37 protein-coding genes are annotated in these 41959 nt (G+C 71.0%); 14 read left to right on the top strand and 23 right to left on the bottom strand.

The genetic code is table 11. The features are described from left to right. Window positions 1-209 precede the first annotated feature (209 nt). Complete coding sequence (locus tag WH85_RS53395) at window positions 210-464, top strand: Txe/YoeB family addiction module toxin (protein ID WP_045746786.1); 255 nt, start codon at window positions 210-212, stop codon at window positions 462-464. Between the two features lie 15 nt (window positions 465-479). On the opposite strand, the gene WH85_RS36990 is transcribed toward WH85_RS53395, so the two are convergent. From WH85_RS36990 to WH85_RS36980, 3 genes are all read right to left on the bottom strand, one after another. Next, window positions 480-1826 (bottom strand): ferredoxin reductase family protein, encoded by a 1347-nt coding sequence (locus tag WH85_RS36990; protein ID WP_045746785.1) that lies wholly within the window; start codon window positions 1824-1826, stop codon window positions 480-482. A gap of 105 nt (window positions 1827-1931) precedes the next feature. Continuing rightward, window positions 1932-2933, bottom strand: a complete 1002-nt coding sequence (locus WH85_RS36985; RefSeq protein WP_045746784.1) for a TAXI family TRAP transporter solute-binding subunit — start codon at window positions 2931-2933, stop codon at window positions 1932-1934. Continuing rightward, window positions 2930-4912 (bottom strand): TRAP transporter permease, encoded by a 1983-nt coding sequence (locus tag WH85_RS36980; RefSeq protein WP_045746783.1) that lies wholly within the window; start codon window positions 4910-4912, stop codon window positions 2930-2932. Before WH85_RS36980 ends, WH85_RS36985 begins: the two co-directional genes overlap by 4 nt. A gap of 110 nt (window positions 4913-5022) precedes the next feature. On the opposite strand from WH85_RS36980, the gene WH85_RS36975 reads away from it, so the two are divergent. Next, window positions 5023-5487, top strand: a complete 465-nt coding sequence (locus tag WH85_RS36975) for a hypothetical protein (protein ID WP_045746782.1) — start codon at window positions 5023-5025, stop codon at window positions 5485-5487. Beyond that, window positions 5484-5831, top strand: coding sequence for a hypothetical protein (locus tag WH85_RS36970; protein ID WP_045746781.1), 348 nt, complete (start codon window positions 5484-5486; stop codon window positions 5829-5831). The genes WH85_RS36975 and WH85_RS36970 overlap by 4 nt, the downstream gene beginning before the upstream one ends. 15 nt (window positions 5832-5846) lie before the next feature. Here the strand turns inward: WH85_RS36970 and WH85_RS36965 are convergent, their stop codons facing one another. The 6 genes from WH85_RS36965 to WH85_RS36940 form a co-directional block, all read right to left on the bottom strand. Continuing rightward, window positions 5847-6425, bottom strand: a complete 579-nt coding sequence (locus WH85_RS36965; RefSeq protein WP_045746780.1) for a hypothetical protein — start codon at window positions 6423-6425, stop codon at window positions 5847-5849. Further along, a complete protein-coding gene (locus WH85_RS36960; RefSeq protein WP_045746779.1) occupies window positions 6422-7750 on the bottom strand; it encodes a hypothetical protein in 1329 nt (442 codons plus the stop codon). Before WH85_RS36960 ends, WH85_RS36965 begins: the two co-directional genes overlap by 4 nt. Then, complete coding sequence (locus tag WH85_RS36955) at window positions 7747-8547, bottom strand: ABC transporter ATP-binding protein (protein WP_045746778.1); 801 nt, start codon at window positions 8545-8547, stop codon at window positions 7747-7749. The genes WH85_RS36960 and WH85_RS36955 overlap by 4 nt, the downstream gene beginning before the upstream one ends. Window positions 8548-8586: 39 nt before the next feature. After that, window positions 8587-9384 (bottom strand): membrane protein, encoded by a 798-nt coding sequence (locus tag WH85_RS36950; RefSeq protein ID WP_045746777.1) that lies wholly within the window; start codon window positions 9382-9384, stop codon window positions 8587-8589. After that, complete coding sequence (locus WH85_RS36945; protein WP_045746776.1) at window positions 9381-9932, bottom strand: RNA polymerase sigma factor; 552 nt, start codon at window positions 9930-9932, stop codon at window positions 9381-9383. The genes WH85_RS36950 and WH85_RS36945 overlap by 4 nt, the downstream gene beginning before the upstream one ends. A gap of 124 nt (window positions 9933-10056) precedes the next feature. Beyond that, window positions 10057-12348: a beta-galactosidase gene (locus WH85_RS36940; RefSeq protein WP_245674250.1), complete on the bottom strand. Its 2292-nt coding sequence runs from the start codon at window positions 12346-12348 to the stop codon at window positions 10057-10059. Between the two features lie 209 nt (window positions 12349-12557). Here WH85_RS36940 and WH85_RS36935 point away from each other — a divergent pair, with 209 nt between their 5' ends. From WH85_RS36935 to WH85_RS36910, 6 genes are all read left to right on the top strand, one after another. Further along, on the top strand, window positions 12558-13865 hold the full coding sequence (locus tag WH85_RS36935; protein ID WP_045746774.1) for an ABC transporter substrate-binding protein: 1308 nt from the start codon (window positions 12558-12560) through the stop codon (window positions 13863-13865). Between the two features lie 67 nt (window positions 13866-13932). Then, entirely contained in the window at window positions 13933-14916 is a 984-nt protein-coding gene (locus WH85_RS36930) for a carbohydrate ABC transporter permease (RefSeq protein WP_045746773.1), read from the top strand. A 3-nt stretch (window positions 14917-14919) separates the two neighbouring features. Further along, window positions 14920-15783 carry a carbohydrate ABC transporter permease gene (locus tag WH85_RS36925; protein ID WP_045746772.1) on the top strand — a complete coding sequence of 288 codons (864 nt, stop codon included), beginning with the start codon at window positions 14920-14922 and terminating at the stop codon, window positions 15781-15783. Between the two features lie 27 nt (window positions 15784-15810). Beyond that, complete coding sequence (locus tag WH85_RS36920) at window positions 15811-16848, top strand: LacI family DNA-binding transcriptional regulator (RefSeq protein WP_245674249.1); 1038 nt, start codon at window positions 15811-15813, stop codon at window positions 16846-16848. Between the two features lie 98 nt (window positions 16849-16946). After that, a complete protein-coding gene (locus tag WH85_RS36915) occupies window positions 16947-18041 on the top strand; it encodes a glycoside hydrolase family 53 protein (RefSeq protein ID WP_045746770.1) in 1095 nt (364 codons plus the stop codon). 49 nt (window positions 18042-18090) lie between these two features. Continuing rightward, window positions 18091-19191 (top strand): glycoside hydrolase family 53 protein, encoded by a 1101-nt coding sequence (locus WH85_RS36910; RefSeq protein ID WP_045746769.1) that lies wholly within the window; start codon window positions 18091-18093, stop codon window positions 19189-19191. Between the two features lie 170 nt (window positions 19192-19361). Here WH85_RS36910 and WH85_RS36905 read toward each other — a convergent pair whose 3' ends face one another. The 6 genes from WH85_RS36905 to WH85_RS36880 all read right to left on the bottom strand — a co-directional run bounded on the left by WH85_RS36905 (window position 19362) and on the right by WH85_RS36880 (window position 26276). Beyond that, a complete protein-coding gene (locus WH85_RS36905; protein ID WP_211275564.1) occupies window positions 19362-19835 on the bottom strand; it encodes a BP74-related protein in 474 nt (157 codons plus the stop codon). A 129-nt stretch (window positions 19836-19964) separates the two neighbouring features. Then, window positions 19965-20732 (bottom strand): hypothetical protein, encoded by a 768-nt coding sequence (locus WH85_RS36900; protein WP_045746768.1) that lies wholly within the window; start codon window positions 20730-20732, stop codon window positions 19965-19967. 87 nt (window positions 20733-20819) lie between these two features. Beyond that, on the bottom strand, window positions 20820-22937 hold the full coding sequence (locus tag WH85_RS36895) for an MMPL family transporter (RefSeq protein WP_342669819.1): 2118 nt from the start codon (window positions 22935-22937) through the stop codon (window positions 20820-20822). Window positions 22938-23008: 71 nt separating this feature from the next. Next, the gene (locus WH85_RS36890) at window positions 23009-23572 is read right to left on the bottom strand and encodes a TetR/AcrR family transcriptional regulator (RefSeq protein ID WP_045746766.1); all 564 of its coding nucleotides are present in this window, start codon (window positions 23570-23572) and stop codon (window positions 23009-23011) included. A gap of 104 nt (window positions 23573-23676) precedes the next feature. Further along, window positions 23677-24420, bottom strand: a complete 744-nt coding sequence (locus tag WH85_RS36885) for a helix-turn-helix domain-containing protein (RefSeq protein WP_052721064.1) — start codon at window positions 24418-24420, stop codon at window positions 23677-23679. Next, window positions 24417-26276: an AAA domain-containing protein gene (locus WH85_RS36880; RefSeq protein ID WP_169792534.1), complete on the bottom strand. Its 1860-nt coding sequence runs from the start codon at window positions 26274-26276 to the stop codon at window positions 24417-24419. Before WH85_RS36880 ends, WH85_RS36885 begins: the two co-directional genes overlap by 4 nt. A 298-nt stretch (window positions 26277-26574) precedes the next feature. On the opposite strand from WH85_RS36880, the gene WH85_RS36875 reads away from it, so the two are divergent. Together WH85_RS36875 and WH85_RS51040 are read left to right on the top strand one after the other, a co-directional pair. Further along, window positions 26575-27756 carry a glycosyltransferase family 87 protein gene (locus WH85_RS36875; protein WP_045746764.1) on the top strand — a complete coding sequence of 394 codons (1182 nt, stop codon included), beginning with the start codon at window positions 26575-26577 and terminating at the stop codon, window positions 27754-27756. After that, on the top strand, window positions 27753-28913 hold the full coding sequence (locus WH85_RS51040) for a hypothetical protein (protein ID WP_045746763.1): 1161 nt from the start codon (window positions 27753-27755) through the stop codon (window positions 28911-28913). Before WH85_RS36875 ends, WH85_RS51040 begins: the two co-directional genes overlap by 4 nt. On the opposite strand, the gene WH85_RS49350 is transcribed toward WH85_RS51040, so the two are convergent. Further along, window positions 28795-29529, bottom strand: coding sequence for a LamG-like jellyroll fold domain-containing protein (locus WH85_RS49350; protein WP_083449537.1), 735 nt, complete (start codon window positions 29527-29529; stop codon window positions 28795-28797). The genes WH85_RS51040 and WH85_RS49350 overlap by 119 nt on opposite strands. Window positions 29530-29798: 269 nt before the next feature. Between WH85_RS49350 and WH85_RS36860 the strand changes: the two genes are divergently transcribed. Continuing rightward, window positions 29799-30437, top strand: a complete 639-nt coding sequence (locus tag WH85_RS36860; RefSeq protein ID WP_245674248.1) for a hypothetical protein — start codon at window positions 29799-29801, stop codon at window positions 30435-30437. Window positions 30438-30478: 41 nt separating this feature from the next. Here WH85_RS36860 and WH85_RS36855 read toward each other — a convergent pair whose 3' ends face one another. The 6 genes from WH85_RS36855 to WH85_RS36830 form a co-directional block, all read right to left on the bottom strand. Continuing rightward, on the bottom strand, window positions 30479-32095 hold the full coding sequence (locus tag WH85_RS36855) for an amidohydrolase (RefSeq protein ID WP_045746760.1): 1617 nt from the start codon (window positions 32093-32095) through the stop codon (window positions 30479-30481). 15 nt (window positions 32096-32110) lie between these two features. After that, entirely contained in the window at window positions 32111-33595 is a 1485-nt protein-coding gene (araA, locus tag WH85_RS36850) for an L-arabinose isomerase (protein ID WP_045746759.1), read from the bottom strand. Between the two features lie 70 nt (window positions 33596-33665). Then, window positions 33666-34691 carry a galactofuranose ABC transporter, permease protein YjfF gene (yjfF, locus tag WH85_RS36845; RefSeq protein WP_045746758.1) on the bottom strand — a complete coding sequence of 342 codons (1026 nt, stop codon included), beginning with the start codon at window positions 34689-34691 and terminating at the stop codon, window positions 33666-33668. After that, a complete protein-coding gene (locus WH85_RS36840) occupies window positions 34688-35710 on the bottom strand; it encodes an ABC transporter permease (protein ID WP_045746757.1) in 1023 nt (340 codons plus the stop codon). The genes yjfF and WH85_RS36840 overlap by 4 nt, the downstream gene beginning before the upstream one ends. After that, window positions 35707-37233 (bottom strand): sugar ABC transporter ATP-binding protein, encoded by a 1527-nt coding sequence (locus WH85_RS36835; protein ID WP_045746756.1) that lies wholly within the window; start codon window positions 37231-37233, stop codon window positions 35707-35709. Before WH85_RS36835 ends, WH85_RS36840 begins: the two co-directional genes overlap by 4 nt. 64 nt (window positions 37234-37297) lie before the next feature. Beyond that, entirely contained in the window at window positions 37298-38284 is a 987-nt protein-coding gene (locus tag WH85_RS36830) for an ABC transporter substrate-binding protein (RefSeq protein ID WP_045746755.1), read from the bottom strand. A 320-nt stretch (window positions 38285-38604) separates the two neighbouring features. Here WH85_RS36830 and WH85_RS36825 point away from each other — a divergent pair, with 320 nt between their 5' ends. Together WH85_RS36825 and WH85_RS36820 are read left to right on the top strand one after the other, a co-directional pair. After that, window positions 38605-39621: a LacI family DNA-binding transcriptional regulator gene (locus tag WH85_RS36825; protein ID WP_045746787.1), complete on the top strand. Its 1017-nt coding sequence runs from the start codon at window positions 38605-38607 to the stop codon at window positions 39619-39621. Between the two features lie 466 nt (window positions 39622-40087). Next, a complete protein-coding gene (locus tag WH85_RS36820) occupies window positions 40088-40579 on the top strand; it encodes a hypothetical protein (RefSeq protein ID WP_157411449.1) in 492 nt (163 codons plus the stop codon). 275 nt (window positions 40580-40854) lie between these two features. On the opposite strand, the gene WH85_RS54245 is transcribed toward WH85_RS36820, so the two are convergent. Next, window positions 40855-41196 (bottom strand): GNAT family N-acetyltransferase, encoded by a 342-nt coding sequence (locus WH85_RS54245; protein ID WP_425394687.1) that lies wholly within the window; start codon window positions 41194-41196, stop codon window positions 40855-40857. Window positions 41197-41959 lie beyond the last annotated feature (763 nt).

Genomic DNA, 41959 nt, shown 5'->3' with positions numbered 1-41959 from the left:
CTGGACGCCCCAAATCACCACACCCCTGACGGTGTGGTGAATACGGGCGCACTGGACGCCCCAAATCACCACACCCCTGCCGGTGTGGTGAATACGGGCGCGCTGGACGCCCCAAATCACCACACCCCTGACGGTGTGGTGAATACGGGCGCGCTGGACGCCCGAAGTCACCACAGAGGCAGACCCTGACTGCGAAAGGGGTCTAGCCGGTGAACGACCGGAAGGCCGAAGTCGTGAAGTACAGTTTTCTGCACTTCCCGTGGAAACTGATCAAGCGCATCAACGATCTGATTGCGGATGTCATGCGCGACGGTTACGAAGGCATCGGCAAGCCCGAATCGCTTCGTGGTGAATTGTCCGGCCGATGGTCACGGCGGATCGACCAGGAACACCGGCCCCTCTATCGAATCAAGAACGGTGACGTCGAGATCGCCGCGTGTAAGTACCACTACGGCAACCGATGATGCGACCCCCGGGGGTCAGGCGGCGAGGCGGAAGAGTTCGGCGTGGATCTGGCGGGGCGGGACCTTGAGTTTGCGCAGACAGTCCAGGACCGCCGTGGTCAACGGCGCCGGACCGCAGACGAAGACATCCCGCGACGTCACGTCCGGGACGAGTTTCTGCAGGTTGGCGGGGAGGAATGGCTGGTTCGCGCCGCCCGTGCGGCCGGTCAGCAGGTGCAGCCGGGCGCCGTTCGCGCGGGTCAGGTTGCGCAGCTCGCCCAGCAGGACGGCGTCCGCGGCCCGGCGCACCCGATAGATCACCACCGCGTCGGGCCCGAGTGCCGGGTCCTCCAGCAGGGAGCGGATCGGGGTGATCCCGATGCCGCCGGCGATCAGCAGCGTGCCCGTGCCGCGGCGGTGGTCCAGGGTGAACGCGCCGTACGGTCCCTCGGCGAACACCTTCGCGCCGACCGGCAGGTCACGCAGGCCCGCGCTGGTCGTGCCGATGCCCTTCGCGGTCAGGCGCAGCGACCGGCCGTTCGGGGCGGCCGACAGCGAGAACGGGTTGACCTGCCACCACCGGTTGTGGCCGGGGAACCGCCACAGGAAGAACTGGCCCGCCCGCACGTCGAGCCGGTGCAGGTCACGGCCGGTGACGTGGACCGACACCACGTCGTCGGCCTCCGGCACCACCGCGGCGACCCGCAGCCGGTGGCGGGCGTTGCGGACCAGCGGGACGATCAGGCGGCCGGTGACCAGGGCGCCGACGGCGAACGCCCACAGCCCCCACCAGTAGACCTGTGCCCCGACGGTGACGGTGAAGGCGGTGCCCTCGTACATCTGGTGGATCACGCCGAGGGTGACCACGGCGTACATCAGCAGGTGGACGGCGTGCCAGGTCTCGTAGGAGAGGCGACGCCGGGCGATCCGGACCGACAGTGCCACGATCAGCACGATCAGGCCGGCCGCGATCAGTCCGAGCAGCACCGGCAGCTGACCGAAGAGGGTCAGGGCGGTGCGGAGGAACGGGACGCCGTCGTAGCGGGCGAACCCGAGGATCACGAACGTGGGGTGCAGGACGGCGCACCAGAAGATCACGAAGCCGGTCCAGCGGTGCCAGCCGGTGAGCCGGTCCATGCCGATGCCCCGGTCGAGCAACGGGAGGCGGGCGATCAGCAGGAGCTGGACGGCGAGGGCGAACGCCAGGTACAGGCCGAGGAGCCGGCCCAGTGACCCGAACGTGTTGTTCGCCGGGCCGGCCAGGACGAACAGCAGGTGGACGGCGGCGACGTTGACGACGAGGAAGGTGGCCGCCACGAGACGGGCGGACGGTCGGAGGCGGCGGCGGGCGGTGCGGATCTGCGGGTGGGTCACGGCGATCATCCCGGTCTCCCCTGCACGGAACAGCTGTCTACCCGGTGTACCCGAACGGTCACTGTCTGGTTCACACGAAACGCCGGGCGGCCCGCCGCCCCTGCCATCACCTCGCTACTGCGGCGCCCCCAGATCGTCGAGGGCCTTCACCGCGCCCCGGTGCAGCGGCACCGGATCGGTCAGGCGGGAGTTCTCCACCGAGATCTCCGCGGCCGCCGCGTTGGCCTGGGCGAGCTGCGGCTGCCGGTCGAACAGCGTCTTCGTCAGCACACACGCGACGTTCGGGTCGAGGTCCTGCCGGACCAGCAGCACGTTCGGCACGATGATCGTGGTGATGTCGGACGGGGTTCCGTAGGCGGCGGCCGGGATCACGCCCTCCACGTACACCGGGTTGATCTTCTGCATCGCGGGGAGCAGCGGCGTGATGCTCAGGAACTCGACCGCGTCCCGGGACGTGGTCAGCAGGTCGGTGATGCCGGGGGTGGGCAGGCCGCCGGACCAGAAGAGCGCGTCGATCGTGCCCTCCTTCATCCCGTCCACCGTCTTGGTCAGGTCCAGCTTCTGCGCCTGCACGTCGGCCGCCGGGTCGAGGCCGGCCGCGGTCAGCACCCGGTTGGCGATCACCTCGGTGCCGGACTTGGGCGAGCCGGTCGACACCCGCTTGCCCCGCATCCCGGCCACGTCCTTGATCCCGGCGGCTTTGCGGACGATCACCTGCGTGTAGTTGGTGTGGATCCGGGCCAGCGCCGCGACCGGCTGCTTCGCGGTGAACGCGCCGGTCCCGCCGACCGCGTCGGCGGCCGTGTCGGCGAGCGAGAACGCCACGTCGTAGGTGCCGGCGACCAACTGCTGGATGTTCTGCACGGAGGCACCGGTCTCGGCGGCGGTCGCCTGCACCTTCCCGCCCGCCGCGTTGATCTGCTCCGCGTACGCGTTGCCCACCGCGAAATAGACGCCGGTGCTGTTGCCGGTCGCGATGCCGACCCGGGTGGCCGCGGTGACCTGGCAGGTCACCTCGCCTCCGGCGTCGGTCGCGGCGCTGTCCTGTCGCCCTCCACAGCCGCCGGCGGCGACCGCGAGCGCGCCGACCAGGGTGGTGCCCACAAGCCTTCTCATGCCGGTCTCCGGTCCCTCTCCGTGGGTTTCTTGATGATCGTGATGAGTACGGCCGACAGCAGCGCGACCGCCCCCGCGGCGATCACGACCGGCTCCAGGTAGAGCAGCAGCAGTCCCGCCACGGCGGCGAGCACCCGGCTGGCCGGCCCGGCCGGGCCCACCCCCGGCACCCAGGCTCCGGTCGCCACCGCCAGCGCGGCCACCGCCACCGCGGCGGCCAGCGACGTCCACAGCACACCGAGGGCCGGGCCGCGGGCCAGCAGGTGTTCACCGTTGGCGGTCAGCACGAAGGCGATCGGGGCGAGGAAGGCGGGCAGCGCGTATTTCAGGGCCTGCCACATGGTGGGTACCGCCCGGCCACCGGTGATCGCGGCGGCGCCGACGGCGGCGAGCGCGGTCGGCGGGGTGACCTCGGAGAGCACCGAGTAGTAGAAGACGAACATCGCCGCGGCCGGGGCGGGCACCCCGAGCGCCAGCAACGCCGGCCCGATGATCACCCAGCCGATGATGAAGCTGGCGGTCACCGGCACGGCCAGCCCGAGCAGGGCGAGCGCGACGGCGGCCAGCACGACGGTCAGCGCCAGCACCACGCCCGGCTCGTCGGAGATCGCCCGCGCGCCGTTGACCAGCAGCGACGCCAGCTGAGCGCCGAGGCCGGTCTTGGTGGTCGTCGCGGTGATCACGCCGGCGGCGGCGCAGACGGCCACCACCGGGAGCACGCCGCGGACACCGGCCGCCAGGGCGGTGAACGCCCGCCGCGGGGTGAGCCGGGTGCCGGAGTCCAGGAACGACAGTGCCGCGGCGAGGATCGTGGCGTACACGACGGCCCGGGTGGCGCTCTGCCCCAGCGCGAGCAGCACCACGATCAGGATCAGCGAGGAGAAGTGGTAGCCGTACCGCAGGAGCAGCCGCCCCGCGCTCACCTGCGGCGCCTCCACCGCCCGCACACCGTGCCGCCGCACGTCGATCTCGACGGCGAGCAGGATGCCCAGGTAGTACAGCAGGGTCGGGATCGTCGCCCAGCCGAGGACGGTCAGATAGGACACGTTGAGGTATTCGGCGACGATGAACGCGGCGGCGCCGAGCGTGGGCGGCGACAGGATGGCGCCGACACCCGCGGCGGCGAGCATCCCGCCGGCCTGCTCCGGCGGATACCCGGCCCGCCGCAGCATCGGCCAGGTCACCGCGCCGACGCTGACCGCGGTCGCGGTGCCCGACCCGGAGACCGTACCGAGCAGGAAACCGGCGGCCACCGCGGTCCGCCCGGCCGCGCTGCGCGACCGCCGGAACGCGGCCACCGACAGGTCGACGAAGAACCGGCTGGCCCCGGAGAGGTCGAGCACCGCACCGTAGATGGTGAACAGCACGATGTAGCTGGCGGCGACGTCGAGCGGCGTCCCGTAGAACCCGCTTCCCGAGTTGTAGAGCGCGTCGACGATCTGGGCGAAATCGAGTCCGGCGTGCGCGACCGGCCAGCTCTGGGGCAGCAGGCCGCCGTAGTAGGCGTACCCCAGAAAAGCGAGACAGACGATCGGAAGAGCAAGGCCGGTGGTACGCCGCGCCGCCTCGATCACCATGACCAGCAGCACCGCCCCGAACGCGACGTCGGCGGGCGCGAGCAGAGCCTGCCGGTCGAGGAACGCGTCGTAGCCGGTGACCACCGGGTAGAGGCAGACGACGAGAGCCGCCACCGCCAGGATCCGGTCCGGCCAGCCGGGCTTCTCGTCACGGCCGGCCCGCGCCCGGTACGCGAGGAAGACCAGCGGCAGCGTCCCGGCCAGAAAGATGATCAGGTAGAACTGGCTGCCCCGGGCGAGCGGCCGGAACACCTGCCAGAGCACGAGCAGCGCGATCCCGAACGCGACGCCGGCGACGAGCCGGCCGGCCCACCCGGACAGCTCCCGGGCAGGCCGTTCCTCCTCGTCGTAGTGCACCGCGGGTGGCGTCCCCTGCACCATCAGAGATCGATCTTCACCCATGCAACGGACAGTACTATGTCGCCCGCCTTCCGTGACGCTCCCATGTCCGACGGATGACGGACACGCTCCAGGACCCTCTCTATCTGAACTAGTTCAGATAGAGTTGGCGCATGTCCGTGCAGAGCTTTTCCTACAGCTCGTTCCTCCGAGGGCCTTCGCAGGTCCTGCCGTCGCTCACCGACGCCGACGTCATCCTCGAGCGACGCGACGAGGAGAACCTCATCCTCACCCGGGCGGAGCGATTCGAGGCCACGGCCACCGGCCTCCGCTTCGCGGCGCGATCGCTGTCCATCCTCGCCCGCCGCCACCGCGACCTGGCCGAGGAAGCACTCGCCGAGGAACTGCCCTGGCTGACCTGGCTCCCGGCCGAGGATCGCGTCACGTGCGTCCGCGAGCTGCTCGCGGACCTGATGGCCGGAGCCGACACGGGACTCCTCGTCCCCTTCGCCCGCAACCTCGCCTCGTGGCGGTCCACCGCCGAGGCGTGGTCCGACCCGCAGCTCGCCCGCGACCTGCAGGGCCCGTTCGACGGCGACGGTCCCGTCATCGACCGGCCCGGCGGAGACCTCGCATGAGCGGACGCGGCGCGGAGATCCCCCGCCCCCGGCCGTGGACCGTGCGGGCAGCGGACCGCCAGGCACACCAGGGCTGGCAGCGACTGCTGGCCGCGGTGCCGGACAACCTCGACCGGGCCTGGACCGCCTTGACCGGCGACCCCCGCCACGTCGACCAGCGCCAGCACCCCCTGAAAGGACAGCTCGGCGTTGTCAAGGTCGGCGGGGCAACCCTCGAGCAGTGGCAATACGAGGTGACCGGCGCCGGCCGCATCTGGTATGCCATCGACGACGACACCCGCACGCTATGGATCACACGAGCCGGCGCGGGACACCCGAAACAGACCGACACCCGCGGCCGATGACGCCCGCCGGGTGATTCAGGTGGTGCGGGTGGCGGGGCCGGCGATGGCGTAGGCGACCAGGCCGGTCAGGGCGAGCGCGAGAGCGGTGAGGGCGGCCGGACGGCTGCCGGCCTGCTGGGACTGCCAGGTGAGGATCTCGCCCACGGTGTCGTTCTCCTGGCGGAACAGGATCGCGGCCAGGGTCCAGCCCAGCGGCGCGAACCAGGACTTGGCCACGCCGATCGTGGCGGCGCCGAGGGCGGTCAGGCCGAGCAGCCCGGCGGCGTCGCGCAGCACCACCGCGGTCGGTGCGAAGGCGGCGCCGGTCAGCCGGGTCGCCGCCAGGATGCCGGTGATCAGGGCGAGGGCGGCGAGCAGGTGGGCTGCCCGGCGGGGCGGCCAGCGCAGGGCGGCGGTGCGGTCCAGGTCGCCGTCCGGGCCGGCCAGGGTCACCGTCAGCAGGGCGACCATCAGCAGGACGGTCAGCACGACCAGGAACAGGTCGGCGGTCGTCTCCCGGGACAGGGTCAGCCAGAGGGTCCACATGACCGCGGCCAGGCCGGCCGCCGCCGCGCAGGCCGCCGGCACCTGCCGCGACCGGAGGTAGAGGATCATGACAGCAGGCCGTCGGTGTCCTGGCAGGCCAGCGAGGCGGTGCGGACCGCGCCCACCTTGGCGAGGGCGTCGGCCTCGGGCAGGGCGCGCAGGCCCTTCCAGAGTTTCACGGCCTCCTCGTTGGCCTCCGGGCTCTCGTAGGTCGTGTGGGGGACGTACTTCTCGGCCGACAGCGGCTCCTGCCCGAGCAGGTAGAACGCGGCCGCCCGGGCCACCGCCGTGCCCTGGCTCCCGCCGCAGGCCACCGTGCTGACGCCGGCGCCGTCCAGCATCATCGGCAGCAGCGACCCCGGGTACGCCAGACCGCCCCGCTTGTCGATCTCGATCTGGACCGTCAGCGTGTCGGCACGGGGCCGCGGGGTCTCCAGTTCGGTGTAGATGTGGGTGTCCTCGGCGACGGTGGCCGGCGCCTGCGGCAGGCGGGACAGCAGTTCCACGGCTTTGCGGGCGTGCGGGACCAGGTCGTCGAGCACTCCGGCGTGTACCCGGCTGACGCACACCTTCGGCGCGTCGTCGGTGCAGACCAGCGCCTGGGCGGCCGGGTCGATCGGCCCGTCGAGGATGTCCTCGTCGGTGGGGACGACGGCGAGGGCCAGCCCGGTGCCGAGGATCAGCGGGATCAGGGCGACCAGGGCGAGCCGTCCCCGGATCAGGAACAGGATCCCGCCGGTGACCGCGAGGGCGAGCATGGCGACCGCCTGGGCGGCGCTGACCCGCAGGTCGACGACCTGGAAGTCGTACATCTGGAAGATCCCGGAGAGCGGGGTGAGGGCGGCCCCGATCCAGGCCAGCTCGCCGGTGAAGCGGAAGAGTCCGAACAGCACGTACGCGGCGGCGGCCACCGCCAGGGCGGGCGCGGTCGCCAGGTACGGCAGCAGCCGGCCCACGCCGAGGCCGAGGGCGACCGCGGCGACCAGGGCGAGGACGCCGACCAGGGTGGCCACCACGGCCTCGGCCGGCAGGTACGACGACGACCCGGCGATCCACGGCGCGGCGACCGCGATGGTGAGCACGTACGCCGTCACGGCGGCGACGCTCATCGCGATCAGGACCGGGAGCATCCGGCGGGCGTACGGGCGGGGCACCGTGGTGAACAGTTCGCCGACGCCGGCCCGGTGTTCGCGGCGGCCCTGCCAGGCTCCGGCGGCCAGGGCGAGCGGCCAGATCAGCATCAGGTTGTCGCGGATGGCGAGGGACAGCCCGTTCCAGCCCTCGGACCAGCCCTGGGTGGCGGAGTAAAGCATGACGGCGGCGATGGTCAGCAGGATCGCGAGGGTTCCGAGGGCCGCCGAGCGGCGCAGTTCGATGCCCAGGATGCGGCTCATCGGGCCACCGCCGTGCGGTGCTTGCGCAGGATCGCGGAGTAGCCCCGTTCGGCCGGGCTGTCGCCTGGGTCGCGGTCGTCGCCTTCGGCGATCAGCGAGTCCGGGGTGCCCCGGTGCAGCAGGCGACCTTCGTTGACCAGCACCACCTCGGTGCAGGCGGCCACCACGTCCTCGACCAGGTGGGTGGAGACGAGTACGCAGCTGTCGGTGCCGAGGTCGCGCAGCAGCTCGCGGAATTCGAGGCGCTGTTCCGGGTCGAGGCCGACGGTCGGTTCGTCGAGCAGCAGCAGCCGGGGGTCGTTGACGACGGCCTGGGCGATGCCGGCGCGGCGCAGCATGCCGCCGGAGAGGGTCTTGAGGCGGGCGTCGGCCTTGGCGGTCAGCCCGACCCGGTCGATGGCGCGCTGGACCGCGGCGGCGAGGCCGGCTTTCGGCATCTCCTTGAGCCAGGCCATGTATTCGACGAACTCGCGCACGGTGAAGCGCGGGTAGAAGCCGAACTGCTGGGGCAGGTAGCCCAGGTTGCGGCGGACCTCGCGCAGGTCGCCGTGGCCGCCGGCGTCCTGGCCGAGCAGGGTGAGGCGCCCGCCGGACGGCTTGATCACGGTCGCCAGGGACCGCATCAGGGTGGTCTTGCCGGCGCCGTTGGGTCCGAGCAGCCCGTGCACGCCGGTGCCGAGGGTCAGGTCGAGGCCGTCGACGGCGAGGTGCCGTCCGGCGCGGACCCGCAGGTCCTCGGCGTGCACGGCCCACGGGTTCGTGGTCGCAGTGGTCTCGCTCGTGCTCACCGCACGCATGATCAACTCCTGGGTTCCAGGGAAGAGGGGAAGGAAGGGTCAGAGGCTGGGGAGACGCCGGAAGGCGTCGGAGCGGGCCGCCACCAGGGCGGCCAGGGTGACGGTGACGAGGGCCCAGACGCCGGCGCTGTCCGGGCGCAGCAGCACCGGCGTCTCGGCGAGGGCCAGGCTGGGCGCGATCACCGCGGCGGTCCAGGCCGCCATCAGGCCGACGGCGGCGCGTTGCATGCCGACGGCGCTGCCCAGCACGAGGGTGGCCGCGGTGAACGCGAGGCAGGGCAGCAGCATCAGCGCCAGCGACGTGCCGGTGCCCGCGCCGGCCAGCACGAGCGCCGGGATGATCACGACCAGCACGGCCGCGGACCGCCGCAGCAGCATGGTCAGACCGGAGGCCGGAGTGGCGGCGACCAGTTCCCAGGCCGGGTCGCTGCGCCGGTTCCAGGCCGCGGCCACACCGGGCAGCGGGGCCAGCGGCGCGACCAGCAGCACCACCGACGGCCAGCTCGACTGGACGTGGGTGAGCAGCGCCGCGCAGCCGACGGCCCCGAGCGACATCAGCATCCAGGGGGCCAGGGTCCCGATGAAGGCCCGCCGCCAGGCCGCCGAGAGCCGGAACGGCCGGGTGGGTGCCGGTCCGGCGGCGATCTCCCGGTCCAGCTCGACGGCGACAGCGGAGATGAGGGTACGACTGGCGTCGGTGCTGCTTCCGGCGAGGCGGGCGCGGCAGTCCGCGCAGTCCTCCAGGTGCACTTCGAGACTCCAGACGGTGGCCTCGTCGAGCGTGGCGTCCCCACCGGCGTAGCGGTCGATCACGGTGAGGCTGGGGTGGGTGGTCATGACAGCGCCTCCCGCAGGGCGATCCGGGCACGGCGTACCCGCGTTTTGACGGTGTTCTCGGGGATCCCCAGCAGGACGGAGGCCTCGCGGACCGAGAATCCGTCGAGGACCGTGGCCCGCAGCACCTGGCGGACCTCGGGGGTGAGTGTCATCAGGGCCTGTTCCAGGTCCTGGCCGATCCGGGCGGCCATCACCTCGTCCTCGGCGGCCGGTGCGGCGGTCTCGAGCAGGGCGGCCTGCGGCACCCGGGCCTGCCGGGCACGGCGACGGAAGGCGTCGACCAGGCGGTGCGCGGCGATCGTCCAGAGCCAGCCGACCGCACTGCCCTGGACCTCCTTGCCGGCGAACCCGGCCGCGGCACGCCAGACGGCGAGGTAGGTCTCCTGCAGGACGTCGGCGACCACGTCGGGGTCGGCGCACCGGCGGCGCAGGCGGATCTCGAGCCACGGCGCGGTCCGCCGGTACAGCTCGTCGAACGCCCGCCGGTCGCCGCGGGCGATGCGGCGCACGAGTTCCCCCTCGTCGGCCGCGTCCAGGCTTCGTCTCACGTCCGGTAAGACGCCGCCCCCGGGAGAGGCAGGTTCACCATCAGGTGTGATCGGCGCCACACTCGTAGACGATAAAGCGCCGGGCGGCTCTCGAGGAGAGCCACCCGGCGCCTGTTCGCGATGGTCAGAGCGTGGCGGTCGCTCTGGCCACCACCTCGATACGGTCGATGGCCAGCAGCTGCGTGTCGGTGGCGGCGAGCCGGTCGGCCGCCTCGCCGGGGAGCGAGACGGTCGACCCGGAGGCCAGCGGCAGCAGGTGCAGGGTGAGATCCGCCCCGGCGCGGTACCCGATGTCGGTCAGGTTGACCGTCCAGCGGCTGCCGTCCCAGTAGCGGTCGGTGACGATCCGGCCGTCGACGCGCAGCTCACCGATGTCGCCGGCCCAGTAGATGTGCAGCAGCGTGTCGGCGGCCGGGTCGGTGGCCCAGTCCGGCAGTCCGAGGCGGTACACGGCGGCCAGCTCCTCGAACACGTCCGGGGTGGGCGCGGACTGGCGGCCGTCGTACTTGCCGTAGGCGACCGGGACCGTGCCGGCGGCGGACCGGATCTGCTCCGCGGAGGCGAGCACCACGGCCGGCGGCGGGGTCGGGCCGGCCGGCTCGCCGAACGCTCGGTGGGACGGGTCGTAGACGCGTACCCCCGAGGTCTTGACGGCCTTGACCGTCACCGTGCCGGAAGCGTCCCACTGCAGTTCGTCCTCGCTGAGGAGCAGGCGGCGACCGCCGTCCTCGGCCACCCAGACCGATCCGGCGGTCTCGGCCGGCAGGACGAGCACGTCGAGGCCGCCCAGTCCGAGGGGTTCCAGGCCCGGCGTCACCGCGTGCACCTCGACCGTGCCGTCCGCGGCGCGGACCGCCAGTTCCGGCGCGATGCCCGCTTCGGCGAGCAGCACCAGGGTCGGGGTCCCGCCGGGCAGCAGGGTGAGCGCGGACGCGGTGGCCCAGGCGATGGTGACGTCACCGGCGGTCAGGCCGACCGGCCAGCGCGCCAGGGTGCCCGGCGGCACGTCGACCGGCCGGGACGGGAAGGTGATCTCACTGTCGTCGAGGGTGACGGTGAAGCGCGCCCCCCGGTAGGCGGCCAGCGGGAAGTGCGGCTGGTGCCAGGCGACGAAGACGAAACCGCTGGTCCCGTCGCTGCGCAGGGCCCAGCGCAGGGTGCGGTCGTCCTCGATGCCGCTGGGGCGCACGTCCGGCAGGCTGGACGGCATGGTGGCCAGACGGTCGCCGAACGCCGCCAGGAACGCGTGCTGGCGGCGCAGCTCGGCGTGGCTGGGCGCGAGCGTGCCGGCCTCGCCGATCGGCGAGTGGAAGTCGTAGCCGCGTGGCGTGATGTCGTTGGGGTAGCCGGTGGCGTGCGATTCGTGCATGCCGTCGGCGCTCTCCGGGTTGGTGCCGCCGGTGTACATGTAGTAGCCCTGCCAGGCCGACCCGTTGCCGATCTTGCAGTGCGCGATGGTGGCGACGTCGAGGGCGCTGGGGTGCGGCCGCCGGTGGTACGCCGTCGCCATGCCACCGGCCAGTTCGCAGGTGGCCGCCGGGAACTCCTCGGACGGGGTGCGCGGACCGCCGGACGCCGCCTCGATCGCCTGAGCCCGCCGCACGTCGGCGCCGATGCCTGCATCATCCCAGATGTGGGAGAAGAAGTAGTGGTCGCGGAATGTCGGATCCCACGGGGCGTCGGCGTCCACCCAGAAACCGTCGCCGTAGCCGCCGTAGAGGGGCAGCACCTCGTCCTCGGGCAGGTCCGCGCCACCCCAGGCGGTCGCGGTCCAGATCGGGGCGGACATCCCGGCCTCCCGGGCCAGGCGCTTGAGCGTGACCAGGTGCTGCGGCTGGTCGTAGAGCTCGTTCTCCAGCTGGATGCCGAGGACCGGGCCGTCCGCCGAGGCGCGGCCCGCGAGCTGCGCGCCGATCTGCGCGAACCACTCGGCGACCAGCTCCAGGTAGCCGGGGTCGTCGGTGCGGTGCCGGACCGGGGCCTGCTGCACCCAGTCGGGGAACCCGCCGTTGCGGCTCTCGCCGTGGCACCAGGGGCCGATCCGCAGCACCACGTCCAGGCCGGTCTCGACGGCCAGGTCGACGAAGGCGGCCACGTCGAGGTTGCCCTCGAAGCTCACCCGGTCGCGGGTGGGCGCGTGGTGCAGCCAGAACAGGTAGCTGGCCACCACGGTCACGCCGCCGGCCTTCATCTGGCGCAGACGCTCCGCCCACCGGGCGCGCGGCACCCGGCTGTAGTGCATCTCGCCGGAGACCGGGATGACCGGGACGCCGTCACGGCTGAGGTAGCGGCTGTTCAGCGCGATGCCCGGGCGGACGTCCTCGTCGTTGGCCATCCGCGGTCGGCGGGGCGGTGTCGACCAGGCGTGGTGGCGCGCGGAGAGCGGCTCGGGCCACGAGGCGGAATCAGTGGGCACGAGAACCCCTCCTTGCAACTTGACTGTAACCGGTCACAGGCCGGTGAGCCCGAACGATACACAGGCGTAACGGGTTAAGCGCAAGGGCTTGACACAAGCCCGTAACAGCAGCACTGTAACCGGTCACAGGCACCGTCCGAAGCAAGCGCTCCCCGGATGGCACCCGTCCACGGCTTCCCGTTCCCGGCCAAGCCGATCAAGGAGGATCGATGAATAAGAAATTCGTACCGTTCGCGGCTGCACTGACCGCGGCGGCTCTGCTTTCCGTCACCGCCTGCAGCAGCTCGGACGACTCCGACAGCGGGTCCAGCGACGAACCGGTGTCGCTGACCTACTGGTCCTGGACTCCGAACATGGACAAGGTCGTCGACGCCTGGAACGCGAAGAACCCGAACATCCAGATCGTGGTCAACAAGCAGGACGGCGGTGACCCCGCGGTCACCAAGCTGCTGACCGCGATCCAGGCCGGGTCCGGCGCGCCGGACATCATGCAGGCCGAGTACCAGAAGGTGCCGACCCTGGTCTCCGCCGACGCGATCGCCGACATCTCCGCCGAGGTCGGCGACCTCAAGGCGAAGTTCCCGGACGGCGTCTGGAACGGTGTCACCCTGGGCTCCGACGCGGTCTACGGCGTCCCGCAGGACTCCGCCCCGCTGATGTTCTTCTACCGCTCCGACGTCTTCGAGAAGAACGGCCTCGAGGCGCCGAAGACCTGGGACGACTACGCCGCGGCCGCCGAGAAGATCCACAAGGCGGACCCGAAGCAGTACATCGGCACCTTCTCGGCCACCGACGCGGGCCTGTTCACCGGCCTCGCGCAGCAGGCCGGCGCCTCCTGGTGGGGCGTGAACGGCGACGCGTGGAGCGTCAACATCAACGAGCCCGCCACCCAGAAGGTCGCCGCGTACTGGGGTGGCCTGGTGGAGAAGGGCGTCGTCGACAACAAGCCGATGTACACGCCGGACTGGAACGCCGCGCTCAACGACGGCACGCAGGTCGGCTGGGTCAGCGCCGTCTGGGCGCCGGGCGTGCTCGAGGGCAGCGCCGCGGACACCAAGGGCAAGTGGAAGGTCGCGGCCATGCCGCAGTGGGACGCCGCGGCTCCGGCCACCGGCAACTGGGGTGGCTCGGCCACCAGCGTGACCACCCAGAGCAAGCACCCGAAGCAGGCCGCCGAGTTCGTCTCCTGGCTCAACACCGACCCCGAGGCGCTCAAGCTGCTGGCGAACACCGCCAACGTCTACCCGGCCTCGACCGACGCCACCGCGCTGCTCACCGAGCCGCCGGCGTTCCTGTCGGAGCAGGCCGACTACTACGCCATCGCCGCCGAGGCCGCGAAGGCCGCCAAGCCGTTCACCTACGGCCCGAACGTGAACGTCGCCTACAGCTCGTTCAACGACGCCTTCGCCAAGGCCGCCGAGGCGAAGAAGGCCTCCGCCTTCACCGAGGCGCTGACCACCATGCAGCAGACCACCGTCGACGACCTGAAGAAGGCCGGCTTCAACGTCGCCGGTTAGTGCCACTCCGGGCGGGGCGTGGCCCCCGCGTCCCGCCCGGAGCCCCGTACGAAAGGAAGGTCCGGCGATGTCGCTGACCACCCCCGCTCCGACTACCACCGCCGCCGCACCGGCGAAGCCCGCGCCGGCGCCGCGGGCCCGGTCGGCGAACAAACGGTCCGGCGTCCCGTACGCCTTCCTCGCCCCCGCACTGGTCCTGTTCGCCGCCTTCCTGGCCGCGCCGATCGTGTACGCCGGCTGGCTGAGCCTCCGCAAGGTGAAGGTCAGCGGCCTGGGCCTGGGCGCCAAGTCCCGCACCGAGATCTGGGCCGGACTGGACAACTACACCCGCTCGCTGACCGACCCCGAGTTCCTGCCCAGCGTCACGCGCGTCGGGGCGTACGGCCTGATCGTGGTCCCGACCATGCTGGGCCTGGCGCTGCTGATGGCCCTGCTGCTGGACGCCGACCGGACCCGCGAGTCGATCGGCAAGTTCGCCCGGATCTCGATCTTCCTGCCGTACGCGGTCCCCGCCGTGGTCGCCTCCCTGCTCTGGGGCTTCCTCTACCTGCCGCGGGTCAGCCCGATCACCGATCTCTTCGAGGCGGTCGGCCTCACCGCTCCGAACATGCTCTCCTCGTCCGGAACCATGTGGGCGGTCGCGAACATCGCGATCTGGGGCGGCACCGGCTTCAACATGATCGTCATCTACACCGCGCTGCGGTCCGTGCCGACCAGCCTGTACGAGTCGGCCCGCATCGACGGCGCTTCGGAGATGATGATCGCCTGGAAGATCAAGATCCCGATCGTGATGCCGTCGCTGGTGATGACGTTCGTCTTCTCGCTGATCGCGACGCTGCAGGTGTTCGCCGAGCCGATGACGCTGCGGCCGCTGGCCAACACCATCTCCACCACGTGGACCCCGCTGATGAAGGTCTACCGGGACGCCTTCACCCGCAACGACATCTACTCGGCGGCCGCCACCTCGGTGATCATCGCGCTCGCCACGTTCATCCTGTCCTTCGGCTTCCTCAAGGTCGTCGGACGCCGGGCCTTCAACCAGGAGGACTGATCCATGACCACGGTCTCCCTGCCCACCAGGAAACCCGGCCGGAACCGCAGCGCCGTCGCGACGACCCTGCTGCTGCTCGGTGCCGCGTACTGCCTGCTGCCCGTGCTGTGGGTGCTGATCGCGTCGAGCAAGAGCGCCGGTGAGCTGTTCTCCACGTTCACCCTGGCGCCCAGCACGCACCTGTTCGACAACATCGCCGAGCTGAGCGGTTACCGCGACGGGCTGTACTGGCGCTGGATGGCGAACACCGCCCTCTACGCCGGCGTCGGCGCGGCCGCCTCCACGCTGATCTCCGCGATGGCCGGGTACGCCCTGGCGAAGTTCGACTTCCCCGGCAAGGGCACGATCTTCAACATCATCCTGGCCGGTGTCCTGGTGCCCGGCGTCATCCTGGCGATCCCGCAGTACCTCCTGCTCGCCAAGCTCGGGATGACCAACACGTACTGGGCGGTGCTGCTGCCCAGCTTCATCAGCCCGTACGGCATCTATCTCGCCCGGATCTTCGCGGCCGCCGCGGTGCCCACCGAGATCCTGGAGGCGTCGCGGATCGACGGCGCCGGCGACTGGCGCACGTTCGCCAAGGTGGTCCTGCCGATGATGCGGACCGGCCTGGTGACGGTGTTCCTGTTCCAGTTCGTCGCGATCTGGAACAACTTCATGCTGCCGTACATCATGCTCGGGGACGACAAGCTGTACCCGATCACGGTGGGCCTCAACGGCCTGCTCAACCAGGGTGCCAGCCAGCCGGCCATGTACACCTCGGTGATCACCGGCGCGCTCATCTCGATCGTCCCGCTGATCGCGCTGTTCCTGACGTTGCAGCGGTACTGGCAGGTCGACCTGGCCGCCGGTGGCGTGAAGGCCTGAGAGGCGGCGCCCGATATGATCCCGACCGTGCCGACCACCCCGGGTCCGGGGCGTAAGCGCCCCACCATCCGCGACGTCGCTCGCGAGGCCGGGGTCTCCTACGCCACCGTCTCCCGGGTGCTCAACGGCCGCGACTGGGTGAGTCCCGAGGCGGTCCGGTCGGTGCGTGACGCCATCTCCCGGACCGGCTACACGGCCAACCAGCACGCCCGGTCCCTGGCGACCGGCCGGTCCGGCTCGATCGCGTTCCTGCTCACCGAGCCGCAGCACCTGCTCTTCGAGGACCCGAACTTCTCGGTGCTGCTGCGTGGGGTGGCGCAGGCCCTCTCCGAGCGGCAGCTGACGCTGATACTGATGATCGCGTCGACGCCCGAGGAACGCAGCCGGACGGTGGCGTTCCTCTCCGGCGGCCACGTCGACGGGGTGCTGCTGGTCTCGCCGCACTCCGGCGACCCGCTGCTCCAGCAACTGGTCCAGGCCGGGGTGCCGATCGTGGCCTGCGGCCGGGTGCTGGGCTTCGAGGACACCATCAGCTCGGTGTCGGCCGACGACCGTGCCGGGGCGCGCAGCGCGGTGGAGCACCTGATCGCCCAGGGTGCCCGCCGGATCGCCACCATCACCGGGCCGATGGACACGTCCGGCGGGGTGGATCGCCTGGCCGGGTACACCGACGCCCTGATGGCGCACGGCATCCCGGTCGACCCGGACATGATCGTGCACGGTGACTGGCGGCGGCAGACCGGCGCCGACGGGATCCGCACCCTGCTCGACCGGGTCCCGGACCTGGACGCGGTGTTCGGCGCCTCGGACGCCATCGCCGCGGCCACTCTGCCGGTGTTGCGCGAGCACGGCCGGGACGTGCCGGGTGACGTGCGGGTCGTCGGGTTCGACGACTCGGGCCTGGCGCTGACCACCGAGCCGCCGATGACCACCGTGCGGCAGCCGCTGGAACGCATCAGCGAGGAGATGGTCCGGCTCCTCACCGATGTGATCGCCGGGCGGACCCCGCTCTCCATCACCGTCCCCACCAGCCTGGTGACCCGCGAGTCTTCGCCCGCTAGCTAGCTCGCCGGTCACCACCACGGGTGCCGGCCCCGGTCTTCCTCCTCTTTGGCCCGGGTCGGCACCCCAAAAATTGTCCTATTGGTCCACATAGGAGAATCATGAAGCGTCTATTCGCTCTTGTCGTAGCATTTACGCTCATCGCATCCCCGGCGCAGGCGGTGGGGAAGCCCGACCGCCTGACCATGCTCGGCGCCGACGTCTCCACGCTCCCCCGCTCCCAGGAACTCGGCCAGAAGTTCTACGACGTCCGCGGCAAGCGGGACAACCCGTACGACATCCTGAAGACCGCGGGCGCCGACTACATGCGGCTGCGCATCTGGAACGACCCGACCAGCGGGTACAGCAACAAGGCGGCGGTGCTCCGGCAGGCCCGGGAGATCAAGGCCAAGGGGCTCAAGCTCCTCGTCGACTTCCACTACTCGGACACCTGGGCAGACCCGGGCAAGCAGTTCGTCCCGGCGGACTGGGCGGGCCACGACATCGGCCAGCTCACGAAAGACGTCTACGACTACACGTACGACGTCTGCACCTCGCTCAAGCGCCAGGGCACCGTCCCGGACAGCGTGCAGATCGGCAACGAGATCAACGGCGGCATGCTCTGGCCCACCGGTCAGATCACCGACAGTGACTTCGGGCCGCTCGCCAAGCTGCTGAACGCCGGGTACGACGCCACCAAGGCGTGCCACCGGTCGACGCAGGTCATGGTGCACACCGCGCTGGCCGGCAACATCGACGCGGCGCACTGGTTCTACGACGGCGTGAAGGCCGCCGGGGCGAAATGGGACATCACCGCACTGTCGTACTACTGCATGTGGCACGGCACGCTCGCCAACCTGGCCACCGTGATCGGCGACGTGAAGACCCGGTACGGCAAGCCCGTCGTGATCGCCGAGACCGCGTACCCGTGGACCACCGAGAACTTCGACCACCTCGAGAACATCATCCTGTCCGCAGCCCCGTGCGACGGGATCCCGGCCAGCCCGCAGGGGCAGGCCGAGCAGTTCACCGCGGTGCAGGACACCGCCCGCAGCGCCGGAGCGATCGGCGTCTTCTACTGGGAGCCCACCTGGACCGCCATCGAGGGCAACGGGTGGGACACCGAGGACATCGAGCACTCCGGTAACGCCTGGGAGAACATGGCCACCTTCGACGACGGCGGACGGATCAACCCGTACGTCCGCTGGCGGCGCTGACCACTCCCCGGCACAGGTTCCGTTCCTCACCATCCCCTGAAGGAGCGCGATGAAACCGTCCCTGCGCGCCATGGTCACGACCGCCGTCCTCGCGGTCGCCGTGGTGCTCAACCCCGCCCCCGCCCAGGCCGCGTCACTGACGATGCTCGGTGCCGACGTCTCGTCGCTGCAGCGCAGCCTCGACCTCGGCGCCAAGTACTACCAGAACGGCACGGCCGCCGATCCGTACGACATCCTCAAGTCGGCCGGCGCGAACTACATGCGGCTGCGCGTGTGGAACAACCCGGCCAGCGGCTACAACAACAAGGCCAAGGTCCTCCAGCAGGCGAAGGCGATCAAGGCCAAGGGGCTCAAGCTCCTGGTCGACTTCCACTACTCGGACACCTGGGCCGACCCGGGCAAGCAGTACCCGCCGGCGGCCTGGGCCTCGCACTCGCTCACCCAGTTGCAGACCGACGTCTACAACTACACGTACGACGTCTGCAACTCCCTGAAGGCGCAGGGCACCACGCCGGACAGCGTGCAGATCGGCAACGAGATCAACGTCGGCATGCTGTGGCCGCGGGGCCAGGTGGTCAACAGCGACTTCGCGCCGCTGGCGAGCCTGCTCAAGCAGGGCTACAACGCGACCAAGGCGTGCAACAGCTCCACCCAGGTCATGATCCACACAGCGGACGCGGACAGCATGAGCAACGCCCGCTGGTTCTACGACGGGATCAAGAACGCCGGGGTGACCTGGGACGTCACGGCACTGTCGTACTACTGCATGTGGCACGGCACGCTGGCGAACCTGTACAACGTGATCGCCGACGTGAAGTCCCGGTACGGCAAGCCGGTGGTGATCGCGGAGACGGCGTACCAGTTCACCACCGCGGACGCCGACTCCACCGCCAACTCGATCCCGGGCACGGTGCTCTGCGACGGCCAGCCGGCCAGCTGGACCGGTCAGGCGACCCAGTTCGCGTACGTGCAGAACACCGCCCGCAACGCCGGCGCCATCGGCGTCTTCTACTGGGAACCCACCTGGTATGCCGTCAAGGGCAACGGCTGGGACCCGGCGAACATCAACGGCACCGGCGACGGCTGGGACAACATGGCGACCTTCGACTGGACGGGGAACGTCAACCCCAACCTGAGGTGGACCGCCTAGCAGGTTGAGGCGCGGCGCAGCCCCCTACAGCTGCGCCGCGCCGCCGTCCACGGCCGGCTCCGTGCCGGTGTTGCGGGTGGCATCGAACGCCGGGAACGCCGCCGCCCGCGCGACCTCCTCCTCGGTGCGGTCGTGGGGCCTCCAGGGCCGGTCAGTGGACCTGCCGGGCCTTACTTGATCTCGCGGGTCAGCCTCGACGACCACGGGCACCAGTGCCCGCCGGGCAGGAACGGCCCGCCGGCCTCGTCGAGGTGGTCCTCGGTGTACACGATCGACGCGTCACAGACCTCGATCGCGACCTCGAAGAAGTCGATCGTGGCCGGGTCCAGGTGGTAACTCCACCCCGGGTTGTAGGGCACCGCCCGCTTGATGATCCGGCCATGCGGGTGGATCCGGCTCTTCTCCTCGCCGGAGAGGATCCGCCGGGCGTGGTCGATCTTCGCCTGGTCCGTCAGCTGGATGACGAACCTGTTCTGCCCATTGGTGTCGGTGAACTCGAACAGGGCGCTTTCCGCCGCCTGGATCGCCACGGTCGGGGCCGTGTTCACCGCCTGCGCGGCGGCGGGCACGGCGAGCATTCCACCGGTGGCAGCAAGCGCGGTCGCCGCGATGACGCGGCCGATCCGGGAACGCAAGGTCTGCATGTCACTTCCCCCATGTCGCATGTCGAGCCCGCCGCGTGATCACGACGGACTGATACGCAAAGTAGGCGAATCGCGACTCCGTGCGTTTCAAAATGCGGGACGAAACGCTCAATAAGGTTCTTTTCTCACCTATCCGCGGGTCCAGGACCAGTCGCGGACCTGAACCTCGTGCTGCGGCGCCCAGGTGGCGTTCGTACCCGGATAAAGCGAGATCGCCTCGGCCTGCAGCCGGACCGAAGGGTCGGTGCTCGGCTCGTCCTTCTCGGTCACCGTCCACGGCGCGGGGATGTTCCGCCCGTCCAGCGCGATCGCCACCCGCCCCTTGGTGGGCTCCACGGTCAACGCGATCCTGTGCCAGGAGGTGTCCGGTTTGAGGTAGCCCGCCGACTCCCAGTCGTCGCCGGTCCACACCTGGATCGCGCCGAAGTCGTCCTGCCACGGGTTGAGCACCCACTGGAACGCCGTGCCGTAATCGACGTCGCCGTTCCAGATGAACAACCCACCCTCGACGGTCTGCGCATTGCGCGCCCCGCTCGTCGTGGACGGCAGGAACGGCAGCCGGAACGAATAGGACCCCCGATGGGTCAGCCTAAGCTGCCCGCTCCCGGCGATTTTCCTGTACGCGATGACATGCGCCATCACCCCGCGTTCGGCGACGTTCGCCCGCAGCCGCGAATAGGTGCCCTTGTTCTCGGTGGCCACGTCGGCCAGGTTGACCGCGGCCTGTCCCGCCGAGGCGTAGAGTCCGTCGCCGAGCACGGTGGTCCAGCCGGTCAGGTCCTTGCCCGAGCTGGTCACGGGCGTCACCGCCGCGAGTGCCGGAACCGCCGGAAGGGCCGCGGCGACCGCGCCCGCGCCCGCCGCCATCAGGAAACGTCGCCGATCGAATGTCTGCACGGCATCCGCTATCGGCCACGGCCCCTGATCGTGAACAGAAAAGTGCCGGGCGCTGGTGTAGCGCCCGGCACATTCACCTCTGTCGGGTCAGACGGAGACCGGCTCCGCCTGCGGCGCCCTGCGCTCCAGGGCCGCGCCCTCCACGTCCAGTTCCGGCAGCCAGCGCAGCCAGCTCGGCAGCCACCAGGCCGCCTTGCCCATCAGCGCCAGCGCGGCCGGCACCGCGATCATGCGGACGATGAACGCGTCGAACGCGATGCCCACCGCCAGCGCGAAACCGATCGGCTTGATCGTGTCGTTGCCCTCCGGCACGAACGCGGCGAAGACCGCGAACATGATGGTGGCCGCCGCGGTGACCACCGGCGCCGCCTGCCGGAACCCGGTGATGATCGCCTGCCGCGGCTCGGCGCCGTGGGCGTGTGCCTCGTGCATCCGGGACACCAGGAACACCTGGTAGTCCATGGCCAGGCCGAACAGGATGCCGACGATGATGATCGGCGCCAGGCTGAGGATCGGCCCGGTGGAACCGGCGTTGACCGCGTCGGCGGCCCAGCCCCACTGGAAGACCGCGACCGTCGCACCGAACGCCGCGCCGATGGTGAGCAGGAAGCCGAGCACGCCCACGACCGGCACCAGCAGCGACCGGAAGACCAGCACCAGCAGCACGAACGCCAGGCCGACGACCAGGGCCAGGTAGACCGGGAGCGCGTCGTTCAGCTTCTGCGACACGTCGATGCTGACCGCGGTGCTGCCGGTCACGTACACCTCGGCGCCGTCCGCGTCGTCGACCGTGTCCCGGATCGTGTGCACCAGGTCGATGGTCTTCTGGTCCTCCGCACCGGACGACGGGATGATCGTGATCAGTGCCGCCGTCCCGTCCTGGTTCGGCTGTGCCGGGGTGGCCAGGGCGACGTCCGCCAGCCCGGCGACCTTCGGCTGCACGGTGGCGGCGTGCGCCACCGCGTTCGGCCCGTCGATCAGGACCAGCAGCGGGTTGCTGACACCCTCACCGAACCGGGCATCCATGATCGCCTGGGCGCGGGCCTGGGTGGTGCCCTCGGCCGGCCGCTGGTTGAGCGTGGTCTCCATGGAGAAGAACGGGATCGCGATGACGGCCAGGACACCGATCGCCACGATCAGGCTGAGCACCCGCTGCTTGGCGACCAGGTTGGCCCAGCCCTTGATGAAGCCTCGCCCGTCGGGCAGCTCCTCGCCGCCGGTCGCCGGCGGAAGGTCGCGCTGCTTCTTCGGCAGGGCCTTCAGCTTGATGAAGCCGAGGATCGCCGGGACCAGGGTGATCGCGACGAGCACCGCGATGACGATGGTGGCGGCGGCCGCGATGCCCATCTCACTGAGGAACGGGACACCCACCACGGAGAGGCCGACCAGGGCGATCACCACGGTCAGGCCGGCGGTGACCACGGCCGCGCCGGCGGTGCCGACCGCCATCGCGGCGGCCGCCTCGACCGGCAGGCCCCGGCGCAGTTCGTGCCGGTGCCGGGTGACGATGAACAGGGCGTAGTCGATGCCGACCGCCAGGCCCAGCATCACCGCCAGGATCGGGGTGGTCGACTGCAGGTCCATGAAACCGGTGAGGGTGACCAGCCCGGCCGCGCCGATGCCGACGCCGGCCACCGCGGTCAGCAGGTTCATCCCCGCCGCGACCAGCGAACCGTACGTCAGGGCCAGCACGATCAGGGCCACCACGACACCGAGGATCTCGGACGCGCCGCCGATGTCGGCCGGGTTGCTCAGCGCCTCACCGCGGGCCTCGACGGTCAGGCCACCGGCACGCGCCGGGTCCAGCGCGCTCAGCACCGCGGCCCGCTGGTCGTCGGTCACCTCGGACGGCGTCACCGCGTAGGTCACCGAGCTGTACGCCGCCGCCAGGTCCGGCGAGACGGTCGGCTGGGCCTGGTCGAGGGGGTTGCTCGCGGACACCACGCCGGGCAGGGTGCCCAGCGAGGCCACGGTCTGTGCGACCTGCGCCGCGTTCTGCGGATCGGTGATCTTCTGACCGTCGGGGGCCTGGAACACCACCTGCACGGTCGCGCCGGCCGACGCCGCACCGAACTTGTCCTTCATCAGGTCGAGCGCGGTGGTCGACTCCTGGCCGGGAATGCTGAAGGTGTTCGTGGTGGAGCCGGAGAGGGTGACCGCGCCGGCGGCGACGGCGACCAGCGCCACCAGCCACGCGATCGTCACGGCCAGTCGATGGCGGACTGACGCCAGCCCTAGTCGGTGCAACAACGTTGCCATGAGGGGTTCCCTTGAGTTCAGTGTGTGGAACGGGGGTGCCCGAGCGCGTCGTAGCCCACCTCGATGAGGGCGGCCAGCGCGCCGGGAGAGATCTGGTCCCGGAGGGCGACGCTGGCCACCGCGATCGCGCCGAGCGCGCCGGTGACCCGGATCGCCCGGATGTGATCGCAGAGGAACTCGTCGCCGAACGCCGCGGCGATCGCCTCGCCGATCTTCTCCAGCGCCGCGCCCACCTCGCTTTCCGGCTTGCTGAGCAGGGAGGACAGGACCAACGCCACCACACCGGGCTGAGCCAGGGCGAGCTCGGCGACGGCGGTGACGACCGCTCGGTCCCGCTCGGGGCCGGGGGTGAGCCCGGCGACACCGGAGGCGGTGTCGCGCAGCTGGGTGGCACAGCGCGCGACGACGGCCTCCTGCAACGCCTCCTTGGAGGGGAAGCGGTGCAGAAGGCCGGTCTTGGAGTAACCCACCGAGTCGGCGATGCGCTGCACCGACGTCTCCTTGAAGCCGTGCCGGGCGAAGAGGCTGGCGGCGGCGTCGAGGATCTCGTCGTCGATCTGCTGCTTGGTGGGACGGGGCATGGGGACCACGGTAGACGGTTATGGACCAACCTGGTCCGTCGGGGACCGTGGCGGTCCACACATTCGCGTCGCCCCGTAGGGCCTGATGCCCGCCACCCGGCGGGTCAAACGCCCTTGACGACGTCGCTCACCCACGGGGCGAGCAGAGCACCGAGGTACGGGTCCGGCCCGTCCACGGCCCGCCCGAACACCAGCGGCTCCTCCACGCACTCGACCAGGTAGACCGGCAGCCACACCGGCCGCACCACGGTCGTCTCCGCGGCCACCGGCACCATCGGCCCGCTGAAGTCCCCCACGTCCCGGCGGCTCAGCAACGCCGCCACGGCATCGTCGGGAAGCGCCCCCGCACCCGGCATCACCCGGAACCGGGTACCGTCCGCAAGCGTCAACTCCGGATCACCGAGCCAGATCGAGCGGGTCACATGCCCGTACGGCACGGGCGCCCCGTCCAGCCCGTCGAACCGCAACACCATCCGGCGGTGCGGTGCCAGCACGTACCGCCGGCCGTCCGCCACCGACCGGCGACCCAGTTCGGTCAGCGTCACCCGGTCGCCGTCCCGTTCCAGATGGCCCAGCCCGATCAGGAAACCCAGCGCCCGCGCCACCAGCGCCGGCTCCACCCCCAGGAACTCCGCCAGCTCCGGCGTGCTCCGGAGCCCCGCCTCCGCCACCGCCCGGGCCAGGAAACGGTCGAAGACCTCGTACGGGTGCGCCTCCCGGACCGTCGCGGTCACCTCCGCGGCCCACATCGGCACCAGCAGCGGGTGGATCCGCAGCGGCCGCACCCCGGGCAGCGCGTCCGCCCGGCGGGCCACCTCCCGCTCAGGCAGATGGGCCGGCCCGGTCACCGCTCCGGCGCCCCGATCCGCACCCGCCGGCCGGCCGGCGCCCGCCCGGCCAGCCGGTCCAGAACACTCTCGGTCAGCAGCGACGCCACCTCGGCCGGATCCGCCACCAGCCGGCCCCGCCCGCGCAGCCACTCCCCGACCTTGCGCCCGTCCCGCAACGGGGTACGCCCCGGCTCGCCGACCAGCACCGCACGGCGCGCGCGGACCATCGGTACCAGCGCGACCGGCACCGGCACACGCGCCGCGTCCGGCAGGATGACCAGGTCGAATTCGTGATCCCCGTACTCCGGGCGGCCCGCCCCGAGACAGGTGGTCGCGACGACGTCCGCATAGCGCAGCAACTCGGCGTGCAGCTGCCGGCTGGGCCGCGCCGCGCGCTGCCGCCACTCCCGCATCAGGCCGGCCCGCGCCCGCAGCGTCGGCTCCACCCGCTCGATCCGCTCGGCGAACCGCGTCAGCCCGGCCACATCCGCGGTCCATTCCCACAGGTCACCGTCGTCGCCCGCCGCCGGGACAGGGCCGATCCCGGTCAGCCAGCGGCTCAGTTGCAGAGCGGAGCGTTCCGCGCTCTCCACCGTCCGTTCGGCCGCGATCCGGGCGAACGCCGCCCGGTCCGCCGCCGCCCGCACGGCGCTGTCCTGCTCCACCGCCGCGTCCAGGGCGGCGACGCTCTCCTCGTAGTCCCGCACCGCCCGGTCGAGGACCTCGCGCAGGTCTTCACGCACCGCGCCGCCACCCCACCGCCACCAGCGGCGGCTCGTGGCGGGCCGCCGGGCGGCGAGGCGGACGGCAAGCTTCCTCTCCCGGACCGCCGACCCCAGCCGGGCGCGGGTGGCGGCGACGACGGCGTTGCGCCGGACCGCCGCCTCGTCGGCGGCCTGCCGCGCCTCCCCGGCCTCCCGCAGCGCCGACCGCAGGCGGCAGAGCCAGCCCATGGCCGGGGACGGATCCCCGCCCCAGCGCTCCAGATTGCCGGCGAACTCCTGCGACCGCGCCAGGATCTGCTGCTGCACGACGGCGGCCCCGGCGGCGAGCGTGCCCGGTTCCATGCCGCTGCGATCGGTACGGATCACCGAGGGCCCGGCGGGCAGACACGCCACCAGGGCATCCAGGTCCGCGGACGCGGGCGCCGCGATCAGCACCCGCTCACCGCGTGCCGCGGCGGCCCGGACCAGGGCGCCCACCGCGTTCAGCCGGGCGCCCGGCGGCGTGATCAGGCAGGCGAGGTCGGGCGCCCCCAGCACCACCCGGACGGCCTCCTCCACCGAGGCGACCACCTCGTGCGACGGCTCATCGTGCTCCGGCTGCGCCACGTCGTCCCCACTCTCCGCCCCGGTCACTTCGCCGTCCCCGACCGTCGATGCGGCAGCGGGTCGCCCCTCGATCGCCTGCGGGGAGATCTCATCGTCGTTCGGGGAGATCTCCTCGATGGCGGCAGGCTCCGGCGAGCCGTCGACGCCGGCTCCGTCCTCATCCTCGGCGCCGTCGGCCTCATCCCCGGCAGGCCACGCTTGATCGTCAGTGAGCAGGGCGTAGTCGTCAGCGAGCAGCGCCAGCAGGCCCGGGTTCGCGACCGCGCCGGCCCGCAACCGGATGACGGCGTCCTGCTGGACCCGCTCGTCGAGGCTGCCGCCCCCGGGAAGCGCCCGGGTCATGCCCGGCCGGGACGTCATCGTCGCGTACCGGGCCGGGGCCCTCTCCGCCGCGTCGATCTCGTGGCCCGCACGGACCGCCTCCTCCAGCGCATCGAGGAATCCGTCGCTGCGGGAACGGGCACGCAAAGCGGAAGCCGATCCACCGGATCGCAGTGCCGGGTCCCGGTCACCACGATGGAGATCGACGGGAGTCGACGCCATCAGCTCACCATAGTTGCGCCCGGCGCGCACCCACAAACACCGCCCCACCGTCATCCGCCCGTGGTCGCGCTCCCACAAAAGTCCCGTTCACTGTCGATCTCCCGCCGGCGGTCCGGCACGCTTCCGGCGGCGGCGCTCGACTCACGCCTGTCGAAGCGAACACCCTCCGCACCGATCCGGCCAGTCCCCCGCAGACCTTTCCACTCCATCGATACCGTCGCGCCGGGCGGGCCGGACGCGCCGGGCCGCGGTGGATCCGCGCACTCACGGACCGGGGGAACGTGCCGAACGGGGAGGTGTGGAGCACGCGCCCCGGGACGGGACGACCAGTTCGCGGCCGGACGGGACCACCGACACCGGCCTCCCTGCCCGGGGCGGGCCGCCCCGCTGGGCCGGGATCGCCGCGACGGCTCTCGCGCTGCTCCCCGCAGCGTCGGAGATCGCCCGTCTGCTGCAGGTGCGGGACATGGGGGTGGACTTCGAGCCGGTGCGCAACGCCGCCTCCGCCCTGCTCCGCGGTGATTCGGTGTTCAGCGATCCGTACTTCGTCTATCCCCCGACCGCCGTCCCCCTGCTGCTGCCCACCGTGCTCGGCAGCGTCCGGACCGCGTTCGTCTGCTGGGTCGCCGCCGGGGTGGCCGCCCTGGCCGCCGCCGCCTGGATGGTCGGCCGGCAGGCTCCGCCGCGTCGCCGGGCGCTGGTGACCGCGCTGGCCCTGCTCGGCATGCTGGGTGGGGTCGCCGCCGCCCGGTCGATCTCGCTGGGCAACCTGACGGTGTTCCTGGCGCCGGCCGCGGTGGGGATCCTGGTGGCCTTCCGTCGCGGTCACTGGACTCCGGGGTGCGCGCTCCTGGCCGCGACACTGCTGGTGAAGCCGCTGCTGGCGCCCCTGGTGCTGGTCCCGGCGGCCCACCGGCGCTGGCGTCCGCTCGCCCACACCATGCTGCCGGCCGCCGCGCTGCTCTTCGCCGCGATGCTGCTGATCCCCGGCGGTACCCGATATCCGGCGATCCTCCACTATGTAGCCCAGGGCACCAATCTGCACGGCAGCAACGCGGTCAACAACCTCTCACTGCGGGGCTGGGCCGAGGCGCATGCCCTGCCGTCGCTCACCGGGACTGCCGCGGCCGCGGCGGTGGTCGTCTTCTTCCTGGTACGCGTCACAGCGGTCCGCCCCGACCCGGCGGCCCTGAGCGCCGCCCTCCTGCTGACCACGCTGCTCGCGAGCAGCATCTCCGAGGTCCACTACCTGCTGGTCGTGCTGGCCATGGTGCTCGTGATGCTGGCCCCGCAGCCGTGGCGGGACTGGCTCCCGTTCGCCCCCGGCATCGCCCTGCTCGCTCTGCCCGGCCCGTACGTCCCGCTCGTTCTGGGTCACCAGACCACCGGTCAGACCTGGCTGGTCCTGGCCGAGTTGCTGCTCCTGACGGCCCTGCTGACGGCACCGCGACGGTCGATACCCCGACACTCGGCACCGTGACGCCCGGCGACGTGACGCCCGGCGACATGACGCCCGGCAATGTGACGCCCGGCGATGTGACGCCCGGCGATGTGACGCCCGGCGACGTGACGACGCCGCGGACCGTGACGTGGCGTCGCCCGGTGCTGGCCGGTGCGGCCGCGGTCCTCGGACTGGTCGTCCCGGTGGATCCGCCGGACCTGGCCGACTTCGCCGCGGCGGGCGCCCGCCTCCTCGACGGCCACCCGGGGCAGGTCTACGACGACGGCTGGATGCAGGCCGGCCCGCTCCAACTGGTCCTGAGCCGGCTGCTTCTGATCACCGGCCCGCATCCGGTCCTGATCGCGACCGTGAACGCCGCCCTGGTCCTGACGGCGATGTCCCGGTGCGACCGCCGGCACCCGGGACGGGAGATCGCGACCGGTCTGCTGGTCGTGCTCTGGCTTGCGGTGCCGCTGCCCTGGGACGGTCACCCCGTGGAAGCGGCGGTACCGGTGCTCTGGGCGTACACCGTGAAGAGCCGCCGGCGGACCGCCCGGGTCCTGGCCCTCGGGGTCGCGGTGATGATCGCGCCGTGGGCGCTGCTCGGTTTCCCCTGCCTGCTGGCCGTGGAGCGGCCGCGGCGTGCGGTGGTGACCGCGCTGTCGGGGGCCGTGATCGGGGTGGCCGCCTATCTGCCGTTCGTGGCGACCGGGCGTTTCCGGATGTTCGCCCATGTCTGGCCGATCGCCGACCACACCCTGGCGGCGCTGCTCCTGCCCGCCGCGGAGACCGTCACCTGGCCGATGCGCCTGGTACAGGGAGTGCTGGTGGCCGGCTGCTGTGCCGGGATCGCCCTGCGGCGCCGCGACGGCGTGCAGGCGCTGACGGCCGCCGCCCTGGTGCGAGCCGGCACCGATCCGGTGGCCCTGCGCTACTACTGGACCCCGGTCGCGGTGTGCACCGTCCTGCTGCTCGCCACGATCCCCGGTCGCTGGTGGTGGCGTGGTCTCCCGCTGGCCTACGGTGCGCTGCTCGGCGCCGGTCTGCGCCGGCCGGTGCTCGGCGCGGCGCTCGGTCTCATCCTGCTGGCCATGACGCCGGCGGCGCCGACTCGATCGTCACCTGGTCCAGATCGCCGACGTAGTAGTCGCATCCGACCAGGATCTGATCGCACTGCAGCTTCCCGCCGATGGTGATCGGCCAGTCGTTGGCGATCGGCCCGGTGTAGCCGGGCCGCTGGGCGACCTGCACGCCGTCGATGATCAGCGCCACCCCGGCCTGGACCCGCAGGCAGCGGACGACGTGCCAGACACCGTCGTTGATCGTGAAGGGGGCGAAGACCTCGAGCAGACCCCGGGTGCCGCGGAAGGAGCACTGCACCTTGCCGCTCGGGATCTGCATCTTGAAGTTGCCGCCCGGGACGGTGGCCTGGCCCTTCTGGATGATGTTGCCGAACTTCCCGGTGGTCCGCAGGCGCAGCGTGACGGCGTAGTCGTTGTCGCCGGGATCGAGGTCCGGATGGTGCGCGACGATGACCAGATGGCCCGGACGGGTGGGCGGGGTGTCGGGTTCGAGTCGTTCGAACCGGTACCCGATGTCGCCGCCCAGGGTGACTCCGGTCTCCACCTCCGGGCCGATCTCGCCGTGATGTCCGCGACCGGCGGTGTCGACCATCCGGGTGGCGCCGTACACCTCGTCCATCGGCCAGTAGGCCACCTCGTAACCGGACCATCCGGCCGCCGTCGCCGGGTCTGCGCCGCTCAGGAGGGTGGTGGTGGCGAGCAGGGTGGCGAGTGCGCGGCGGTATCCCATGGCACTTCCTCGAGGGGTGTCGGGCTACGGACCGAATCGAGCTTAATGGGGCAGTTGTTCGGTTTATACACTGTTGCAGAAAACGGCTCCGGAGCGTGATCGCATCTTCACGTTCGCTCTCTCGCAGTCGGCCGGTTCTGCTTGGTAGCATCCGCCGATCATGGCCCTGTGTTCCGGCCGGGGACATGACAGCGGCAGCCTGACAACCAGATAAGGATCGTGTCGACGTGCTTCTCAATGGGACAGAAGGTCAGACTTCGGAGCAGTCAGTGATCGCCCCCAACCCCGGCCTGCCGAACCAGGCGCTGCAGGTTCTGGCCCTCGCCCAGCGCACCGCCGAGGAGCACGTGGCGAGCGCCCAGCACCACGCGGACAAGATCCGCACGGATGCGCTGGCCGCCGCCGAGCAGATCGCCCGGGACGCCCAGGCCCACGCCAACAACGTGCGCCGCGAGGCCGACCGGATCCTCGCCGAGGCGCGCGCCGGCGCCGAACAGATGGCCCGTGACGCCCAGGCCCGCGCCGAGGAGGCCCGCCGCACCGCCGAGCGGATCGTCAACGACGCCCGGGCCCGGGCCGAGACGGTCGGCGCGGACGCGCACGCCGGCGCCGAGCAGCTGAAACTCCAGGCCCAGCAGCGGTACGACGACGTCGTCGGCAGCCTCGGCGCGAAGCGCGAGGGTCTGCAGCAGCAGATCGAGTCGCTCGAGCAGTTCGACCGGGAGTACCGCGGGCGCCTCACCGCCTTCATGCAGGGCCAGCTGCGGGCGTTGTGGGCCGAGGCCCCCAAGGTCACGCCGGAGATCATCGACGCCGAGTCGGTGGACGACGAACCGACCGTCGAGGAGCCCGGCCAGGCCATGGCGCCGCGGCACCCGCGTCCCGGGCCGGAGAACCAGCAGGGCTGACCGGCGGCGTACAGCCGCGCCGGGCCGGAGAACCAGCAAGGCTAACCGGCTGCGTACACCTGCGTCCCGTCGACGTAGGTGTACGCCACCCCGGTGTCCCCGATCTCCGCGGCCGGCCCGGCGAACGGGTCCCGGTCCAGCACCACCAGGTCCGCCCGGTGACCCGGGCGGATCGTCCCGCTGTCGTCCCGCCGGTTCACATAGGCGGACCCCGCGGTGTACGCGGTCAGCGCCGTACCCAGATCAAGCTCCTGCCCGGGCAGGAACGCCGGGCGTCCGCTGCCGTGATGGGACCGGTTCACCGCCACGTGGATCGCCTGCAACGGGTCCGGCGTGGTGACCGGCCAGTCGCTGCCGGCCGCCAGGTGCGCCCCGGCCCGCCACAGGTCGCCGAACGGGTACTGCCGGGCCGCCAGCGCCGGGTCCAGGAACGGGATCGTCAGGTCGTCCATCTGCGGTTCGTGCGACGCCCAGTACGCCTGCAGGTTCGCCGTCGCACCCAGCGCCCGGAACCGTGGCACGTCGTCCGGGTGCACCACCTGCAGATGGGCCAGGTGGGGGCGGGTGTCCCGGAACCCGTTGGCCGCCCGAGCCGCGGCCACCGCGTCGAGCGCGTCGCGGACGGCACGGTCGCCGAGGGCGTGGAAGTGGGTCTGGAAGTCCAGGGCGTCGAGGGCGGTCACGTACCGCGCCAATGCCGGCGGGTCGATGAAGGACAGTCCCCGGTTGCCGGTGGCACACCCGCATCCGTCCTGGTAGGACGCGGTCATCGCGGCGGTGAAGTTCTCCGCGACGCCGTCCAGCATCAGTTTCACGCTGTCGCAGCGCAGGCGGCCGGTGGTGAACCGGTCCCGTTTCGCGACCAGCTCCTCGATCTGGCTCGCGTCGCGGTCCCGGTCCCACCAGAGGGCACCGTTCACGGTCGCGGTCAGGCTGCCGTCGGTGGCGGCGGCGAGGTACGCGTCGGAGACGTCCGGATAGCCGTTGGTGGCGCAGACCATCGCGTCCTGCCAGGCCGTCACACCCAGCGAATGCAGGAGTTCCTGGGCCCGCAGCAGGCCGGCCAGCCGGTCGGCCGGGGTGACCGCCGGGATCAGCGACTCGACCAGCCGGATCGCGCCCTCCTGCAGGCCACCGGCCGGGGTGCCGTCCGGCAGCCGGTCGATGCGCCCGTCCACCGGGTCGGGGGTGTCCGCGGTGATCCCGGCCAGCTCCAGGGCCCGGCTGTTCACCCAGGCGCCGTGGTGATCCCGGTTGATCAGGAAGACCGGCCGGTCGGGGACGACCCGGTCGAGCAGCTCACGGCCGGGCACCCCGCCGGGGAAGCTCTCCATCGCCCAGCCGCCCCCGGCGATCCACGCCGCGTCCGGGTGGGCGTCGGCGTATCCGCGTACCCGGCGAAGGTATTCCTCCGGATCGACGGTGCCGGTCAGATCGCACTGGCCGAGTTCGACACCACCCATCACGGCGTGCACGTGGGCGTCCTGGAAGCCGGGGATCAGCAGCCGGCCGCGCAGGTCGACGACCTCGGTGGCCGGCCCGGCCAGGTCCCGGACCTCGTCGTGGCCGACGGCGAGGATCCGGCCGTCCCGGACGGCGAGCGAGGTGGCGGATCCGGGGGCGAAGATCGGCCCGCCGGTGAAGAGGAGGTCGGCCATACCGCCATTAAATCCCTACCGCCCGAACCCGCGTGCCAGCCGGTGGTAGGCCTGGTTCCAGCGCACCTCCTTGGCGAACTGCCGGGTGGTGGTGTCCCGGTCGATCACCAGCAGCTCGGTGCCGAGCATCTCGGCCAGGTCGGCCAGTTCCTCGGTGCCGACCGACGACGACAGCACGGTGTGGTGCGGCCCGCCCGCGGTCAGCCAGCATTCGGCCGAGGTGGCGAGCGACGGCGCCGGTTTCCACACCGCCCGGGCCACCGGCAGCCTCGGCAGCGGGGCGGTCGGCGCCACCACCTCGATCTCGTTGGCCACCAGCCGGAACCGGTCGCCCAGATCGGCCAGCCCGAGCACGACGGCCGGGCCGGGCGCGGCGTCGAAGACCAGACGGACCGGGTCCTCCCGGCCGCCGATGCCGAGCGGGTGGATCTCCAGCTTGGGTGTGCCGGCCGCGATCGACGGGCAGACCTCGAGCATGTGCGCGCCGAGGATGACCTCGTTGCCCGGGGTCAGGTCGTAGGTGTAGTCCTCCATGAAGGAGGTGGCGCCACCGGGGGCCATCGCCTTGAGGGTGTGGACGAGCACCGACGTCTTCCAGTCACCTTCGCCGCCGAAGCCGTACCCGTCGGCCATCAGTCGTTGCACGGCGAGGCCCGGGAGTTGCCGCAGGCCCCCGAGGTCCTCGAAGTTGCTGGTGAAAGCCTTGAAACCGCCGTCGGTGAGGAACTGCCGGAGGCCGAGCTCGATCCTCGCCCCGTACCGGAGTTCGGCGTTGCGCTCACTGAGCAGCTCAGGCGAGATTTCGTAGATGTCGGAATACTCCGACACCAGCTTGTCGATCTCCGCGTCGGTCACCTGATCCACCACCGTGACCAGGTCGTTCACCCCGTAGGTGTTGACCGAGACGCCGAACCGCAGCTGCGCCTCGACCTTGTCCCCCTCGGTGACCGCGACGTCGCGCATGTTGTCGCCGAACCTCGCCAGCTTGAGGGTGCGCATGGCGGCACGGCCGCGCGCCGCGCGGACCCAGGTGGCGATCCTGGCGATCACCGCCGGGTTGGTGACGTGCCCGGCCACCGTCTTGCGGGGTACGCCGAGACGGCTCTCGATGAACCCGAACTCCCGGTCGCCGTGCGCGGCCTGGTTCAGGTTCATGAAGTCCATGTCGATCTCGGACCAGGGCAGCTCCACATTGTGCTGCGTGTGCAGGTGCAGCAGCGGAGCCCGCAGCGCGTCCAGTCCGGCGATCCACATCTTGGCCGGGGAGAACGTGTGCATCCAGGTGATCACGCCGAGGACGCCCGGGGTGGACGACGCCCGGCGGCAGACGTCGAGGATCTGCTCCGGCGTGGTGAGCACCGGCTGCCAGACGACGTCGGCGTCCAGTCGCTCGTCCAGCCGGGCGGCGATCTCCCGGGACTGGGCGGCGACCTGGTCCAGGGTCTCCGGCCCGTACAGTCCCTGGCTGCCGGTGAGGAACCAGATCTGCCCGTCGGTCATCTATTCGGCCTTTCTGGTGACGAGCCGCCGCATGTCCATTCGGTCTTCCTCGTGACGAGCCGCTGCATGACTATTTGGCCCTCCTCGTGACGAGCCGCTGCATGACGATGAAGCCGAAGAGCAGGACGCCGACGATGATCCGGGTCCAGGCCGGGTTGAGGTCACCCTGGAAGTTGATGATCGTCTGAATCAGGCCGGTGACCAGCACGCCGAGCAGCGCGCCGAACACGTAGCCGGACCCGCCGGTGAGCAGCACGCCGCCGATCACGCAGGCGGCGATGGCGTCCAGTTCCAGGCCGCTGCCCTGCAACGCCCAGCCGGAGGTGGAGTTGATGCTGAACAGCACGCCACCGAGCGCCGCGCAGAACCCGCTCAGCGTGTAGACCGCGATCCGGGTCCGGCCCACCGGCAGGCCCATCAGCAGGGCCGAGTCGGCGTTGCCGCCGATCGCGTAGACGTTGCGGCCGAACCGGGTCCAGGCCAGCACCGCCGCGGCGATCAGTACCGCCGCGATGGCGATCAGGGCGATCGGCTTGGTGACCACGCCGTCGGCCAGCGGGATCCGGTACTGCGAGATCGCCTTCCAGGTCTCGTCCCGGATCGGGATCGAGCTCTGATTGATGAACAGCGCCAGGCCCCGGGCCAGGAACAACCCGGCCAGGGTGGCGATGAAGGGTTCCACCTTGAAGAAGTGGATCACCGCGCCCTGTCCGGCGCCGATCAGCGAACCGAGCAGCAGCACCAGGACCAGCACCACCAGCGGCGGCCACCCGCCCTGGAGCAGGGTGGCGGTCAGCGTGGTGGTCAGCGAGATGACCGCGCCGACCGACAGGTCGATGCCGCCCGTGATGATCACGAAGGTCATGCCGACCGCGACGACGAGCAGCACCGCGTTGTCACGGAACAGGTTGACGAAGACGCTGGGCTGGCCGAACTTCTCGTAGTTGGCGATGCCTCCGCCGTACATCAGCGCCAGCAGGACGAGGGTGGCCAGGACCGGGATGTGCCGGGTGTTCGGCTTGAAGGTCCGGCGACGGGGGTTGAGCGACGCCGCGCTCGTCGCGCCGGCCGCCGGTGGGGTATCGGTGGTGGTCATTGAGCAACCTCGGCTCGCAGTGCGGGGCGCGGCTTGAGGCGCCCGAAGACCTTCTCCCGGAAGGCCGGGGACTGGGACAGGCAGAGCGCGACCACGACGATCGCCTTGAACAGCAGCGTCGCCTGCGCGGGCACGCCGACGGCCACGACGGTCACGCCGAGCGTCTGGATGAGGATCGCGCCGAGGACGGTGCCGGCGATGGAGAACCGCCCGCCGATCAGCGCGGTACCGCCGATCACCACGGCCAGGATGGCGTCCAGCTCGATCAGGTTGCCGGCCGAGATGCTGTCGGCACTCTTGATGTTGGCGCTGTAGATCAGGCCGGCCAGTCCGGCGAAGCCACCGGCCACCATGTAGACCATCACGGTGATCCGCTTGGCGCCGATGCCGGCCAGACGGCTGGCGGTCGGGCTGCCACCCACCGACTCGAGCAGCAGGCCGAGCGCGGTGCGCCGGGTCAGCAGCACGATCAGGGCCACCGCCGCGACGGCGATCAGGAACGCCACCGGGACCGCGAGCAGGAAGCCGGAGGCGATCGTCGCGTACGGCCCGGACTGGACGTTGATGATCTGACCGTCGGTGATCAGCTGGGCCACACCACGCCCGGCCACCATCAGGATCAGGGTCGCGATGATCGGCTGAATGCCGACGATCGCGACCAGCGCGCCGTTCCAGAGTCCGAACAGCACCGAGATGCCGATCGACGCCGCGATGATCAGCAGCACCGGGCCGACCGCGTTCTGGTCGCCGAGATCGCTGATCAGCAGGCAGGCCACCGCGCCGGAGATCGCCATCACCGAGCCGACCGAGAGGTCGATGCCCCCGGTCGCGATCACCAGGGTCATCCCGAGCGCGACCAGGATCAGCGGTGCGCTGCCCCGGAGGATGTCGATCAGGGTGCCGAACAGGTGGCCGTCGCGGATCGTGATGAACTGGTTGGAGGTGAACACGTTGACGGCCAGCAGCACCACCAGGATCGCCGCGGGCCAGAACAGCCGGTTCTTCAGGATGGACGTCATGAGGTGGCTCCGCTGGCGATGGTCTGCATGATGCGGTCGGCGTCGACGCCGTCGGTGTTCTCCAGCTCCTCGACCAGGCGGCGGTCCCGGAGCACCTCGATCTTGTGACTGAGCCGGAGGACCTCCTCCAGCTCGGCGCTGACGAAGAGCACCGCCATGCCACCGCCGGACAGCTCGGCGACCAGCTTCTGGATCTCCGCCTTGGCGCCGACGTCGATGCCCCGGGTCGGCTCGTCGATGATCAGCAGCCGGGGTTCGGTGATCAGCCAGCGGGCCAGCAGCACCTTCTGCTGGTTGCCGCCGGACAGGTTGCGGACCGGGCGCTCCGGGTCGGCGGGCCGGATCTGCAGTGCCTTGATGTACTTCTCGACGATCTCGTCCTGCCGTCGGCGCGGGATCGGCCGGGTCCAGCCGCGGGAGGCCTGCAACGCCAGGATGATGTTCTCCCGGACGCTGAGGTCGCCGATGATGCCCTCGGTGCGCCGGTTCTCCGAGGAGAACGCGATGCCCTTCTTCATGGCCAGCTGCGGGCTGCGCAGGGTGACCGGTCTGCCGTCGATGCTCAGCTCGCCCTGGTCGGCGCGGTCGGCGCCGAAGAGCAGCCGGGCCAGTTCGGTGCGGCCGGAGCCGAGCAGCCCGGCCAGGCCCACCACTTCGCCGGCGTGGATGGTCAGGTCGAACGGCGCGATGGCCCCGGACCGGCCCAGCCCTCGGGCCTCGATCACCGGGCTGGCCTCCGCCGCCTTCTCCCGGGAGCTCTGCGCCTCGTCCTCGACGTCGGAGAGGACCGCCAGCTCCTTGCCGATCATCTTCTCGACCAGCTGGACCTGCGGGAGGGCCGCCGTCCGGTACTCGCCGATGAGCTGGCCGTTGCGCAGCACGGTCAGCCGGTCGGAGACCTCGTAGATCTGGTCGAGGAAGTGCGAGACGAACAGGATCGCCACGCCCTCGTCCTTGAGCCTCCGCATGACGGCGAACAGCTGCGCCACCTCGGACGTGTCCAGACTGGACGTGGGTTCGTCCAGGATCAGCACCCGCGCGGAGATGTCGACGGCCCGGGCGATCGCCACCATCTGCTGAATCGCCAGCGAGTACGTGCTCAGCGGCGCCGACACGTCCAGGTCCAGGTCGAGCCGGGCGAGCAGTTCGGCCGCGCGCCGCCGCATCAGGCCCCACTGGATCCGCCCGAAGCGCCGCGGCTCACGGCCGATGAAGATGTTCTCCGCCACCGACAGGTTGGTGCAGAGGTTGACCTCCTGATAGACCGTGCTGATCCCGGCCTGCTGCGCCTGCAGTGGACCGTTGATCCGCACCGGCGCACCGGCCAGCGTGATGTCGCCGCCGTCGATGTCGTACACCCCGGTCAGCACCTTGATCAGGGTGGATTTCCCGGCGCCGTTCTCGCCCATCAGGGCGTGGATCTCACCGGGGTACAACCGGAAATCGACGCCGTCGAGGGCGACGACGCCGGGGAAGACCTTTCGGATCCCGGTCATCTCGAGGACCGGGGACTGCTCAGCCATGACCTTGCTCCGTTTCCACCGCGTGCCGCGCCGGCCCGGGCCCGGGCCGGCGCGGCGTCCCGCGTCAGTACTTGCGGTTGGGGAGCTCGGTCTTCGCCTGCTCCTGGGTGAAGGTGGTCTCCTCGGTGAGGACCCGGTTCGGGATCTCCTCGCCGGCGTCGACCTTCTTGGCCAGGTCCATCAGCTGCGGGCCGAGGAGCGGGCTGCACTCGACGATGTAGTTGATCTTGCCGTCGGCCAGTGCCGTCATGCCGTCCTTGACCGCGTCCACCGTGATGATCTTGATGTCGGTACCGGGCTTCTTGCCGGCCGCCTCGATCGCCTCGATCGCACCCAGACCCATGTCGTCGTTGTGCGCGTACAGCACGTCGATGTCCGGGGTGGACTGCAGGAAGGTCTCCATGACCGTCTTGCCGTCGGCGCGCTTGAAGTCACCGGTCTGCGACTTCACGATCTTGAAGTTGGTGTTCGCCGCGATGGCGTCGGCGAAACCCTTCTGCCGGTCGTTGGCCGGCGCCGATCCCGTGGTGCCCTGCAACTCCACGATGTTGACCGGCTCGGACTTGCCCTCGTACTCCTTGACCAGCCAGTCGCCGGCCTTCTTGCCCTCCTCGACGAAGTCCGAGCCGATGAAGGTCTTGTAGAGCGAGGTGTCCTGCGAGTCGACCGCGCGGTCGGTCAGGATCACCGGGATGTCGGCGTCCTTGGCCTCCTGCAGCACCGCGTCCCAGCCGGAGGTGACCACCGGCGAGAAGGCGATCACGTCGACGCCCTGGGTGATGAAGCCGCGGATCGCGGAGATCTGGTTCTCCTGCTTGCCCTGCGCGTCGGAGAACTTCAGGTCGATGCCGGCCGCGGCGGCCGACTCCTGAATGGACTTGGTGTTCGCCGTGCGCCAACCGCTCTCGGCGCCGACCTGAGAGAATCCCAGCGTGATCTTGTCATCACCGGACGCCGTGCCGCTGTCGCCGTCACCGCCGCCACAGCCGGCGAGCGCGGAGACGGCGAGGACACCGCTCAGCACGGCCGCGGACAGATTCCTGCGCACCATAACCTCCCGAAACTGTTACCGTTCACAAATGGCCAGCGGGCGGCACGAACTGCCTGTCACCGCGGAGATAGTCGGTTAGCTGCGACCGGCGTCACAACTTACGTTTCGTGAGTGTTACCGTTCTCAACGTGATCGTCAAGAGATCATCGTCGTTGTTTCAGAGAGATTGCAAGAACGCCGCAATCGCCCACGGTCATCACGCCGTCACCTGATAGACCCGTCCAATGGCGACACCCGAACCGGCGCCGGACCACGATCCGGTCGCCTACCAGCGACTCCCCGCGCTCCGGCCGCGACCCGGCAAGGAGCGCGGCACCGTCATGCGCGACGTCGCCAAGCTCGCCGGGGTCTCCCACCAGACCGTGTCGCGAGTGATCAATGAACACCCGAACGTCCGCGCCGAGACCCGTGAACGCGTGCTCGCCGCGATGCGGTCGCTCAACTACCGGCGCAACCTGGCCGCCCGCACCCTCGCCACCCGCGAGTCGCACACCCTCGGCATCATCGGCTTCGAAACCACCCTGTTCGGGCCGGAATCCATGCTCTACGGCATCGAGAGCGCCGCCCGCGCCGCCGGATATCTCGTCAGCGTCGCCACCGTCCGGGAACTCACCCACCGCACCGTGCTCGAAGCCGTCGACCGGCTCGCCCAGCACGACGTCGACGGCATCATCGCCATCGCCCCCAAACCGGCGGTCACCACCGCGCTCACGCACGCCCCCGGCGGGCTCATCTGCGTCGCGGTGGGCGGTTCCGGCGCCGGCTCAGATCCCTTCCCCCGGGTACGCGTCGACAACGACACCGGGGCCCGCCTCGTCACCCGGCACCTGCTCGACCTCGGACACGCCACCGTGCACCACGTGGCCGGACCGCCCGACTGGCCCGAGGCACAGTCCCGGGTCGACGGCTGGCGGGAAACCCTCTACGAGGCCGGGGCGGTCGTCCCGGCGGTCAGCGCCGGCTGGTGGGACGCGGCCGCCGGATACGAGCAGGGGCGCCGCCTGGCCGCCGACCCGGACGTGACCGCGATCTTCTGCGCCAACGACCGGATCGCGCTCGGGGTGCTCCGCGCCCTGCACGAGGCGGGCCGCCGGGTGCCGGACGAGGTGAGCGTGGCCGGATTCGACGACATGCCGGACTCCGGGTACTTCCTGCCGCCACTGACGACGGTGCACCAGGATTTCGCGGAGATGGGGCGGCGGGCGCTGGCGCTGCTCTTGCGTCACATGGGACGGGCTGACGGGGAGACACCGCCGGAGGACGTGGTCGTGGCGCCCCGTCTGATCACGCGGGCGAGCTCCGCTCCGCCGCCCGGCTCCCGTCGTTCCCGTCAGTGATCGTCCGTTGCCGAACATCCCGCTACCCACGGTATCCATCGAAGCGCTTACGATCACCGCGTAGTCACACCCGCCCCGCGTCGGTCCACTATCCGACAGCGGGCGGCTCACTCTGGCCGGTGAACGATCGCCGCAGAGTGGCCATGTGCCATTACAGTCCGAAAGGTGCTCGATCGTGGCGCACGGACTCGGTCACCCGATCTCCCACGCCACACCCGCCAGACGAGCCGAGGGCTTTGCCGGGCCCCTCGGCCGCAGACCTGCCCGACGTCGCCCTCTGCCTCTGCCCCGGTCCGGTCTCCTTCCGGGCCGGCCGGCGACCCGGTGTGATCCGGGTCGGCCAACGGCCCGGCTGTGCCCGGGCCGCTCAGGCCCGGAGTGATCCGGGTCGGCCTCGGGCCCGGCACGATCCGGGCCTGTCCAGCTCACGGCCCGGCACCCGGGCCCGGCGAAGGGACGGTGAGCGGTGGAAAACTCCTTCAGCGGATGGCTGCGCCGGCGTAGGCATCCTCGACTCTCCGGCACTCTGCACCTGATCGACGCCGCCGGCCACGAAACCGTGGTGTCGCTGCGCGGCCGGGGCACCTCCTTGGACACCACAGCCGCCCCCGACGGCACCGGCCTCACCGGTCAGGGCAACGTGTGGGCCGTCCACACCACCCCGGAACGCGACATCATCAGCCTGATGATCTGCTACGGCCGCGACGGCGTCCTCGGCAACCGCGAGACGGGCCTCTGCGAACCGGGCCGCACCGTACGCCTCTCCGGCGTCGACTTCACCTGGCACCACCCGGCCGCCACACCTCCCGACGCCCGAATCCCCCGGCAGTTCCCCGGCCACACCGGCAACCGCCGCACCCCACCCGGGTGGACAGGCAACGCCCGCTCCGAGCCGGCCGGCCTGACCCGCCGCTTCCGCAACGCCCTACGGGTGATGACCCAGTCCGCCCGCCACTGACCCGCCGCTTCCGCAGCGCCCTACGGGTGATGACCCAGTCCGCCCGCCACTGACCGACCGCCGTACCGCACTCGTCCCGTACACCGAAGACCGCCGCCGATGGCCGGTGCCTTTCCGGCACCGGCCCGGCACACCTTGATCAGAATCGGTCGAGCACGTGACTGAGGGTTCTGTCCGTCATAGGTCGCCGCCGGCCAGACCAGCCCACGAGGGGCGCGCCGAAGTCACCGGCGATACTGGCCGAGCAGGTGCCCATCTCATGGTCACGTGCCGGTTCACGATCCGGCGGCCGGCCCCTGCTGCATGACCCAGGTGGGCACCGGCGATGCGGCGACCCCGACGACCCGCCACCCCGCCCGCTCGTAGAACTCGACATTGGCCGGCTTGCTCGTCTCCAGAACGGCGGGCAGCCCGTCTGCCGCAGCCCGCCGCAGCCCCTCCGCCATGACCGCCCGGCCCCAGCCACGCCCGGTCTGTTCCGGCCGGGTGCCGAGCACACCCAGATACCAGTACGGCCCCACCGGCATGACCGCATGCACCGCCGAGTCGTAGGCCAGCACCCGGCCCAGAGCCGCCCCCGAGAACACCCCCGCAAACCCGGCGTCCGGCTCGGACACCGCATCCGGGGCCGACCCGGCACTCGAGATCGGATCAGCAGACCGGACACGGATCGACGAGGCAGGCAGGGCCCCAGCCGTGGGAGGCAGAGCCCCAGCCGTGGGAGGCAGAGCCCCAGCCGTGGGAGGCAGAGCTCCAGCCGTGGGAGGCGGTTCCCAGATAGCCACCGACGAGCCGCCGTCAACGATCCAGATCGCCCGCCGGCCTACTCTCTTGTCGAAGAGATGCCCGAAGAACGCCGCAGCCTGCACCGGATAGTCCGCGTCATCCGGAAACATGTACCGAAGCACCGGGTCCTCGACAAACGCCGGCACGAGCGTCCCAAGCACCCGTTCCCGGTCAGCCGGAGTAGCCACAGCAATCACAGAATCCGTCACAGTAGGCGACTGTAAGCCCGCCCCGATCCGAAAAGCTGCCCCGACCCGGCCGCGGCACGCCAGGGAGCGACCGATCACCGGGCCCTCAGTCCGACGGGGATCGAACGTGATGAACGCAAGACGCGGGAGACCCTCACGGCGACGTTCCGATCCACGCGGCTCGGCCTTTGTCGATCGAGTGTCACCGGGCCCGGTCGCCCGCTCAGATCCTCCACACCCCAGAATGGCGCGCCGATCAGCGTCCAGAGACGGCGAACGCACCCGATCATGTCAACGGGTGCAACGACCGTCGCATACGGGAGGGCAGGAGCACCCGATCAACACTTCGGGTACGCCCACCACCCCACGAAACCCAACCCAGACGGTAAGCGCACCCAACCAAACC

This window comes from Actinoplanes rectilineatus, assembly GCF_000962825.1.
Taxonomy (GTDB): Bacteria; Actinomycetota; Actinomycetes; order Mycobacteriales; family Micromonosporaceae; genus Actinoplanes; species Actinoplanes rectilineatus.
The sequence above is the reverse complement of the archived record's forward strand: the minus strand, read 5'-3'. Positions and strand labels throughout refer to the sequence as shown.

What these genes read in the sequence shown, in the direction of transcription:
- WH85_RS36965 (WP_045746780.1), bottom strand. Translation starts at nt 6,425, where the DNA reads ATGATCCTCTACCTCCGGTCGCGGCAGGTGCCGGCGGCCTGCGCGGCG.
- WH85_RS36840 (WP_045746757.1), bottom strand. Translation starts at nt 35,710, where the DNA reads ATGACGTCCATCCTGAAGAACCGGCTGTTCTGGCCCGCGGCGATCCTG.
- WH85_RS36910 (WP_045746769.1), top strand. Translation starts at nt 18,091, where the DNA reads ATGAAACCGTCCCTGCGCGCCATGGTCACGACCGCCGTCCTCGCGGTC.
- WH85_RS36975 (WP_045746782.1), top strand. Translation starts at nt 5,023, where the DNA reads ATGTCCGTGCAGAGCTTTTCCTACAGCTCGTTCCTCCGAGGGCCTTCG.
- araA (WP_045746759.1), bottom strand. Translation starts at nt 33,595, where the DNA reads ATGACCGACGGGCAGATCTGGTTCCTCACCGGCAGCCAGGGACTGTAC.
- WH85_RS36985 (WP_045746784.1), bottom strand. Translation starts at nt 2,933, where the DNA reads ATGAGAAGGCTTGTGGGCACCACCCTGGTCGGCGCGCTCGCGGTCGCC.
- WH85_RS36835 (WP_045746756.1), bottom strand. Translation starts at nt 37,233, where the DNA reads ATGGCTGAGCAGTCCCCGGTCCTCGAGATGACCGGGATCCGAAAGGTC.
- WH85_RS36930 (WP_045746773.1), top strand. Translation starts at nt 13,933, where the DNA reads ATGTCGCTGACCACCCCCGCTCCGACTACCACCGCCGCCGCACCGGCG.
- WH85_RS36825 (WP_045746787.1), top strand. Translation starts at nt 38,605, where the DNA reads ATGCGCGACGTCGCCAAGCTCGCCGGGGTCTCCCACCAGACCGTGTCG.
- WH85_RS36980 (WP_045746783.1), bottom strand. Translation starts at nt 4,912, where the DNA reads ATGGGTGAAGATCGATCTCTGATGGTGCAGGGGACGCCACCCGCGGTG.
- WH85_RS36935 (WP_045746774.1), top strand. Translation starts at nt 12,558, where the DNA reads ATGAATAAGAAATTCGTACCGTTCGCGGCTGCACTGACCGCGGCGGCT.
- yjfF (WP_045746758.1), bottom strand. Translation starts at nt 34,691, where the DNA reads ATGACCACCACCGATACCCCACCGGCGGCCGGCGCGACGAGCGCGGCG.
- WH85_RS36955 (WP_045746778.1), bottom strand. Translation starts at nt 8,547, where the DNA reads ATGCGTGCGGTGAGCACGAGCGAGACCACTGCGACCACGAACCCGTGG.
- WH85_RS36950 (WP_045746777.1), bottom strand. Translation starts at nt 9,384, where the DNA reads ATGACCACCCACCCCAGCCTCACCGTGATCGACCGCTACGCCGGTGGG.
- WH85_RS36925 (WP_045746772.1), top strand. Translation starts at nt 14,920, where the DNA reads ATGACCACGGTCTCCCTGCCCACCAGGAAACCCGGCCGGAACCGCAGC.
- WH85_RS36830 (WP_045746755.1), bottom strand. Translation starts at nt 38,284, where the DNA reads ATGGTGCGCAGGAATCTGTCCGCGGCCGTGCTGAGCGGTGTCCTCGCC.
- WH85_RS36855 (WP_045746760.1), bottom strand. Translation starts at nt 32,095, where the DNA reads ATGGCCGACCTCCTCTTCACCGGCGGGCCGATCTTCGCCCCCGGATCC.
- WH85_RS36890 (WP_045746766.1), bottom strand. Translation starts at nt 23,572, where the DNA reads ATGCCCCGTCCCACCAAGCAGCAGATCGACGACGAGATCCTCGACGCC.
- WH85_RS36970 (WP_045746781.1), top strand. Translation starts at nt 5,484, where the DNA reads ATGAGCGGACGCGGCGCGGAGATCCCCCGCCCCCGGCCGTGGACCGTG.
- WH85_RS36905 (WP_211275564.1), bottom strand. Translation starts at nt 19,835, where the DNA reads ATGCAGACCTTGCGTTCCCGGATCGGCCGCGTCATCGCGGCGACCGCG.
- WH85_RS49350 (WP_083449537.1), bottom strand. Translation starts at nt 29,529, where the DNA reads ATGGGATACCGCCGCGCACTCGCCACCCTGCTCGCCACCACCACCCTC.
- WH85_RS36990 (WP_045746785.1), bottom strand. Translation starts at nt 1,826, where the DNA reads ATGATCGCCGTGACCCACCCGCAGATCCGCACCGCCCGCCGCCGCCTC.
- WH85_RS36880 (WP_169792534.1), bottom strand. Translation starts at nt 26,276, where the DNA reads ATGGCGTCGACTCCCGTCGATCTCCATCGTGGTGACCGGGACCCGGCA.
- WH85_RS36915 (WP_045746770.1), top strand. Translation starts at nt 16,947, where the DNA reads ATGAAGCGTCTATTCGCTCTTGTCGTAGCATTTACGCTCATCGCATCC.
- WH85_RS36960 (WP_045746779.1), bottom strand. Translation starts at nt 7,750, where the DNA reads ATGAGCCGCATCCTGGGCATCGAACTGCGCCGCTCGGCGGCCCTCGGA.